We start from the raw sequence: 57,671 nt of genomic DNA on the forward strand, positions 1-57,671 counted from the left end.
CTGCCTGCAGCACCGGACGGATGAGCAGCTTGGCCGTGGTCGCCATCGTGCGCGCCTGCGCGCCGTCGTCGCCCGGCACGGTGATGACCAGGTTGTCTCCGTCGATGACGACTTCGGAACCCAGCACGCCGAGACCGTTGACGCGGTTCTCGATGATGGTCTGTGCCTTACGCAGACTGTCCTGGCTCGGCTTGTTGCCGTCCGGCGTTCGCGCGGTCAGCGTGACCCGGGTACCGCCCTGGAGGTCGATGCCGAGCTTCGGTTGCGGGGAGTCACCGGTGAAGAACACCAGCGCATAGATCACGGCCAGCAGCGCGGCGTAGACGCCGAGCAGCCGGAGCGGATGCGCCGATCCCTGGGAAGGTGGCACAGTACGTCATCTCCTAGGCGGGAAGTCGAGAGTGGAACAAGTGGGCACACCGGTGGCGCCGGGCACCACCGTAGCGGTGCCCGGCGCGCGGGCCGACGATCAATCTTTGGTCAGCCGGGTTTCGGTCTGCTCGGCGGATTCCTCGATGGCCTCGACCGCAGGCGCGTCGACCGGGCTCTCGTCGGTGCTCGTCGCGTCGTCGTCGGTGCGTACCTCGCGGATGGCCGCGCGCAGCCAGGTGGTCACGACCTCCTCGGCGATCTCGAGATCGACCGTGGCGTCGTCGAGATCGACGACGGTGCCGTACAGCCCCGACGTGGTGATGACCTGGTCGCCGACCTTGAGGCTGTCCTGCATCTCCGTGACCTTGGCGGCTTCCCGCTTCTGACGGCGGACACCGAGGAACATCGGCACGAGCAGGGCTACCAGCAGCAGCGGAAACAGAAGTTCCATCGTCGAAGTCAGTCCCTAGTCTTGTCGGTGGGATGGGTAAGTACCCACAGTCTGCCAGTTCGTGTCGCCGCCGCCACACCGGCACACCCGCTGGGGAGCGGCGACATCGCCTCTGGGGACCGCGGAACTCGTCGCGAACGGTGACGGGCCCCGCCGGAGAGGTCCGGCAGGGCCCGCGCAACGTCGGCGTTCAGGCGCTCTTGCCGTAGACGTAGTCGTCGAGCGGGAAGCTGACGGCCTCCCGGTGCGCGTTGAGGGTGCTGGTGGGGCGCAGCAGGGCCGCTTCACCGTGCTGGTTGAAGTAGTAGCTGCGCGCGGTGGAGCAGTCGCCGCCGTAGAACACCGAGGAACCGAGCTTGTCGGTGACCCGATCCAGGAAGCTCGCGTTGGCCTGCTCGGTCACCTCGAAGGTCTGCTCGCCGCGGCGACGCAGCTCGCCGAAGAGCCTGCCCATGTGCTTCATCTGCGCCTCGATGGTGGTGAAGTACGACAGACCGCTGTAGGAGTACGGACTGTTGAGGCTGAGGAAGTTCGGGAACTTCGGCACGGTGATGCCCTCGTAGGCCTGGAAGCGATTGTCCCGCCAGAACTTTCCGAGGTTGACGCCGTCGCGGCCGATGATCTCGATGGCGGGGAAGTTCACGTCCCACAGGTTGAAGCCGGTGGCCAGGATCAGCGTGTCGATCTCGGTCTTGTGCCCGCCGGCGGTGACGATGCCGTCCGGTTCGATGTGCTCGATCGAGTTGGTCTCCAGGCGCACGTTCGGCTGGTTGAACGTGCGGAAGTAGCTGTTGGAGAAGGTGGGGCGCTTGCAGCCGAAGTCGTAGTGCGGGGTGAGCTGCTTGCGGGTTTCCTTGTCCCGCACCGAGGCCCGCAGGTGCGCCTTGGCGAGCACGCCCGCGCCCTTGTTCAGCAACTTGGCCTGCTTGTAGTGCAGCACACCGACCACCATCAGCGCCTCGAGCAGGCTGGTGTTGAACAGCCGCGCCGCTTTCTGGGTGGCGGGGACCTTTTCGAAGAGCTTCTGCACCGGACCCGGAATCGCGGCGTCGATCTTCGGCACCACCCAGATCGGCGTGCGCTGGAAGACCGTGAGCGCCTGCGCCTTCTTGGCCACCTCGGGCACCAGCTGCACGGCGGTCGCGCCGGTGCCGATGATCGCGGCCTTGCGGCCGGTGAGGTCGAAATCGTCCTCCCACGCGGTGGTGTGGATGATCTTGCCGGCGAAGGTGTCGATGCCGGGGAACGGCGGGGTGTACGGCTGGGACAGGAAGCCGGTCGCGGTGAGCAGGTAACGGCCCGTGAGGGTTTCGCCACCGGCGATGGACACCACCCACTGCTGGTGCTCTTCGTCCCAGCGGGCGCCGTCGACCACGGTGCCGAAGCGCATGCGCCGGCGCAGGCCGTACTTCTCGGCGATGTGGCTCGCGTACTTCTTCAGCTCGGCACCCGGCGCGAACAGCCGCGTCCAGTACGGGTTCGGCTCGAACGAGTACGAGTAGGTGACCGACGCGATGTCGACCGCGAGCCCCGGGTAATGGTTCACATGCCAGGTCCCGCCGAGGTCGTCCTCGCGTTCGAGGATCACGTAATTGCTCAGGCCGAGCCGATCGAGCTCGATGCCCGCGCCCATGCCACCGAATCCCGCACCGACCACGACCGCGTCGTACTGAGGCGCCACTCCGAACCTCCAGATTTGTGAACCGCTTCTCACGGAATGACACATCATTCCGTTTGTGACGACTGTATCATTGGCGTGGTGACGAAGCCATTGACGCGTGCTGAACGCCGCAAAGCCGAGCTGCGGCAGGAAATCATCGACACCGCTTTCGTCTGCTTCTCCGAGAAGGGCTATCACGCCACCGGCATCGCCGATATCGTCGGCCAGCTCGGCATCGGGCACGGCACCTTCTACCGGTACTTCAGCAACAAGCGCGACATCATCGACCACGTCATCGACGACCTCTCGGCGAAGATCATCGACACACTCGGCACCGACAACGCACCGGACGCCGCGACCACGCTCGACGAGTACCGCGCGCAGACCGACCGGATCGGCCAGGCGCTGACGCATATCCTGATGGGCGATCGCCGAGTGGCCCAGCTGCTGCTCGTGCACGCCCCCGGCATCGACGACGAGCTCACCGCGCGCCTCTACGGCCTGCTCGACATGGCCGACGCGCTGACCGCCGGCTACCTCGAGCACGGCGTCGAACTCGGTTATCTGCGAGCGGATCTCGACACCGTCAACACCGCCCGCGCCGTCACCGGCATGCTGCTCGCCGGCATCGTGCACGGCCTGCGCGATACCGACGAAGCCACCCTGCGCGGATTGAACGAGGCGATCCGGCGACTGCTCATCGACGGCGTCCGCAAAGATTGAGCACACGACAAGCCCCCTGACGCGCTCCCCCACGTTATGGTGAGGACAAAGTTCCGTCGCGTCGCCCAGGGGGCCGCTCGTGGTCACAAGAGACCAGGGAGTACGAAAACCGCACATTCCGTCGGCCGGGCGCATCGGGCCTGACAGAATGTCGCCCGTGACCCCCGAGGATGTGAGCCGGATCAGTTTCGCGACACCACCATTCGGCCAGCGTGGCTACCACGCCGACGAGGTGGACGCCTTCCTCGATCTGGTCGCCGCGACCATGGCGGGCCGCGGCGCGCTGGCGGCCGACGATCTGCGGCACGTCACGTTCGACGCACCGCGCCCCGGCGGGCGCGGCTATCGCGCGGATCAGGTCGACGAATACCTGGACCAGGTGCGCATCGAACTGGAAATGCGCCAGCGCGGGGTGCGCCCCGCGCCCTCGGGCAACGGACCCGCGATGCTCACGCCGGATGATGTGCAGCGCATGCGTTTCACCCAGGCGCCGGTCGGTCGGCGTGGCTACAACGAAGAAGAAGTCGACGCGTTCCTCGATCTGGTCGCGGCGACGCTGGCCCATGGCGGACCGGGCAGCCTGACCGTCGCGGACGTGCGCGCGGTGCGTTTCACCGAAGCGCGCCTGGGCACCCGCGGTTATCAGCGCGACGAAGTGGACGCCTTCGCCGACCTGGTGGTCACCGCCCTGGAGCACGCCGAGCACCAGCACCACCGCTGGACCTTGCACCGCGACGCCGACTAGACCCTGCCTCGCAGTCCGGGTGGAGGCGCCGGATCGGACTTCGAGACAGTGGCCGACTCGAGTTCCTCGGCGGTCGTGCGGCGATGGTCCACGCGGCCATTGCCGTCGGTGACTCCCGCGGCGGGCGCGCGGAGAGTTCGGTCCGCATGGCTGCTGCTCATATTTCGCGAACGTCGATATACGGCGGACGCCCTCGATCGCATCGCCGAATAATTCGGTTGCGGGGTCGCGGGTGTCGTCCATAACGTGACCGGCATGCATTGCTTCGCCGCCCCGTACTTCATCCGTCTCCGCAGCGCCCGGGCTCTGGCCCGCTAGCGGACGCGGAGAGAACTACTTCGGCGTCCGCGAGCGCGCCCAGGGCCCTTCGAGACTCATCCGACTCGAAGACCCGAAAGGGGCAAGCGCTGTGGCGCAAGATTTTGCATACCGGAATTACTCGCATACCCAGGGCAAGGTGAAGAACGGCGGCGGTGGTCGTCCGTCGAAAGACCGTGTCAGACAGGCGCGTTCCCAGCATCTTCTGGTGAGCCAGGCAGCCGTGGAATCGATCCTGGCGGTGGCCGACCCGAATGGCGCGGTGCTCGAACCCCACCCGGGAGACGGACTGCTCACCCGAGCGCTGGCTCAGCACGGGGCACAGGTCACCGCGTACGAACCGGATCCGCTGTCGGCCGCGAAGCTCTCGGCACGCACCCGCGTAGACAACGGAATACGTGTGGTACGAGCCGATTTCACCAAAGCCAAGCCGCCGCGTGAACCGTTCGCCGTCGTCGGGAGCATTCCGCTCGCGGCGACCGCGCGGATCGTCGACTGGTGCCTGGCCGCGTCCACGCTCACCTCGGCGACCCTGGTGGTCCCCCAGGAATACGCGCACGCGTACGTCGGGCAGAACGGACACTGGGATCTCGTCACCTCGACGAACTGGCCACGGTTCGACTGGCAACTACACGGCCCGCTGGCCCGGACCGCGTTCCGACCCGCACTCACCACCGACACCGCGATCCTGCGCATCCACCGCCGCACGAAACCCTTGGTACACGACCAAGATTCGTACGCCACCCTGGTGCACTCAGGGTTCGCCGACACACACCTGCCGCTGGCCACCGCCCTGCGCACACGTTATCCAGACGTGGACGAAGCACTGCACGTCACGGGCATCGCCCCCGACACCACCGCCGATGCCGTGCACCCTACGGACTGGGTGCGGCTACACGAGCACCTGAATCCGTAACCGATGGGGCCGCTCTGCTTCGGTGGAGCGGCCCCGACGGTGCGAGACGTCTTGGGGCGGCGACTATTCGAACAGGTCGAGGGTGGGTTGGGGGTCGCGGCCGCGGACTTCGATGGAGCCGAAGACGAGGTCGGGGGGTGGGACGAGGCCGAGGTGTTCCCAGGCGGCGGCGGTGGCTACGCGGCCGCGCGGGGTGCGTGCGACCATACCCGCGCGGACGAGGAACGGCTCGCAGACCTCCTCGACGGTCGCGGCTTCTTCTCCTACCGCGACAGCGAGCGTCGAGACACCGACCGGGCCGCCGCCGAAACTGCGGACCAGCGCCGAAAGCACTGCGCGGTCCAGACGGTCCAGGCCGAGCACGTCGACGTCGTACACCTCGAGCGCCGCCTGCGCGATCGACTGGGTGATCATGCCGTCGGCGCGGACCTCCGCATAGTCGCGGACGCGACGCAGCAGGCGGTTCGCGATGCGCGGCGTGCCCCGCGAGCGACCCGCGATCTCGGCGGCCGCGTCGTGGTCGATCTCGACGCCGAGGATCTGCGCCGACCGCTGCAGGATGCGCAGCAGTTCGGCGGGCTCGTAGAAGTCCATGTGCCCGGTGAAACCGAAACGGTCCCGCAGCGGACCGGTCAGCGCACCGGACCGAGTTGTCGCGCCCACCAGCGTGAACGGGGCGATGTCCAACGGAATCGAGGTCGCGCCCGGACCTTTGCCGACCACGACGTCGACCCGGAAATCCTCCATCGCGAGATACAGCATCTCCTCGGCGGGGCGGGCGATCCGGTGGATCTCATCGATGAACAGCACGTCGCCGTCGACCAGGTTGCTGAGCATCGCGGCCAGATCACCCGCCCGTTCCAGCGCGGGCCCGGAGGTGATGCGCAGCGCGGTGCCGAGCTCCCCCGCGATGATCATCGCCATGCTGGTCTTGCCGAGCCCGGGCGGACCGGACAGCAGTACGTGATCCGGAGTGCCACCACGCTGTTTCGCGCCGCGCAGCACCAGCGCGAGTTGCTCACGCACCCGAGGCTGACCGATGAAGTCGTCCAGCGATTTCGGGCGCAGGCTGGCTTCGATCTCGCCGTCGGATTTCAAATAGCTGGACGTGACCTGGGATTCGGGCGCTTCGTCTTCATCGTGATCCATGTTCGACTACCGATTCTTGCCGAGCAGGTTGAGCGCGGCCCGCAGCGCCGCGGACGTGCCGGCGGCAGGCTGTTCGGCCAGGACGGAGTCGATCGCCTGCTCCGCCTGTTTGACCGGGAAACCAAGACCGGTGAGCGCCTCGACCACCTGATCGCGCACGGGCGTGACGACCGCCGCGGTCGCACCGGGCGGACCGGACTGCACCGGAACGAGATTCACCTTGTCCCGCAGCTCGACCACCATGCGCTCGGCGCCGCGCTTACCGATACCGGGCACGCGGGTGAGCGCGGCGACATTGCTTTCCGCGAGCGCCTTGCGCAGCGCTTCGGGTTCCAGCACCGCGAGCACCGCCATCGCCAGCCGCGGGCCGACCCCGGACACCGTCTGCAACAGGCCGAACAGGTCGCGGGCCTCGGTGTCGGCGAAACCGTACAGCGTCATCGAATCCTCGCGGACGATCATCGCGGTGTACAGCCGGGTTTCCTCGCCCCGGGTCAGCGTGGACAGCGTCGCGGGCGTGACGTTGAGGCGGTAGCCGATGCCCGCCGCCTCGATCACCGTGTGGTCGAGGGCGATCTCGAGCACCTCGCCGCGAACCGACGCGATCACCTCTGTACCGCCTTCCGTTGTTCGGCAAGCCGTTCCGCGTACTTGCGCTGCGCCTCGGCCGCGCGGGCCTCGGCCTTGGCCATGCGCTCCAGCAGCGGCGCCCGCCAACAATGGCAGATGGCCAGCGCCAGCGCATCCGCCGCGTCGGCGGGCTTCGGCGCGACCTGCAAGCCGAGGATGCGGGTCACCATGGCTGTGACCTGCGCCTTGTCCGCGGTGCCGTTGCCGGTGACCGCGGCCTTCACCTCGCTGGGCGTGTGGAACATGACCGGGATGCCGCGGCGCGCGGCCGCCAGCGCGATCACGCCGCCCGCCTGCGCGGTGCCCATCGCGGTACGCACATTGTGCTGGGCGAAGACGCGTTCGATCGCGACGGCCCCCGGTTTGTGCGTGTCCATCCAGTGTTCGGCGGCGTCGGCGACCTGCAGTAGTCGCTGGGCGAGGTCCATGTCGGCGGGGGTGCGGACCACGTCGACGTCGATCGCGGTCACCTTCCGCCCCAGCCCGCCCTCGACGATGCTGAGGCCGCACCGGGTGAGCCCGGGATCGACACCCATCACCCGCACGAATTCCCCTCTCGCAGCTACGAACAACTGTTCGAGAGTGTAGCGGAGGCAAGGGGTTCGGTGCCCCAGCGACACGGGCACCGGCCGCGCCGGCAGGCCTTGACCACACGCTCGGCACGATGCCGTCTCGAAGTCCGGCCGGATGCATCCGCGGTTCAGCTCGCCGCCTGACAAAACGGAGGAGGAGCCGCTTCCGGGGTTGTATCGGCGACGACGACAACGCCGCCAGGCGGCAAATGAACCGCGGCGGCGCCGGATGGGACTTCGAGACAGGGCCTACACCACTGCGTTCGGTAGGCCGAGCAGTTCCGGAGTGCGGGCGCGGGCGGACCATTCGCGGGCCGGGTCGGTGACGAGTTTGCGGGCGCCGAGGTCGAGGAGACCGCTCACGTGGGTGACCGTGGCGGCGTGGACGCCGTCGGCGCGGGTCAGTAGGTGTTCGACGCGGTAGGTCTTGCCGGTCCCCCACAACCACACGCAGGACACGTCGACCGCGTCACCGCCGCGCAGTTCCCGATGGAACTTGATGGTCGTCTCGAGATTCACCGGCCCGAAGCCCGCGGCGATCAACTCCTCCACCGAAACGCCCGCTGCCTGCACGCACGCGAACCGCGCGTGATCGGCGTACTGGTGATAGGCGGCACCCGTCACGTGCAACTGTGGATCCAGATCCGACACCCGCACTTCGATCCGCGTACTGAAAGACACGCTCGGCACTATGCCAGCCCCCACCGACACATTTCCCCCACTCGTCGCGCGCACCGTCCTTCGACGCAGTCGACCATCCGCACCCGCAACCCTCCGCGCTCGCCGAGTAACTCAACCTGGCGCTGGACCGCACCGCGCACGACCTCATCAACCCGCCCGCGCACAGCCTGCGCGGCCGGTTGCGGATGCGGTCGATGCCCGTCTCACGCCACTCGATCAGCCGCGACCGCGCTGCGGCATGCGCCCGGTGCGCGGCGGGCGGGGGTCGGCGGCGCACAGGGGGCTGGTAGTCGATTCACAGGGTGTCTCGAGGAACGGTGTCGACAATGCCGTACGTGTCTGCCTCTGGTGTGCTGATCGCCGCGCCCGTGAACCCGGCGCCGCCCGCTCCGCAGTTGCCGTCGGCGCAGCTGAATCCGAACTACCAGAACACCTTTCACCATGGGATCGCGCTACTGCACGGCTGGCTGCCGCTGACGATCGAGCTCGTCGCGGTGGCGTTTCTGCTGGTCGCGGTGGCACGGTGGACGCGGCGCTGGTGGCTGGTCCAGGTGCCGGTCTGTCTGCTGCTGGGCGTGGTGGGCGCGCTGGTCGCGCGGTGGTACGTGACCGATCAAGGGCTGGCGTCCGATCCGGCGCCCGCAATGCTGTGGGCCTGCGTCGGCGGGACGGTCGCGGCGCTGGGCGTACTCGTGCTCGGCTGGCGCGGCGCGCCGTGGTGGCGGCGTGGCGTTGCGGCGCTTGCGATTCCGCTGGCGCTGCTGAGTACCGGAGTCGTGCTGAACCAGTGGGTCGGCTACTACCCGACGGTGCAGTCGGCCTGGGGTGCGCTCACCGCCGGACCGTTACCGCAGCAGACCGATCTCGACACGCTGGACGGGTTGCGCAATACCGGCGTCACCACCGGCAAGATCGTGCCGGTCCGAATTCCCGACGCGGGCAGCGATTTTCCGCATCGCACCGAATACGTCTATCTGCCGCCCGCCTGGTTCGCCGGTCCGACGCCGCCGACCTTGCCGGTGGTGATGATGATCGGCGGCGAGTTCAACACCCCTGCCGACTGGATTCGCAGCGGGCAGATCATGCCCGCCGTCGACGCGTTCACCACGGCCGACGGCGGTCGCGCGCCGATTCTCGTATTCGTCGACGCCAGCGGGAGTTTCAACAACGACACCGAATGCGTGAACGGTCCGCGCGGCGACGCCGCCGACCATCTGACCCGAGATGTGCCGAGCTACCTGGAATCCCGGTTCGCCGCGGCGACCGATCCGGCGCAGTGGGCGGTGGTCGGCTGGTCGATGGGGGGCACCTGCGCGGTCGACCTGGCGGTGATGCATCCGGAATTGGTGCACACTTTCGTCGATATCGCAGGCGATCTCGGGCCTGCCTCGGGCACCGAAGACCAGACCGTCGCGCGATTGTTCGGCGGCGACGCCGCGCAGTGGGCGGCCTTCGACCCGCTCACGGTGATGGCCGCGCACGGCCGATACACGGGCACCGCAGGGCTTTTCGACGACCTGACACCGCCCAGCCGAAATTCGCCGCGCGGCGACCACGGTGCGGCAGGCGCAGCTGCGCGTCCCCCGGCCGAGGACGACACCGCCGGGATCGGCGGCCACGACGGCATCCAGGACACCGGCGAGGTGGGTGCGGCCGAAAAACTGTGCGCGCAAGGACGAGAAGTCGGGATCGATTGCACCATCCACACCACTCAGGGCGGGCACACCTGGCAATTCGCCGCTGCCGCGTTCACCTCGTCGTTCCCCTGGCTAGTCGCCCGCCTCGGACTGCCCGTCCCGACCTCCTGAAACGCACCAGAACTGGCGCGTGCGCACAAGGCCGGCGCGGACACGCTGCACGCGGGATGTTCAGCGCACTGCCCCGGCCCGGAACGTCCGCCGATAAGCGTTGGGCGAGACCCCGATCGCGTCGTTCAAGTGCTGGCGCAATGACGTGCCGGTCGCGAAACCGACCTCACCCGCGATCCGGTCGATGGTCAGGTCGGTCGATTCCAGGAGGTGCCGCGCACGGAAGAGGCGTTGCTGGATGAGCCAGCGTCCCGGGCTCATCCCCACTTCGTCGCTGAAGCGACGGGCGAAGGTGCGCTTGCTCATGCGCGCACGGTCGGCGAGTTCGTCGATGGTCAGCGGAAGGTGCAGGTTCGCCAGCGCCCATTCCCGGGCGGCTGCCGTTCCCGCCGAGGTCGACGGCGGCACCGGCTGTTCGATGTACTGCGCCTGACCACCCTCGCGGAACGGCGGCACCACGCACCGGCGCGCCACCGCGTTGGCGACCGCGCTGCCGTGATCGCGCCGCACCACGTGCAGGCACACATCGAGCCCCGCTGCCGCCCCTGCGGAGGTGAGCACGTCATCGTCGTCGACATAGAGCACATCGGGATCGAGCAGGACCTTCGGGAAAGTGCGCCGGAACCGCTCGGTCTCGCGCCAATGCGTGGTCGCGGGTCGCCCGTCGAGCAGTCCGGCGGCCGCGAGGACGAAGGAGCCGGTGCAGATCGCCACGATCCTGACACCGGGCCGGATCCTGGCGAACGCGGCACGCACCGGCGGTGGCAGTGCGCCACCGAGGGTCATCCGGATATCGCAGGCGGGAACCACCACCGTGTCCGCGGTCGCGAGCAGGCCGCTGTCGTGCTCGACGGCGATCGCGTAGTCCGCGCTGGTGCGCACCGGTCGCCCGTCGATCGAGCAGGTGCGGATCTCGTAGCGCCCGCTCGCACTGCCGAAAACCCGGTTGGGGATGCCGAGCTCGAACGGATAGACCCCGTCCAAAGCAAGCACGACCACCCGATGGACTGCGGCAGACTGCATGGCACGATCATATTGGGAAACGGTGATCATGCCGTTCGCCGCGGCTCTCGGCCGTTCGGCAGGCGCTGGCCGACCCATAGACCCCCAGCGCTCGGAACACCCCGACACTTACGGCCGCAGCGGTCTGAAACCGAATATTTTTCCGCGCGGCGCTTGCCTGAATCCGCCAAATCGGGGCCTGCACGCTTCTACCATCCGATGATGAGCACTGTTGTGAAGGCTGTCCTCGAGGGCGGGCCGAAAGACATGCCCGCGCGCATCGTTCCCATCACCCCGCCGGGGATCGAGTTGAAGGTCAAGCATCAAGGCGCGTACGAACACTTCAAGGTCACCGCGCGGGAGCAGGACACCCCCGAGGGGCGGTTGCGCGTCTACGAATGGTGCGATCGCACCCCGATCCCGGAGTGATGCGGGCGTAATCGACCAGCGTGGCCGGTCGTCGTCGAGCGACCGGCCCGCCTTCCCGGAACTCCGCCGGTCTGCACCCTGGACAAAAGCGTAACCAAGTGGTTACGCTTTCGCCGTGGAAGAAGCAGTCCCGTGGACGAAATAGCAGGCGCGATTGCCGATCCGGTGCGCAGGCAGATCCTCGAGATGCTGCGGGACACCCGGCTCACCGCCGGGGATATCGCCCAGCAGTTCGAGATCAGCAGACCCGCGGTGAGCAGGCACCTGCGCGTCCTGCGCGAAAGTGGCCTGGTGCATGCCGAACTCGTCGGCAGGCAGCGGTTCTACCTGCTCGACCCGGCCCCGCTCGGCGACCTCGCCGCGTGGATCGCTCGCTTCGACACCACTTCCGCGTGGGAGCGCAGGCTCGACGCACTCGACACCGAGGTCTACCGCACGCGCCGCGAGCACCGGGCCCGGCAGACCGAACCGAAGGAGAACACCGCATGACCCGCACCCCCACCGGCCGCGTCGATCGCACCGGCGGCCGCCGCGATCTCATCCTCACCCGGACCTATCGCGCGCCCATCGCCGACGTCTGGGCCAGCGTCACCGAATCCGACCGCACCGCACGCTGGTTCGGCCCGTGGGAGGGCACGCCGGGCGCGGGCAGCCGGATCAAGGTGCAGATGCTGTTCGAAGAGGGCGCCGGCTGGTGCGACGCGCAGATCGACGCGTGCGAACCGCCGCGCCGCCTCGCCCTCACCACCGAGGACGATTTCGGCACCTGGCAGCTGGAGGTCGTGCTCACCGAGACCGACGGCGTCACCGAACTGGTCTTCACCCACCATCTCGAGCCCGAAGCGCCGATCGGCCAGGTCGGCCCCGGCTGGGAGTACTACCTGGACGCACTCGGGGCGGCCCGCGAAAACACGGACCGCCCCGATTTCGAGGAGTACTACCCCGCGATGCAGCAGTATTACGACGAGCTCTAGTCGACGAGCTCGGCCAGCACCTCGTCCGAGATATCGACCATATGATGCTGTGACGTTCTGTACGTCATTCGTCGAGTTCGGCCAGCACCTCGTCCGAGATATCGACGTTCGTGTACACGTTCTGTACGTCGTCGCTGTCCTCGAGCGCGTCGACCAGCTTGAACACCTTGCGCGCGCCGTCGGCGTCGACCGCGACCGACACCGACGGCTGGAAGCCGGATTCGGCGGAGTCGTAATCGATTTCGGCGGCCTGCAAGGCTTTGCGCACCGGGATCAGGTCGCCCGGCTCGCTGATGATCTCGAACGATTCACCGAGGTCGTTGACCTCCTCGGCGCCCGCGTCGAGCACGGCCATCAGCACGTCGTCCTCGGACAGGCCGTTCTTCTCGAGCGTCACCACGCCCTTGCGGTGGAACAGGTAGGACACCGAGCCCGGATCGGCCATGTTGCCGCCGTTGCGGGTCATCGCGACACGAACCTCGCCCGCGGCGCGGTTGCGGTTGTCGGTCAGGCACTCGATCAGCACGGCGACACCGTTGGGGCCGTAGCCCTCGTACATGATGGTCTGCCAGTCGGCGCCGCCGGCTTCCTCACCACCACCGCGCTTGCGGGCGCGTTCGATGTTGTCGTTGGGCACCGACGACTTCTTTGCCTTCTGGATGGCGTCGTAGAGTGTCGGGTTGCCTGCGGGGTCACTACCACCCGTGCGGGCCGCCACCTCGATGTTCTTGATCAACTTGGCGAAGAGCTTGCCGCGCTTCGCGTCGATCCCCGCCTTCTTGTGCTTGGTGGTGGCCCATTTGGAGTGGCCGCTCATTCCCTACTTCCTTCAGGTCGATGGCACGTTTTGTGGTTGTACCGTACCGGCCGAGCCGGAAGGACAACTTCTCCAGCTTAGTGGACGCCACCGGACCGAGTCCGACCGCAGCCCTGCGGCGGAATTCGGCGAGCGTGCGGACTACGCGGCTCGCACCAGGTCGACGAACAGGCGGTGCACCCGCAGATCGCCGGTGACCTCGGGATGGAACGACGTCGCCAGCACGTTGCCTTGCCGCACAGCCACGATGCGCCCGGCGAACGGTCCGTCGGGCACGGTCGCGAGCACCTCGACGCCGTCGCCCGCGCGTTCCACCCACGGCGCGCGGATGAACACCGCCCGCACCGGGCCGTCGTCCAGGCCGGTGAACTCCAGGTCGACCTCGAAGGAGTCGACCTGTCGCCCGAACGCGTTGCGGCGCACCGTCATATCGATACCCGACAGATGCTTCGCGTCGGGCCTGGTGTCGAGCACCTCGTCGGCGAGCAGGATCATGCCCGCGCAGGAACCGAAGGCGGGCATGCCGTCACGCAGTCGCGCCCGCACCGGTTCCAGCAGTTCGAAGGCTTCCAGCAGCTTGCTGATCGCGGTCGATTCGCCGCCCGGCAGCACCAGCGCGTCCACCGCGGCCAACTCCGACGCGCGGCGCACCAGAACCGGCTCCGCGCCGCAGTGTTCGAGCGCCGCAATGTGCTCGCGGACATCGCCCTGCAGAGCCAGCACGCCCACGGTCGGACGCGACGGCACGGGGTCCGCGACGGTAGGTGCGGCGACCGGGGAAGCGTTCACCCGGAAAAGTTTACGGTCCGCCACGGTGTGGGCCTGCTCACGGTGTCCGTCAGGGTTCCGTCAACGCCGGGGGCAGGCGGCCGTGGGCGGGATGACACTCGACCGTGTGATTGCTGTGTTGCCGCGCAAAGTACCCGCACCGCGCGCAGATGCGAGTCCTGCCCCGGCCCGCCGAGGACTCACCGTGCCGACCGGCCTGGCCGGACTATCGCTGGACGCGATGGCGTCGGTGTCGTACGGACCGGAGGCGATCGTGCTGGTCCTGGCCGCCGCGGGCGGCGCGGGGCTCGGCCTGACCCTGCCGGTGACGCTGGCGATCGCGGCGCTGCTCGCGGTCCTCGTCGCGTCCTATCGGCAGGTCATCGCGGCGTTTCCGAACGGTGGCGGGGCCTACGCGGTGGCGAAAGCGCACCTCGGGCATCGCACCAGCCTCACCGCCGCGGCCTCCTTGATCATCGACTACGTCTTGAACGTCGCCGTCTCGATCGCCGCCGGTGTCGCGGCGCTGACCTCGGCCTTTCCAGCACTCCTGCCGTACACGCTGTGGATCTGCCTGGTCGTGCTGGCCGGGATCACCGCGCTGAACCTGCTCGGGATCACCGAGAGCGCGCGGGCTTTCATGGTGCCGACCGTGATCTTCGTGGCAGGCATCCTGACCGTGATCGTCGCCGGGTTGCTGCGCACCGAACCCGCGAGCGTCAGCCAGGGCGCCGCGACCGTGCTCGACGCGCACACCGTCGGAGTTCTGTTGCTGCTCAAGGCGTTCTCCAGCGGGTGCGCCGCACTGACCGGCGTCGAGGCGATCGCGAACGCGGTACCCAGCTTCGAAGCGCCGAAAGTGGTTCGCGCGCAACGAGCCGAGGTCGCGCTCGGCGCTCTGCTCGGCGTCATGCTGATCGGGCTCGCGGTGCTGATCGAGAAATTCGAGGTGCGTCCGATCGACGGGACCACGGTGCTGTCCCAGCTCACCGAGGCCGCGCTCGGGCACGGAATCGGTTACTACGTGGTGCAATTCGCGACCGTGGTGCTGCTGGCGCTGGCCGCGAACACCTCCTACGGCGGGCTGCCCACCCTCACCAAGATCCTCGCCGACGACAACTGCCTGCCGCACCGGTTCGCGGTCCGCTCGCCGCGACAGGTGTACCGGTACGGCGTGCTCACCCTCGCCGTCGCCGCCGGCGTGCTGCTGGCCGGCGCCAACGGCAATATGAACGCGCTGGTTCCGCTGTTCGCGATCGGGGTGTTCGTCGGCTTCACCATCGCGCAGGTCGGCATGGTGCGGCACTGGTGGATCGCCAGGACGGCGAACTGGCGGGCCCGGCTGGCGCTCAACGGGTTCGGCGCGGCGCTCACCTTCGTCGCCGCGATCGTCACCACCGCGATGAAATTCACCGCGGGGGCCTGGCTGATCGTGTTGATCCTGCCCGCACTGGTGGTCGGCATGGAACGAATTCGCGGCGCCTACCGCAAGATCGGCGAATTCCGGCGCTCCGACGAGGTGCCGCCGCCACCGCGCGCCCGCGAAGCCGTCATCGTGGTGCCGGTCTCGGAAGTGTCCGACCTCAGTTGCGAGGCGCTGTCCGCGGCCATGTCGATCGGCAAAGACGTTGTCGCGGTGCATGTCTGCCTGCCCGGCGAGTCCGCGAAAGCCTTCACCAAAGCGTGGGAGGCGTGGCATCCGGAGGTCCGGCTCGTGCTGCTCGAAGACAGCGACGCCACCGTCGGCGGGCCGGTCGCGCGCTACGTGCGGGAGAACTTCGCGGGCCGACGCAAGGTCGTCGTCATCGCCGAGGTCGACCCGCCCGTCGGCTGGAACCGGGTCCTGCCCAGTCACCGCAGCGATGAACTCGAACGCGTGCTCCGCCGTATGTCCGACACAGTGGTCTGCCACCTGCGCGTCCAGGTGGGCTGAGAACCTGAGTGAATTCAGGCGGCCGCGGTGGTGTGGGTCGGCCACACCCACACCCCGCGGTCGACAAACGTCCGCAGGACTAATCACGCAGGGTGCGGATGAGGCCTTCTTGGACGACGGCGGCGACCATTTCGCCGCGGAGGTTGAAGATCTTGCCGCCGGTGAGGGCGCGGCCGAAGCCCGCGGACGGGGAGGACTGGTCGTAGAGCAACCATTCGTCGGCGCGGAAAGGGCGCAGGAACCACATCGCGTGATCGAGTGACGCGTTCTGTGTCTGCTCGTCCGGGTGGGTGACCTTCGAGGAGCCCAGCAACGTCATATCGCTCATGTACGCCAGCGTGCAGACGTGGAACAGCGGATCGTCGGGCAGCGGATGCCGGTACCGGAACCACACCTGCTGCTGCGACACCGCACCGTCGCGGCGCGCCACCTGCTCCTGCGGAACGGTCCGGATGTCCCAGTGCTCCCACTCCCGCATCGCCCACAGGCGTTCCGGGCTCATCGTGATGCTCGCGTCGGGCAGATCGTCCGGCGCCTGCACCGACGGCATCTCGTCCTGATGCTCCGGACCTTCGTCGCCGATGTGGAACGAGGCCGACATGGTGAAGATCGCGGCACCGTCCTGCACACCCGTCACCCGCCGAGTGCAGAACGAGCGACCGTCCCTGATCCGCTCCACCAGATACACCGTCGGCTGATCCGGGTTGCCCGGACGCAGAAAGTACCCGTGCAGCGAATGCACCTGGAACCGTTCCTCCACCGTGCGCACCGCCGACACCAGCGCCTGGCCGGCAACCTGGCCGCCGAAGGTGCGCGGGAGCTGAGTCTTCGTGGACGCGCCACGGAAGATGTCGCGCTCGAGCCGCTCGATCTCCAGCGCCTCTTCGATTGTCGCCATGGGCTGAGATTAACTCCCCCCGCCGCCCAGCCCACCTCCGGCTACTGGCTCCTCGATCGGCGGGCGACTCCCGAACTCGCGTCGGTGTTCGTGTTGGATGGGGTGGTGCCGCAGTTCGTTCCGATCACGCAGGAAGCTCTCGCCGCGCAGGTTGTCGATCGCTTGCGGGGGTTGGGCGGGTATCGGGTGGTCGCTGTGGACGGGGCGGATGCCGCGGCGCCCGTCGAGTTCGCGCGGCGGATCGCCGACGCGCTGCGCGACACGGGCCGGCCCGCGGAGGTGGTTTCGCTGCACGACTACGTGCGTCCGGCTTCCCTGCGCATGGAGTTCGGCAGCGACGAATTGTCCTACCGCACCGCATGGTTCGACTATGACGCGCTGCGCCGCGAGGTGATCGACGCACTGCACGCCGACGGCCGCTGGCTGCCCGCCCTCTGGGACGAGACCACCGACCGTTCCGCCCGCGCCACCATCCGGACCGCCCTGCCCGCCACCGTCCTACTGATCGCGGGCCCCATGCTGCTCGGCCGCTCCCTCCCCTTCGACCTCACCATCCGCCTGGACATGTCCGAACCGGCCCTGCGCCGAACCACCCCACCCGACCTCCACTGGACCCTCCCCGCCCTCCGCCACCACGACGACTCCCCCGCCACCCCGACCTTCTTCACCCGCTGGGACCACCCCACCCGCCCGGCCCTCCGCCTCCCCGACTGACCTCCCTGCTTCTTTTCTGCCCTTCACCCGATCACGCCATCCCGAACCCACATAGTCAGATGCGAATATCTAGGTAACAACATGTCGCACTCGCTGAGCTCCCCCGGCACCGAGCCCCCGGTACCGTAACGACGTGGGGAGCGAATGCCAGGTCTGCACCAAACACCGAGGACTCAGCCCGCTGTTGCGTCCGGTGATCTATGCGCGCGTTGGTCGATTGATCACCAGGTAACGGGCAAGAGTCCGCCGTCACCGCTACCTGGTGATCGGTTGTGCAGCAACGGTTCAGGCGGCGCAGGCTGGGGACTGTTGGCCGAGGGTGGTGAGGGCTTGGCAGGCCCAGGTTTTCTGGACCTTCCATTTGCCGCCGTCGGCGACGAAGGGGACGTCGACCATGTTTGTCTGGTCGCCGATGGTGAATTTCGCTTGGGCGCTGACGGATTCGCCGAAGGCGGTGACGCCGACGACCTCGGCCTTGGCGTTCGCGTCCTTGTAGGCCTGGGCGAGGCGGTTGGGCAGATCGGGGTCGGCTTCGATGCCTTGGACGAGTTCCAGCTTCTCCGCGCTCGGCACCGCGGGGTCCAGCGCGCGCTGCAGCAGGGCGTTGAGCTGGTCGGCGGTGGGCGTGGCGGGGAGGTTCGGCGCGGCGGTCGCGCTGGTAGTGGTGCGCGACGGCTTGGGCGGATCTTTCGGATCGTCGCTGCCGCAGGCCGCGAGCCCCAGGGCGGCCACCACGGCCAGGCCCGCGATCGCTATACGTCCGGTCTTACGAAGCTTCAACTACTCGTCCTTTGCGCTCGGCTGGTACAGGTCACCTGACAGCGATGCGGCACCAACCACCCAACGGCGTCGACGGGCATCGAAACGCGAAGGTAGTCAACACAATTGTGGAAACAGTAAGGATCGTATGTGGCCGGGGACAGAGTCGCCGCCGAAACGCAGAACGAGCAGGGACCGGAAAGGCCCCTGCTCGTGCGCATGTCATGCCCGCGTCGGGCGCGTACTCACCAGCCGCGTTCGGCCAGCCGGTGGTCGACGGGCAGCTCTTCGACGTTGATGCCGACCATCGCCTCGCCGAGTCCGCGCGAGACCTTGGCGAGCACGTCGGGATCGTCGTGGAAGGTGGTGGCCTTGACGATGGCGGCGGCCCGCTCGGCCGGGTTGCCGGACTTGAAGATGCCGGAGCCGACGAACACGCCCTCGGCGCCGAGCTGCATCATCATCGCGGCATCGGCCGGGGTGGCGATGCCACCGGCGGTGAACAGCACGACGGGCAGCTTGCCGGTCTCGGCGACCTCACGAACCAGCTCGTACGGCGCCTGCAGCTCCTTGGCTGCGACGAACAGCTCGTCCGCGGGCAGCGAGGACAGCCTGCGGATCTCCTGCCGGATCTTGCGCATATGCGTGGTCGCGTTGGAGACGTCGCCGGTGCCGGCCTCGCCCTTGGACCGAATCATGGCCGCGCCCTCGGTGATTCGGCGCAGCGCCTCACCGAGGTTGGTGGCGCCGCAGACGAACGGCACGGTGAAGTTCCACTTGTCGATGTGGTTGGCGTAGTCGGCAGGGGTGAGCACCTCCGACTCGTCGATGTAGTCGACGCCGAGGCTCTGCAGGATCTGCGCCTCCACGAAGTGGCCGATGCGCGCCTTCGCCATGACCGGGATGGAGACGGCGGCGATGATGCCGTCGATCATGTCGGGGTCGCTCATCCGGGACACGCCGCCCTGCGCGCGGATGTCGGCGGGCACCCGCTCCAGCGCCATCACTGCGACCGCGCCCGCGTCTTCGGCGATCTTGGCCTGGTCGGGGGTGACGACGTCCATGATCACCCCGCCCTTGAGCATCTCGGCCATCCCGCGCTTCACACGGGCGGTACCGACGGTCTGGGTGGTCTCGGGCGTCGTCACGGCTAACTCCTGGGTCATCTGCGCCAATCGGGTCGCAAGGGATCGAATCGACCCAATTCTATGCGGGCCACCCAGGCCACTTGATAGCCAGTCGGAGAGGACTGGCCTTGTCGGCTACCAGCGAGGATGTCCGCCGAGGCCTGCACTGGACCGGTCCGCTCACACCTTCCGCAGGGCGCGAGGCCGCTTCGCTAACTTCCAGCGCGCCACCCGCCCCCGGGCACAGATCCCGCACACACGCCGAGTCCCGGCCCTTCGCCACAGGCGGGGTGATAAGCCGGGACTCGCGAGACGTACTACCGGGAACCGCTCAGAGCGGGCCGACCACGAAGATCGAAGCCCAATACTCGGCGGCGGACGGGCCGATGATCGGCAGCAGGAAATCGAACAACAGGTAGGACATGTATGTGGTTACCTCCGCGAGCCCAACGTTCTCCCCGCGGTGACGCGGGGACCGCAGCACCGAGCGTGCCGTTCCAGTAGCACTACCCATGCCGCGCCGATCCAGTCGCGACCGTAGCACGATCGTGAACCACATCACACCCGCCGACGCGAAAACTAGCGGATGGAACGGACTTCCGGATCGGTGGCCCCGGAGGCGGCCGCGGCTGCTTCGGCGAGCAGCTCGTCGAGGTTGTAGGGATAGACGGTTTCGCCGGAGCGGTCCAGCGCGACGATGTCGGCGACCGTGCACCACTTGTTGCCGGTGATCGAACGGCGTTCTATCGCAGTGAGATTCGTGGCCTGCGGTTCGTAGCCCGGGACGCGCAACGCGAAGAAGAGCTCTTCGGAGCGGATGAGGTCGCCGTCGAAGGGGAACACCGCGACCCGGCGCCAGATAGGTCCGCGCAGACTTTCCGGGTCCGCCTTGTACCCCGTCTCCTCGTACAGCTCGCGCACGGCCGCGTCGCGCAGGCTCTCCCCCGGCTCCACGCCGCCGCCGACGGTGAACCAGAACGAGATGTCGGGCGTCTTGGGATCGTTGCCGCGCATCAGCAGGGTGCGATCGTTCTCGTCGAACAGCACGATCCTGGCGGTGGTGCGGGTCGTGTCGACGTCGAGCCCGGTCGAGGCGGCGGGGGTGGCCCGCTCGGTGATCTCGAAATACGTGGGCAGCGGGGCGGTGCCGCCGAGGTGCAGGATGCGGACCGGCCTGCGGGTGCGCAGCGCGAGCGTGTCGCGGACCGCGTCGTTGTGGAACCGCCGGGCGATGAGCACGCGGGCTTCGGCGTCGGCGAGCTCGGCCACCATCTGCGGCCGCAGCAGTGCGGTGTCGACCGCCGAAAGTGCCGCGGAGAGTTGGTTTTCCACCGCTTCCCGGTCGAGGCGTCCGGCGCGCTCGGCCCGGTCGGCGAGCACCGCCAAGAGCTTGGCCCGGTCGAGGGTCGCCGGATCGGCACCGGGATCGGTGAGCGCGGAGGCCACCGCCCGGGCCACCACCGCCCGCCGCGACAGCGCCGCGTCGAGCGCCTGCCAGGACTGGTCGGAGCGCACGTGCAGCCGGTCGAGCCGGTTCGCGGTGGAGTACGCCCAGAGACCGATCGCGATGACGACCGCGGTGATCAGCGCGAGAACGAGGACCGTGGTCGCGGAGAAAGTGATCATCCGGCGGCCCGCACCCTGGTGTCGCCGACGGTCACCGTCTCGTAGACCCGCAGGATCTGCTCGGCCACCACCGGCCAGTCGTATTCGCCGACCACCTGGGTGGCGGTGTGCACCAGCGCCTCGCGCCGCGCGTCGTCGGTGAGCATGTCGTCGATGGCGGTCGCCAGCGCGGCCGAATCACCCACGGGCACCAGCACTCCCGCCGCGCCGTCGCGCAGCACCCGGCGGAAGGCGTCCAATTCGCTTGCCACCACCGCGGTTCCGGCCGCCATCGCCTCGATCAGGATGATGCCGAAGCTTTCCCCACCGAGGTTCGGGGCGACATAGACGTCGGCGCTGCGCATCGCCGAGGCCTTCTCCGCGTCCGACACCTGCCCGAGGAAGCGCAGATGTCCGGCATCGGCCCCGGCCTCGCGGCGCAGCCGTTCCTCGTCGCCGCGGCCGACGATGAGAATCTCCAGGTCGGGATGTTTGCGGACCAGCGCGGGCAGCGCACCGAGCAGCACGTCCATCCCCTTGCGCGGCTCGTCGTAGCGGCCGAGGAACAGCACGCTGCGTCCCGGGCGCGGATAGCCGGGCAGCATCGGCGCCCGCGCGAACGCGGGCACGTCGACGCCGTTGGGAATCTCCACGGCGTCGGACCCGAGCGCCTCCACCTGCCAGCGACGCGCCAGCTCCGAGACGGCGATGCGTCCGCTGATCTTCTCGTGGTAGGGCCGCAGCACGCCCTGAAAAGTGCTGAGCACCAGCGATTTCGTGGTCGAGGTGTGGAAGGTCGCGACGATCGGTCCCTCGGCGATCTTCAACGCGAGCATCGACAGGCTCGGCGCGTTCGGCTCGTGGATGTGCAGCACATCGAAATCGTTGCCGTCGATCCAGCGCCGAATCCTGGTGTAGGCCATGGGCCCGAAGGACAGCCGCGCCACCGATCCGTTGTACGGGATCGCCACCGCGCGACCGGCGGACACCACGAAGTCCGGCAGCGGCGTGTCGTCGGCGGCGGGCGCGAGCACGCTCACCCGATGGCCACGCTCGATGAACACCCTGGCCAGCTCGACCACGTGGGCCTGCACGCCGCCGGGGACGTCGAACGAATACGGGCAGACCATGCCGATTTTCATGCGGACCCATCCGTCGGCGGCGTCGTATCCGTGCGCGCCGCCGGCTTCTCGGACGGTGCGGGGCTGTCGGCAGCCGGCGTGGCGTGCTCGCGCTGCGCCGCCGCGATCCGGGCCAGCCGCGCCTCGGACAGATCACCCTCCCACATCGGTTGCAGCATATGCCAGTCCGCCGGATGGGCCGCGATGTTCGCGGCGAAACGATCGGCCAGTGTCTGTGTGGCGGCCGCGACCCCCTGCGAAACATCCACGGGCGACTCGACTTTCATTCCCCACGCTTCGGCGCCGTCGGCGGTGAACCAGGTGTGCACGGGCAGCATGGCCGCGCCGGTCTGCGCGGCCAGTTTCGCGGCGCCGGCCGGCAGCCAGGTGCGCTCGCCGAAGAAGGTCACGGGCACCCCGCGCCCGGTCAGGTCGCGCTCCCCCATCAGGCAGACGACCTTGTTCTCGGCCAGCCGCGCGCTCAGCTGCACGAACGGCGGCTGCTCACCGCCGGTCAACGGGAACACCTCGAACCCGAGGCTCTCCCGGTAGGCGAGGAATCGCTTGTACAGCGACTCCGGCTTCAGACGTTCGTTGACAGTGGCGAAGGTGCCGTGGTTCTGCACCAGCCAGACCCCGGCCATGTCCCAGTTGCCCGAGTGCGGCAGCACCAGGATCACACCGCGTCCGGCGGCCAGCCCCGCCTCGAGGTGTTCGGTTCCGGCGACCGGCAGCGCACCGATCGCGGCGTGATCCATCGACGGCAGCCGGAAGGCCTCGCGCCAGTACCGGGCGTAGGAGCGCATGCTCGCCTGGATCAGCTCGTCCGGCACGTCGGCAGGAGTGCCGCCGAGCACGCGAGCAAGGTTGCGGCGCAGTTGATTCGGCGCACCGCCCGCGCGGAAGGCGCGATTGGCCTTGCGCGACACCCGATCCGCCCCCCAGTCGAACAGTCGTCGCGCCGTCGACTCGGGCAATGCCCGCACCAGCCGCCAGCCCGCCGCGTACCCGGCGTCGCCGATCCGCTCCCCGAATGTCATGCCCCTGCCTCCCACACCACGCCACCAGCACACGGCGGCGGTCTCACGACGGCAGCTCCGTCGCGTTCGCCGTTCCCGCCGTGGGGTTTTCCGGCCGCGCGGGCGTGATCACGTCCCGCGCGCCCGGGGATCTACGGACCGCGAGCACCCGCTGGAACACCGTGACGATGCTGAGCACCGCCAGGATCCACATCGCGACGTGTACCGCGTAGGTGAGCCAGTCCAGTCCCCAGTATCCGCCGATTCCGGTGAATCCGGCGCCGACGAGCACGATGATCAGCCGGTCCGGGCGCTCGATGATGCCGCCGTCGGCGGACAGCCCGCTGGCTTCGGCGCGCGCCTTCGCGTACGAGATCACCTGGGAGGTCACCAGCACCACGAGCGTCGCGGCGAACAGCGGCTTGTGGTGCTCGTGGTAGACCGCCCACCAGGCCAGACCGCCGAAGATGGCGCCGTCGGCGACCCGGTCGCAGGTGGCGTCGAGCACCGCACCGTATTTCGTGCCGCCGCCGCGCGCTCTGGCCATGGCGCCGTCGAGCATGTCGAACATGACGAAGAACCAGATCACCATGGTTCCCCAGAACAGATGCCCGGTGGGGAACAGGGTGACCGCGGCGAGGATCGAGGCGGTGGTGCCGATGACGGTCACCGCGTCCGGGGTGAGCCCGGTGCTCACCAGCGCTTTGCCCAGCGGCGCAGTCGCTTTGGCGAACGTGTCGCGGCCGAAGAAGCTCAGCACTTCTAGTCGACTTCCTTCCAGGCCGCCGACAGCAGCGCGCGCGTCTCGCGCAGCAGCTGCGGCATCACCTTCGCGCCGCCGACCACGGTGATGAAGTTGGCGTCCCCACCCCAGCGCGGCACGATGTGCTGGTGCAGGTGGTCGGCCAGCGAACCCCCGGCCACGCCACCGAGATTCAGCCCGACATTGAACCCGTGCGGCCGCGACACCCGCTTCATCACCCGGATAGCCTGCTGGGTGAACGCCATGAGCTCGGCGCTCTCGGGCTCGGTGAGATCCTCGAGGTTGGCGACCTTGCGGTACGGCACCACCATCATGTGGCCCGGGTTGTACGGGTAGAGGTTGAGTACCGCGTACACCAGTTCGCCGCGCGCGATGACCAGGCCGTCCTCGTCGGACATCTTCGGGATGTCGGTGAACGGGTGCCCGGTCGAGCTCGGGTCGGTGGCCGCGGCCTCGGCGATGTAGGACATCCGGTACGGCGTCCACAACCGCTGCAACCGATCCGGTTCGCCCGCCCCGCGATCCACGATGCTGCCCTGTTCGCCGGCGTCGTTCAGTTCGTCGAGGCCATCCGGCACCGTACGTTCGGTCATCCTGCGCCCTTGATCTCGAAGCCCTCAGCGGTCGGCGACGCGTTCTCCCGGTGCTCGAGCCACGCCACGATGGTGGCCACCGCGTCCGCGACCGGCACCCCGTTGACCTGGGTGCCGTCGCGGAACCGGAAGCTCACCGCGCCGGCCGCGACGTCACGCTCGCCCGCGAGCAGCATGAACGGCACCTTCTGCGCGGTGTTGTTGAAGATCTTCTTCTGCATCCGGTCGTCGCTGCGGTCGACCTGCGCCCGCACGCCCGCGTCCTGCAGCCGCTCGATCACCTGATCCAGGTGCGGCGCAAAGGCTTCCGCGACCGGGATGCCGACCACCTGCACCGGCGACAGCCAGGCCGGGAACGCGCCCGCGTAGTGCTCGGTGAGCACGCCGAAGAAGCGTTCGATGGAACCGAAGAGCGCGCGGTGGATCATCACCGGCCGCTGCTTGGTGCCGTCGGACGCGGTGTACTCCAGGTTGAACCGTTCCGGCAGGTTGAAGTCCAGCTGGATGGTCGACATCTGCCAGGTGCGGCCCAGCGCGTCCTTGGCCTGCACGGAGATCTTCGGGCCGTAGAAGGCGGCGCCGCCCGGATCGGGCACCAGCTCCAGGCCGGAGGCCGAGGCCACCTTGGACAGCGTCTCGGTGGCCTCCTCCCAGATCTCGTCGGAGCCGACGAACTTCTTCGGGTCCTTGGTGGACAGCTCGAGGTAGAAGTCGTCGAGACCGTAGTCCTTCAGCAGACCGAGCACGAACTCCAGTGTGCTGGTCAGTTCGGCGTGCATCTGCTCTTTGGTGCAGTAGATGTGCGCGTCGTCCTGGGTCATGCCGCGCACCCGGGTCAGGCCGTGGATGACGCCGGACTTCTCGTAGCGGTACACCGAGCCGAATTCGAAGAGACGCAACGGAAGTTCCCGATACGACCGGCCGCGCGCCCGGAAGATCAGGTTGTGCATCGGGCAGTTCATCGGCTTGACGTAGTAGTCCTGGCCGGGCTTGCGGACGGTGCCGTCCTCGTTCAGCTCCGCGTCCAGGTGCATGGCCGGGAACATGCCGTCGCGGTACCAGTCCAGGTGACCGGAGACCTCGAACAGGTGCCCCTTGGTGATGTGCGGGGTATTGACGAACTCGTAGCCCGCCGCGACATGCCTGCGCCGCGAGTACTCCTCCATCTCCTTGCGGATGATGCCGCCCTTGGGATGGAACACCGGCAAGCCGGAGCCGAGCTCGTCGGGGAAGCTGAACAGGTCGAGTTCCAGGCCGAGTTTGCGGTGGTCGCGGCGCTCGGCCTCGGCCAGCAGGTGCAGGTACTCGTCGAGCGCCTCCTGCGACTCCCACGCGGTGCCGTAGATGCGCTGCAGGCCTTCGCGGTCCTGATCGCCGCGCCAGTAGGCGGCCGAGCTGCGGGTGAGCTTGAAGGCCGGGATGAACTTGGTGGTCGGGATGTGCGGGCCGCGACACAGATCGCCCCACACGCGTTCCCCGGTGCGCGGGTCCAGGTTGTCGTAGATGGTCAGCTCTTTACCGCCGACCTCCATCACCTCGGGATCGTCGATCCCGGACTTGTCGCTGATCAGCTCCAGCTTGAACGGCTCCTTGGCCAGTTCGACGCGGGCGTCCTCGACCTCGACCACGCGGCGCGAAAACCGCTGCGCGCCTTTGACGATCTTCTTCATCCGGGATTCCAGCTTGGCCAGATCCTCCGGGGTGAACGGCTTGTCGACCTGGAAGTCGTAGTAGAAGCCGTCCTTGATGGGCGGGCCGATGCCGAGCTTGGCCTCGGGGAACTCCTGCTGCACCGCTTGGGCGAGCACGTGGGCGGCGGAGTGCCGGATGACACTGCGGCCGTCTTCGGTGTCGGCGGCGATCGCCTGCACCTCGACGTCGGTGTCCGGGGTCCAGGACAGGTCCTTGAGGCCCTCGGCGTCACGCACGACGACGATGGTGTCCGGCCCCTTGGTCGCCAGCCCGGCCTCGCGTACCGCGGCGCCCGCCGTCGTCCCGGCCTGTACAACGACAGTCACCGGGCTGTTGCGGGCTGAGGTGGTCACGGCAGTGCTCTCCTTGGCTTTTCTCGGGTGCGGGAGGTTCCCGCGGATCATGGCCGGGACAGCAGTTGTCCCGGCGCGACCATGCTAGCTAGCCCGGCTTCCCACGTCTTGCGCCGGTTACTGGGCGCGTCCAATCTTTGCATTGCGGACCGACAGTCGTGCAATTGATCAGACGGGCACGTCAATTCTCCCCGGCCAGGCGCTCCAGCATGGCGGTCCGCTCGGCGGCGGGCCGCTTGGGGCAGCTGGTGCACATCTCACAACCGGGGACCTCGTAGACGACGCAGCAGGAGATCCGTTTGACGAATGTGCGGCCGCCGATCTCGACGAACCGGGGTATCGGCAGCTTGCCGCCGATGGCGGCGGCCAACCGGGCGCCCGCCGCGCCGTCACCCGCGTCCAGCGCCCGGTTCCCGACCGCGTCGGCGACGATCGCCCACAGGGCGGGCACGCCGGCGCCCGACACCTCGGCGACCGGACCGATCACCGCCGCAAGGGTTTCCCGCAGGGCCACGCCGGGCTCGGCCGCGGCGTCCGGCTCGGCGAGCACGTGAATGCGCTCCACCCCGCCGTCCGGCCGGACCTCGCAGTCGAACCGGTCCAGCACCGGTTCCACCGCGGGCTGCCCGTGCGCATAGGCGCGAGCGACCTGCTCGACGAGCGCGGAGGCGACCATGCACCACCACAGCGTGCCCGCGATCCGCGGCGAGGTGGTCCCCCAGGAATGCCCCATCTCCGCGATCCGCGCCGCCAGCCACTGCGGCTCGGTCAACGTTCGCCCGGGGACGGTGTTCACCACTTCAGGGGACTGCGTAACCATTGCCACTCGACTCCGATCCAGCTGCCGACCATCCCGAACGTGCCCAATACCCAGAGCGTCGCGACGACCAGCGCGAAGGTGGCGGCCGCCGCGAACACCCGCATGGCGAGACCCCGTTCGGAATACCACGCCATACCCTGCCGGTACTTGTCGCGCAGCCAGCCGAGTGCCCGGCGCGCCCAGGCGAATTCGGTGGCGAGGATGCCAAGTCCGGCGAAGACGATCGCCCAGCCGGGTCCGGGGTACGGAATCGCCAGGATCCCGAGCGCGAGCACCGCGACACCGGCCAGCGCGACCCCGATCCGGTAGACCAGGTTCAGCGTAGGGCGCTCGGCGATGCGGGCACGGAAGGCGCGCCAGCCTGTTGATCGGGTTTCCAGCTCCGCGGTCATCTTTCTCAGCTTACGAGTCGGCGGGCCGCGCCAGGGCGGCCCGAACGCGTCGAACCCGCCCGGCGGTAGCGGGCGGGTTCGATGCGCGTGCGATCAGACCAGTTCGGGCATGACCCGCTGGCCCGCTTCGTCATCGATGTGCGCCAGGCCGTGCTCGGTCACCTCGATGACCCGCCCGCTGGCGATATCGAAGAACAGGCCGGACACGGTGACCCCGCGCTCGTCGACTGCCCTGCGCACAGCCGGGTGCCGCTGCAGGTTCTCCAACTGCACCGCGACGTTCACCATGCTCAGCTGATCGACCTCGTTGAAACCGGCGCGCGCCGCGGCCACCGCCACCGGGTGGCCTCGGTGCAGCCGGTCCAGGCTGGGCCGGCCGTGGGCGAGCCACTTGTCGATCTCCGGACCCGCCTGCGCGCCCGAGTGCAAGGCCTTCATGGCGCCGCACGACGAGTGGCCGCAGACCACGATCGAGCGCACGTTCAGCTCCTCCAGCGCGAAGACGAGCGCCGCGTCGACCGACGGATCACCCACGGCCGGAACGAGATTGCCCACATTGCGGACGGTGAACAGGTCACCGGGACCGCTGTTGGTGATCATGTTCGGCACGATGCGCGAGTCGGCGCAGGTGAGGAAGAACGAATCCGGATCCTGGCTGTGCACCAGTTCGTCCAGATGCGGCCGCACCACGTGGGCGTGGCTGCGGTGGTAGGCCGCGACGCCGGCCGCGATCGGGTCGTCGTGCTCGTCGCGCCGCCACGGACCGAGGATGTCGCTCAACACCGCGCGGCCGAAACTGCGCGACGGCGGACCCGAGGTGGCGTGCTCCATCCTGGCACTGCCGATCTCCACGAAATCGACACTGCCGCCGTTGCTTTCCTGCTGACGCACCCAGTCCTCGATGGCCTCGAACGCGGCGTGATCGAGGAAGTCGACGGTCATCTCGACGGTGACGTCGGCGTCCGAGGGCACCTTCATGAATTCCGCGGACAGCTTCGGCAGCGCGAGGAACGTGCAGGAGCCGTCGATGGTGATCATCCAGCGCTGCGAGCCCGGAATCTGCCTGGCGTTGATGGCCACCCGCACCACGCGCCACAGCAGCAGTCCGAACGCCAGCGCGAGGCCGATCAGCACGCCCTCCAGCAGGTTGAGGAACACCACGCCGAGGATGGTGGCGGAGTAGACGAACAGATCACCGGTACGCCGGGCGAGCCGGATGTGCGCCAGCTTGACCAGCTGCGTACCGATGACGATCAGCAGGCCGGCCAGCGCAGCCTTCGGAATCTGCTGCACCACGGCGGCCAGGGCCACCGAGAACACCAGGATCCAGACGCCGTGCAGCACCGCGGAGGCGCGACTGCGCGCACCGGCCTGCACGTTGGTGGCGCTGCGCACGATCACACCGGTCACCGGCAGGCCGCCGAGCAGGCCGGAGAGCACGTTGGACGAACCCTGACCGATCAGCTCGCGGTCGAAATTGGTGCGCCGGCCCGAATGCATCTTGTCCACCGCGACGGCCGAGAGCAGGCTCTCCACGCTGGCGATCAGGGCGATGGTGATGATCATCAGCACCACGGCCGACCAGTCGCCGCGCGGCAGTTCCGGCAGGCCGATCGCGTCGAACAGCGAGCCGTTCAACACGATTCGCTCGGCGCCGGTCGGCAGCACCATGGCGAGCAGGGTGGCCGCGACCACCGCGACCAGCGGCCCGGGCACGGCACGCACCTTGGCGGGCAGGTACTTCCAGCCCAGCATGATCGCGATGACCACCGCACCGATGAACGCGTCGCCACCGTGCAGCGACATCAGCTGCCCGGGTAGCTGGGTGATGTTCTTCCACGCGGAGCTGTGCGACGAGCCGCCGAGCAGCACGTGAATCTGTTGCAGCGCAATGGTGATACCGATACCCGCGAGCATCGCGTGCACCACCACCGGCGCGACGGCCAGTGCGGCGCGCGCGATCCGGCTGAGGCCGAACAGGATTTGCAGCACACCGGCCGCGACGACGATGAAACCGGTTACCTTCCAGCCGAATTGGCTGATGGACTCGGCAACCACGACAGTGAGACCGGCGGCGGGGCCGCTCACCTGGAGCACGGAGCCGCCGAGCAGGCCGGCGACGATGCCGCCGACGACGGCGGCGATGAGACCCGCCATGACCGGCGCACCGGAGGCGAGGGCGATGCCGAGGGACAGCGGCAGCGCGACCAGGAAGACCACAATCGATGCGGGCACGTCATGGCGCAGAATCGATTGGACACGTTCGGACATCTGTCCGGAACTTCGACCCGAGCCCGCGGGGACTGGCGGTGACATCGGTGGGGCTAAATCGTTATCGATAGCCATGACTTCTCCTTCGCCGAACCCGGTCCGGAGACCGAGGTCGGTTGACGATCAAATGTCCAGCAGGGCAAGCGACCGCGAACCGGCATTCTCGCGGTGAAGCAGCTCTCCCGACACGGCAACGGGTCGGGATGTAAACCGAATCAAGATTATTAGTAAAGACTTAGCAAAGCCTGAGAACCACGCAAACTATGCGTAAATTCGCAGCTCCCAGGGCTATGGCCTGCCTCACAAGCTTGCGAAGGCGGTATCGAGGCCCGTCTCGGGGGTTACACCGGCTGTGCGGCGACACGGCGCCCCTCATCGTCGAATTCCGCGATGCCGTCCACGGTCACCTCGATCACCCGGGCGGTGGCCAGGTCGAAGAACAGACCCGAGACCGCGACGCCGCGCTCCTCGATCCCCTGCCGGACGGCGGGATGGGCGTGCAAGGTCTCGAGCTGCACCGCGACGTTCACCATGCCGAGCTGGTCCACCTCCCCGAAGCCGGCGAACGCCGCCGCCTCGGCCACCGGATGCCCGAGCCGGAACCGGTCGAGGCTGGGCCGCGCGTGCGCCAGCCAGTCCCCCAGGCCGGGGCCGGTCCGCACGTCGCGGTACAGCGCCTCCATCGCGCCGCAGCCGGAATGCCCGCACACCACGACCGCGCGCACGTCGAGCTTCTCCAACGCGTAGATGAGCGCGGCCTCCACCGAGACGTCACTGCCCGCGGTCGGCACCAGATTGCCCACGTTGCGGACGGTGAACAGGTCACCGGGGCCGCTGTTGGTGATGACGTTCGGGACCACGCGCGCATCGGCGCAGGTCAGGAAGAACGAGTCGGCATCGGGCCGATGCTGCAGACCCGCCAGGTGCGACCGCAGCAGGTGCGCGTGCCCGCGATGGTAGGCGGCGATGCCGGCCGTGATCGGATCCTCCCGGTTGCCGCTGCGCCGCCACGGGCCGATCGCCTGATCGAGCACCTTCCTGGAGTGCCCGCGCTCGGGCGGCCCGGCGGTCGCCGTCGCCATCCGCGCGCTGCCGATCTCGACGAATTCGACTGCGCCCCCCTCGGATTCGCGACGCGCCGCCCACTCGGTGATCCGCTCGTAGGAGGCATGATCGAGGAAGTCCACGGTCATCTCGACGGTGACGTCCGCGTCCGCGGGCACCTTCGCCAGCTCGGCGCTGAGTTTCGGCAGCGCGAGGAAGGTGCAGGTGCCGTCGATGGTGACCACCCAGCGGCGGGTACCGGCCACCGGAGCGGCGGCGATCGTCACCCGGACCACCCGCCACAGCAGCAGCGCGAACGAGAGCACGAGCCCGATCACCATGCCCACCAACAGGTTCAGGAACACCACGCTGAGCACCGTCGCGACGTAGACGTAGAGATCACCGGTGCGCCGGGCCAGCCGGATGTGCGCCAGCTTGACCAGCTGCACGCCGATCAGGATCAACAGCCCGGCCAGCGCCGCCTTCGGGATCTGCTGCACCAGACCGGCGAACGCGACCGAGAACAGCAGGATCCAGATCCCGTGCAGCACGGTCGCCGCCCTGGTCTGCGCGCCCGCGTTCGCGTTGGTGATGCTGCGGACGATCACCGCGGCGATCGGCAGGCCGCCGAGCAGGCCGGATACCGCGTTCGCCGTGCCCTGGCCGATCAGTTCCCGGTCGAGGTTGGCCGTGCTGCCGGGGCGCAGCTTGTCCACGGCGACCGCCGAGAGCAGGGTCTCCACGCTGGCGATGAGCGCGATCGTCACCATGGTCAGCGCGATCGCCGTCCAGGTGCCCGACGGCACCGCGGGCAGACCGATCGCGTCCAGCAGCGAACCGTCGAGCACCAGCCGCTCCACCTGGGTGGGCAAGACCAGCGACAGCACGGTCGCGACCACCACCGCGACCAGCGGCCCGGGGACCGACCGGACCTGACGCGGCAGGAACTTCCAGCCGACCAGGATGACGATCACCACCAGGCCGATCACCAGGTCGCCGCTGTGCACCGACATCAGCTGGTGCGGCAGCTGCACGAGGCTGTCGAACGAGGAACTCAGCGAGGCGCCGCCCAGCAGCACGTGCACCTGTTGCAGCGCGATGATCACGCCGATACCGGCCAGCAACGCGTGCACCACCACCGGCGCGATCGCCAGCGCGGCGCGCGCTATTCGACTGAGCCCGAACAGGATCTGCAAAAGGCCGGCGCCGACGGTGATGAAACACGTGGCAGCCCAGCCGAATTGATGCACGCTCTCGGCGACGATCACCGTGAGGCTGGCCGTCGGCCCGCTCACCTGCACCGCCGAGCCGCCGAGCAGACCGGCGACCACCCCGCCGACCACGGCGGCGATCAGCCCGGCGGCGACCGGCGCGCCGGAGGCGACCGCGACACCGAGGGAAAGGGGCAGTGCGACAAGGAAAACCACGATCGAAGCGGGCAGATCGTGGCGGCCGAGAGTGGCCAGACGTTCAGATAAAGAGGCAGTGCGCGGCAACGTCCGTGGTGCAGGATCGGTGTCGGTGGACATATTTCTCCTTCGCCGGGCGAACGCACGCCGTCCCGGTTCATCGGTGGAACATGTACTGGCATCGAAAGCGAGCAGCGGGCGAAGCTCAACCGCCCGAGAGCGGCAAACCCGAGTGACGCGAAGGTCTGGACAATAGTAAAGACTTCGCAAAGCATATGAAAAGGTTTGCAACGGAATCTTTCCCGTCGTCACCAAATTGTGACCGTGGTCACATCCTGCTCTCAGGGTTCGGCCGGGTATGTACCGCAGGTCGGTCGCATCGGTGCCGGATGTGTGCGAGTACTCGCGTCCGGCGTCGCCATCGGCTCGACAATGAGTCCCGTCACTCGGACACACGAACAGCACCGCAGCCGGGGCCCGCGACGGCAGTCGCGCAGGAGGAAATCATGAACACCGTCGCCGGTCGAATCGTCAGCATGGAATCCGGCCGCGGCGTCGCCGACGTCACCGTGACCGCGCTCGCCGAAGGGATCGAGAACGAGTACGGGCTCGCACACAGACGCCTCGGATCGACTCTCACCGACCAGGATGGCCGCTTCCGCATCGACTACGAGCCGCCGGATGCCGCACCCGACTGGGAACTGGTCACCCTCGCCACCGCGGGCCGGGACTGCGAGCAGGACGCGGTGCTGGCGCGGTGCCCTCGGCGCGGACCGGCGCCCGTCGAGTCGGTCATGCTCCGGATTCCGGACGGGGCACTCGTCGACGCTGATCTGGCGGTACCGGGCGCAGCGCCACAGGCCGCCGGCGTCATCGCCGCCGAGGCCGATGCCAGGGCGTACGCGAACGCGCTCGCCGCCGACCGGCGGCGGTTGCTGGCCGTCGGGCTGAACGCGGCCCGTGCGACCAGGAAGCAGACAGAGAAGAAGTTCGATCGCTTCATCACCGGATTGAGCGATGCCGCGGGCGGCCGAGGTGAACGCCGGTACGCGCCCAAGGAAACCCCTGTCTCCGAAGCCGTGCTGACCGCAGTGCGCGATGGGCTCACGAACTCCATCCATCAGCTCGCCCTCGACAACCACCGCGTCTTCACCGCGAGCGAGATCGCAAGCCTGCGTGCACAATTCCCTGACCTGAAGAACGTCGACGCGGCCGCCGTGGACCAGATCAGCCCGGCAGGCAAGAAGGTACTGCCGATCGGGCTGCAATGGTTCGATCCGCTCTGGGCCTGCCGTCGCCAGACGCCGATCAACGACTGCGTCGCACTGCTCGACCCGAATCACCCACAACCGCAGGACAACCCGGCCGACGGCCCGGCCGCCGACCAGCCCGCCGACGAGCCCGGCACCGGGGATCCCGCACCGCAGCCTGCCGCCGACACCAGCATCGACGGCCTGATCACCCGCCTGACCGCATCCCTGTCCGCACCGGAATCGTCTGTGCTGGTGGGCATCCGGCCGGGCCTCGGCGACGTGCAGGCCGGCGTGGACGGGTTCGCGCTGCGCAGTGGCCCCGCCGATGTGCCTGCTACCCATGACTTCCATCACCTGCGCATCGCGTTCGAATCGGTGTGGCAGGAGCTTTTCGACCGGGAGACGCTCGCGACGGGTCGTCAGCTCTATGACAAGTTCGTCGAGCTGGGATTGGACCCGAACGACTATCTCGTCGAACACAACGGGCACAGCGGCTATTCGGTGGTGCCGCCCTGGCTGAAAGGAAACCTGCTACAGGCGATGCTCGAGTCGCTCTACAGCGGCGGCTACGGCGGCAGCACGGCGACCGGTGGCCCGCCGCCGGAGGTGACGCAGTGGTTCTATCTGACCGACCGGGAGTGGTCGGTCCTCAACCCCCAGCATCGCAATACCCTGACCTCGCTGGGCACCCAACTGAACACCCTGTCGCAGAAGTCCTCGGAACTGCAAGATCTCACGAAAACGCTGCCCTTGTTCAAGGAGCTGTTCACTCAGATCATGCGAGCCGAGGTCGAGAGTCTCGATCGGCAGATGCGGATTCTGCAGAACCGCGGGGCACGAGTGGTCAAGTACGCCAAGGAGTTGGCGCAGGCACCGCGCGAGTTCGAGAAACTGCACGAGCTGTTGTCGGCGCTGGAGAAGTCGCTGAAGGAGCCCTACCGGTTCAACGTCTACGCCGCGGGCCCCACTGGCCGCAGCATCAATTTCGGTGTCTTGGAGACCTATCGGCAGCAGTGGACTCCGCTGACGTATCAGGTCGGCGAGCTGGTCCGCACGGTGCCGTTGGCGCCCAAGGAAACTCGCAAGTACTCACGCAAAACGGTGCGGAAGCAGAACCGGGCGCAGAAGGAGTCGACCAGTCGCCTCGAATCGCTACGCAGCGAATCGAGTGTCACCGCCCGGGTCGAGGCCGAGATCATCGCCCGCGCCGAGACGAAGTCGAACTTTCACGTGGGCGCGGCCGCGGGGATCTCGCTGGGCGTCACGTTCAAGGGCACCACCAGTTTCGGGCAGAACGCCGCGCAGCTGTCCCAGGAGACCAAGAAGGAGTTCCGCGAGTCGGTCTTCAAGGCGGCCGCGGAGTACCGGACCGAGAACCGGGTGGAGGTCGAGGTCGGCCAGACCTACGAGTTCGCCGAGGAAGAGTCCGGGGAGCTGACCAACCCCAACGACGAACTGCCGGTGACGTTCCTGTTCTATGAGTTGCAGCGCAAGTACCGGATCGACGAGAAGCTGCGCAAGGTCACCCCGGTCATCCTGGTCGCCCAGGAGTTTCCCGCGCCCGACGAGATCGATGACGACTGGATCGTGGCCCACGATTGGATCCTGCGCCGGGTCATCCTGGACGACTCGTTCGTGCCGGCGATGAACTACCTGGCCACCAAGGTCGTGGGCGACGAGCATGCGCTGCAGCAACTGTACGAGAACCTGCAACAGCAGCGCCGCATCGCGGACGAGTTGACCGAGGAGCTCGTCCTGGTCCGGGCACAACTCGATTCACGCTATGAGGCGCTGCAGCGCTCGCTGCGCGCCCGCGCGGACACGATCCAGCAGGAGAGCGACGAAGGCTTGCTGGAGAGCGGCCACGAATTCCTTTTCGGCGGAGACGATCCCGACGCCGAGGCGATGAAGGCCCGCGAGGACGCGACCCGCGACGCCTACCAGCGCGTCCTGACCCAGGAGCACGACCTGCAGGAACGCCTGACCCGGGAAACGACCGCAGTCGCCGAATTGAGCGACAAGTACACCGCCCAGCTGTCGGATCACCTGAACCGGCGCACCCAGATCTCGCGGCTGCGCACCCACATCAAGGCCAACATCATGCACTACATGCAGGCCGTCTACAGTCACGAACCGCCTGATCAGCGGTACTTCAGGCTGCGCGATGTGCGGGTACCCCGGCTGGTCGGCAAGAAGACCTATACGATCACCACCGATCCGGACGCGGTGCCCTTGCCGCCGACCTGGCGCAAGCCGCACAAACTCACCGCCCGGGTGCATATCGACACCGAGGATATGGGCTTCGACGCGCTCGGCGACGTGGCCGATCTCGATAATCCGCTGGGGTTCAAGGGCAATTACATGATCTTCCCGCTGACCCGGGAGAACGCGCTCACCGACTACATGCTGACGCCGTACTACAACCCGTTCACCGGCCTGCACGATCCCGATCAACTGGCCACCTGGACCCTGCACGAGTTCGCCGAGTATGTCTGCTGCGTACGCGCGAACACCGATGATCGCACGTTCGCACTGCTGTTGCCCGGACTGATCGAAACCTATCGACGGCTCAAAGAGCGCGCCAACGACGACAACGAACTCGTCGTGCCCACCGGGTCGCTGTACATCGAGGCGCTGCCCGGCGTGCACCCGCTGCTGGAGGACTTCAAACTCGCCCATCGGGCCGTCGACGTGAAGAAGGCACAGGCCGAGGTCCGGCTGAGCGAACTGGAGAATCTGCGGATGGCGGCCAGGCTGCTCGCCGACGAGCACGACGACCCACGGGTGGACAAGAAGATCGTCATCGAGGGCGCCCCGGCGGTGGCCATCGATCCCGACACGATCTGAGGCCGGCCGTGTCGGGCGATACGCGAGCACGCACGGCGACGGCCACCGCCGCGCGCGGCACCGAGAACCGAGGCATCTTCGACGATCCCGCGAAAGTATTTGCGGCAGGCGGTGTTCCGACGGCAGCCGCAACCCCTGCGGCCCTCGCCGCACGGCGTAGGGCACACGCACTGGTGCTGGCCGTGGACCGGCTGCTCACCCAGTACGTTTCGGACGTGGACAGCAAGGCGGTCCAGTGGCACGAGGGCGAGGCTCCGTTCGTCATCGGAACCAGGTGCCGGGCAGCACAATCGACGGTTCGCCGGATGGAGGCGATCCTGCGCACCGAGGCACCGGTGCCCGCCGACGGTTGGGCTGCCACACTCGGCGCCTTCGTCCTGGCGCAGCGCTACCTCGCGCGCCTCGTCACGCCCGAGGGGGCCACGCGGGTGAGCGCGGCCCGCCGTGCGCTGGAACAGGCTGCGGCGCTTGCCCCGCCGGAGCCGAAGCCGAAGCCGCTGACCGTGGGTTGGCACGTCGTAGCCGACGACAGCGGTGCGCTCGTCGGCTATGTGAACGTCAAGAATGCCTCACTCATCGAGCTGTACGACGCCGATCTCGCATGGATCGATGCGATCGAAACCCCGATTGTCTCGGAAGGATTGGGGCCGATCGACTACCTGCCGATCGCTTGGGGGCTGGGCCGGCTCGGATACCAGCTCGGCGGACGGCTCGCCGCGGCCATGCTGCGGCGTCTGGCCACCGTCTCGACGCGCCGATTCGCCCAGCGATCGGTATTCATCGCCGGTACTTTGAAGGGCGCGGGCCAGGCCGTCCCCGTCATCGCGGGTGAGCAGGCCGCACACGTCTGGATCATGTCGGAGGCGCTGACGGCTCAGGCGGTGCGGACGCAAGCGACGGCCGCCGCGCGGACGATCGCCGCGGAGGAAGGGATCACCGAGATCGCGGCCGCCGAGGCAACCGTCGGGAAGACCGGTGTGCCCAGGCCCGGAATCGGCGCAGGATCGACCTCGACCGGAGCCACGGCGACAACCCAGAGCGCCGGGACGGCAGCGGCCGCCACGGCGGGCGCCACCGCGGCGCGGCCCGGTAGCTCGTTGGGCAAAGAAGCCGAGGCCCCGGTACTGCAGGCCTATCACCCGAACGCGCTGAGCGCACCGGAGAACTTCCGCGCCTATGACGCGTACGAAGGTGGTACCGCCCAATACTTCATCACGCGCGAACGCTACAAGAACGGATGGATCCTGGTCGTGAACAAGGTGGTGTCCGGAGCTCGCTGGATCAGCCTCAAAAGAGTTCTCGAGCACGCCGATGCCACCCCGGAGAACATCCGCAAGCATGTGGACAACGCCATGCGGGATATGGAGCGCGACGCCAACGATCGCTCCGCCCGCAAACCGGCTCGTGACCCGGACCCGATCGACCCGAACACCCACGAACGGGTGATCAAAGAGCATCCGGCGGGCGTCACGCTGCACATCACCTATCCGGGTCCGGTTACCGCGGAGACCGCCGCCGCCCTCGAGCAGGCCGCGCGCGCCGCGGCCCGCAATTCCGGCCGTATCGAGGATCTGCCGAATTTCGAGCTCTTGCTCAACGGCCGGCGTATTCCACTGGATTGAGCATTCCTTCTTCGAATCGGGACAGCAGAAGACGGGCGAGCCGCCCATCGACGTGGTCCCCCGGTAAGCGCTACCGGGGGACCTGTTCCGACAGACCGTTACGCTTCGAGCCCGTCGAGCTGATTGCTGGTGTCGCGGCCGCAGGTACTGCACACGCAGTAACCGCAGGTGCAACAGGCGGAGCAGTCGCAGGGCGGGATCAGGCCGGTCGGGGCCGAGCGGTCGTCGGCCATGGTCAGATTTTCGGGTTCGAGATTCAGTAGTTCGAGGGCGAGATTCGCCGAGGTGATAGGCATGTGCCGGTCCTCTCCTGGATGGATTCGTGCAGGAACTTCGAATATGCCTGCCGCGCTTTCCCTTCCGACAGGGCAGCACTCCCGGCGGGATCGGGAAGAATTCCCGGGTCACCGGTCGAGTGCGGCCGGGAAGATTTCCCGGCCGTTCGGGAATTCGTGCTCTGTCGGTGTGACCGGCATACGTGTGATGGTGCTCCAGGAGGCGAAAGGAGTCCGGTATGCGTCCACGCTTGCACCCGGCCGTGCGCTATGTGGCTTGCCCCGACGGGGTGTACCTGTTCGGCGATCGCGGCGCACGCACGTTGCGTGGAGCCCGGGCCTTCGCCTGGCTCAGCCGCCTCGAACCGTATCTGAACGGCGCGTTCGAACTGGATGAACTGACCGCCGCGCTACCCGCCGAACAGCGCTCGACGGTCGAGGGCATGGTGACGGCGCTGCACCAGCACGGATTCGTGACCGACGCGCAGGGCGATCTACCGCACCGGCTTTCCGACGCGGAACTGCGTATTTACGCACGGGAGATCGCCTTTCTCGCCTGCGCGATCGATGCAGCGGAACACCGGTTCCAACGCCACCGGGAGGCGCGGGTGACCGTGCTCGGTTCGGTGGGCACCGAGCGCGTCGTGAGCGCGGTCGTCGCGGCCGGGGTGCGATCAGGGTGGGCGAATGTGCGCGTTGCCACGGCCGGGCAGGAGGAGACCGAGTTGATGCGCACCGTCGAGGCCGCACGACGGGACGAGCACCAGCGCGTCTGCCTGACCCCGGATCCGGAATTGCGGGATACCGATGTCGTACTGCAAATCGCCGACACCACAGCGGAATTGACGTCGCTCGCGCAGCGATGCCCGGATCACGTTGCGCTCGGGCAGCTGCTGCTCGGCAGCGAGGAAGCCTGGCTGACCGAGGCTGATGCTCCCGCCGACACCTCTTGCTGGAAACGCTTGCGGGCCAACCGCAAAGGCACGATCACGCCGGGCCCGAACCGCTGGCTGACCGGACCGGTGCCCGCGATACTGGCGGCGCACCTGGTGCTGGGCGTCTTCCGCCATCGCACCGGTTTGGCCGCGCTGCCCCCGCCTACGCGCGGCGGACAGCGGGTGACCCGCGTGGATCTGCGTACCCTGGACATGACAGCGCACCGCGTCACACCGATTGCTGCTGTCGCCGAGGATGATTCACCCGCGCCCGCTCGACCCGGCAACCAGATCGCATCATCTCCTGACGAATTGCTCACCAGGGCCGCAATGCTCGTCGACGAGCACACAGGGGCGCTCTGCGCCTTCGGCGAGGGCGATCTGCCGCAGTTCCCGCTCTCGCTCTGCCGGGCGGTGGTCTCCGATCCGGCCACGGTGATCCCGTCTCCGGCTCCGCTCCCCTCGGTGCTCGGGTGGGGTCCCGATCAGCACACGGCCCGTACCCGTACGGTGCTGCGCGCGCTGGCCGTGCACGCCTGGCTCACCGCACCTGCGATCTCGGCCGTGGATCTCGTGACCGGCCGGACGCTCGTCCCGCCGATACGATCGGCACGCGACAGAGCGAACCTGCCGGCCGTCGGTGTCGCGGCCGGACTCACCCGCTCGGACGCCATCCAGTGGGGCCTACGCCAGCAAAGCGAGGCGCTGCTGCTCGAGCGTCGAGCGGAGTGGACAGCGCGGTCCCCGCTACCGGACGAGCGAATACCGCTCGACGGCAATGGCGTTCGGCTCCGTCATCAGCTCGACGTAGTCGGCGGCAAGACGACGGTGCTGGACCTGAGCGACATCCTGGGGGTCCCGGCCTACGCGGTGCGGACGGCTCACGGTCACGAAGTCGTGAGTTGCGCGACCACCGCGCCCGACGCCCTGCGCGACGGAATGGAGCGCGCTCTCCTGGCCTGGCAAGGACATCCGGACGACTGCGCCGCGGCGACGATCAGGACGTCCGAGAATCCCGAACTCCTTGTCAAGGCCCTGCACGAGTCCGGATTCACCGCTGTCGCACTGGAACTCGCCGACGAACTCGCACTCGTGCACTGCGTCCGGGTGGTGCTCGATGCCGCATGACATCGCCGTGCTCGGCGCGGGGCTGCTCGCCACCGCGGTGCGCGACGCGGTAGCGGCCACCGGCCACCGCGTCCGCACCGCCGACGAAACACCGTACGACGCGCTGATCGTCGCCGACGACACCTCGGCGGCGACGGCCGCAACGAGTCCAGCGGTGCCGTGGTTTCCGGTGCGGCTGAACCACACTCGTGTCCTCGTCGGGCCCGGCGGCTTACCCGGCCGTCCAGGGTGTCCGACCTGCGCCGACAGGCGACGCGAGCACAATCGCGCCGACGCGCCGCAACGCGCGGCACTGTCCGAACGATTCGGCGCGGACCTGCTCCGGCGGCCCTCACCCCTGCTCTTGGCGACCACCGCAGCAGCCGCGGCGGCGCTGGCGGTCGCCGAAGTGGAAAAACTACTGACAGGTGCGCCGAATTCCGTCCAGTGGAGCCTGGATCTGGAAACCGCGGCCACGACAACCCACACCGTCATGGCTGATCCGCTGTGCCCGGACTGCTCGGACCTCCCCGGCGACGGTCCCGGGATCGCGCGAAACCTGTTCGCGCCGAATACCGGCCGGCGCGGCCTGCGCACCCGCGACCTCACCGCGGCGCTGCCGGAACTGCAGCGGATCTACGTCGACGCGGACACCGGGACGATCCGCGAGCTCACCACCTGGACCACTGTGACGTCTCCCGTCTCCAGGGCCGCCATCGAATCCGAACAGTCCCCCGCGAGCAGCCACGGGTACGGTCGCGGCTTCGGTGTCGACGCGACCAAGGCCGCCGCAGTAGCCGAGGCGCTCGAACGGCTCGGCGGACAACGTCCACGCGGTCGACGCACCACGGTCCGCGCGGCGTACACCGAAGTCGCGGGTCGAGCCGTCGATCCCCGCGCCTTCGGCCTGTACTCCGATGCGCGCTACGACGCCCCCGGGTTCTGGTTCCATCGCTACCACCCGGGCCTGGAAATCCCTTGGGTGTGGGCCTATTCGTACGCCCGTGCCGAAGCCGTGCTGGTACCGGAGTGCCTGGCGTACTACGGCGTGCACGACCGCCGTTTCGCCTACGAGACGTCCAACGGTTGCGCCGTCGGCAGTTCGCTCGCCGAGGCGGCGCTGCACGGGCTGCTGGAGGTCACCGAACGGGACGCGTTCCTGCTCACCTGGTATGCCCGGCTGCCGGTGCCGCGCGTGGACCTGGATTCCGCGACGGATCGCCGGATTCCGCTGCTGGCCGATCTCGTCGCGCACGAATTCGGGTACGAGGTGGCGGCATTCGACTGCACGACCGAGACGCGCGTCCCCGCGTACTGGCTGATGGCCGTCGATCAGAAACCCGGCGAGAACAGGCCGGCGGTCCTCTGCGGCGCGGCCGCGCACGTCTTCCCGGAGCACGCGCTGCTGAGCGGAATACAGGAAATGCTCACCATGCTGGAGGCGTTCGTCGCTCGATACGACCCGGAATCGGCACGGCAGATGGTGGCCGACAGCGACCGCGTCGGCGACATGGACGATCACAGCACGCTCTACGGTCATCCAGACGCCTTCGGGCGCTTGGGTTTCCTCCCCCTCGACGGACCGCGGCAACCCATACCGCCCGCCGCCTGGCCCGAATTCGCCGATCTCACCCAGGATCTCGGGCACCTGGCCGAGCGGTATCGCGCGTGCGACCTCGATGTCCTGATCGTCGATCAGACCTCGGCGGAGCACCGGGCGGGCGGGTTCGCCTGCGCCAAGGTGCTCGTGCCCGGCACGGTGCCGATGACGTTCGGGCACCGGAACCGGCGCGATCACGGCCTGCCGCGCATCCGCACGGCACCGAGGGTTCTCGGCTACGCCGAGCACGACCTCGGCGCGGACGAGATCAATCCGCACCCGCACCCCTTCCCATGAGGGAGCAGTTCATGGACGCCGACACTGCGCTGACCACGTTCCTCGACCGCAGCCGCGGCCCCGCACGCGGGCCGATCGACTGGAACGCCGCCCCCGCACGGTACAAACGCTATCCCGACGCCGCACGGGTCGACCTGCCGTGGGGTGACGAAGCGACCGCTACGTCGCTGATCGGCGCCCTACTGCTCGACATGTGCGGTATCACGCGCTTGATGTGGACCCCCGTACTCGATCACGACGGCGTACCCACCCCAGGCGCGTTCAAGGTCCAGCACGGCAGGTCCGCACCGTCGGGCGGCGCGCTGTATCCGCTGGAAGCCTACGTCGCCGCGCAATCACCCGAACCCGGCCTCTACCACTATGATCCGGCACATCACTGCCTCGAACTGTTACGGCCGGGCGAGCACCGAGCGGCCTTGGCCGCACTGGTTTCCGACGCCCCGGGCGCCCTTCCCGCCGCAGTGCTCGTGCTCACGGCACGGTTCTGGCGCAACGGATTCAAATACGGCGAGTTCGGGTACCGTTTGCAGACCCAGGAAGTCGGCGTACTCGCCGCCCAAGCAGCAGCGGTGGCCGAACGCCTCGGTACCAGTGTGGACACCCGCCTGCATTTCGCCGACGACCAGGTGCACGAACTGCTCGACCTCGATCCACGTGCGGAAGACGCGCTGGCGATGATGTTCGTAGGCCAGGACACCACGACTGCGAACGCCCCGGCCTACCGCGAGCTGATCGCCGTGACCCCGGCCCGCGCCGCGGAGCGAACTCCCGCGATCACCGACACACTGCCCGCCATGGCCGCCCTGCACACCGATTCGGGTGTGCTGCCCGAAGACTCGGTCTCGTATCCGATCGAGGGAGGGCACGAACTACGGCTGCCCCGGGTACCAGTGGCTGTCAACGCGGGCATAGCGGGCCGATCCTCCCCTGCCGACGGGTTCCGTCCACGTGCCATCGAATTGATCCGACTGGCCGGACTGATCGGCGCGGTCGCCGACGGCTGGGCCGGATTCGGCCGCGGTGGCGCGCTGTACTGCGTTGTCGCCCGGGTCGACGGGATCGCGCCGGGCAGGTACCGCTATCACCCGGTGCGCCATGCCCTCGTCGAAATCAGTTCCGGCATAGCCGATTCGATCCGGTGCCACCCGGTCGTGGGCGAGGCTGCCGCGGTCCTGCTGCCAGTCGGTGATCTGCACGCGGGCACCGGAGCACGCTGGTACCGAACAGTCCAGGCCGATGCGGGCGTGGTCCTGCAACGCGGCGCGCTCGCCGCTGCTGCACTCGGTCTGGCCGCGCGTATCCACTCCGGCGAAACGCCCGATTTCACGGCCGATCTCGCGGGCACCCGAAGCGTGCTCGCCGCACTGCTGGTCGGCGTCCCGCGCGCGGTTTCGACACTGGAGCAACGAATCCACCCGAGCGGGTGAAGCACCGGGAACAACGCGAAAGCCCCTGCCGGACAATCTGTCCGCCAGGGGCTTCGGGCCGGGTACTACTTCTCGCCGTGCGCGCCGGGTGCGGCACTACCGCTGTATTCGCCGAGATCGGAGACCAGCTTGGTCAGTTCCGGGTCGCTGTCGTAGCGGCGCTGGTGCAGTTCGGCGATCTTCTTTCCCATCTCCGGATCCGCGTCGTCGGTGATGTCGAACGAGGCGAACTTGTCGACCAGCGGCAGGCCGACGCGGTCGGTGTTGCGGTGGGCGGGATGGATCAGGTACTCCCAGTAGCCTGCCAGGTCCTCGATGACGAAGACCGCGCCCCACTCGTATTCGCCGCCGAAGTCGGGGCCGACGACGAAGGACTTCACCGAGGGGATGACCCGGCCCTGGTTGCGCAGGCTCTCGAGGGCTTCCTCGACCGCCTCGGGGGTGGCGTCGGGGCGGAGGGTGAAGCGGTTGCCGTGGTAGATCATTTCTGTCAGCTTTCTGTGTGGTGGGAAATCGGTTGTCTTACTTGGCTTTACGGAGCAGTGGCAGCGCCAGGGCGGCACCCGCGAGCATGGCGAGGCCGGTCCAGACGAACGCGCCGCTGATGCTGGTGGCTCGGATGAGCGGCTGCAGGATCAGTGGGGAGACGAACTGGCCCAGGAAGATTCCGGTGACCAAGCCGCTGAGGATGCGGCCACGGCCGGCGGCTGGGGCGAGGTCGCTCAAGCGCAGATTCAGATTGGGCACCGCGAGACCGACGCCGAAGCCGCCCACGAGCAGGCCTGCCACCACCGGCGCCACCGAATTCGCGGTGCCGACCAGCACCCAGCCCGCACCGAGCAGGGCGACGCTGGCGGCGGTAATGGCGCTGGGCGTCCACCGCCCTCGCAGCGGCGAGAAGGTCAGTGCGCCGGCGACACTGCTCAGGGTGGTCGCGGCGATCACCGCGCCGACCACGGCAGGCCCCGTGCCCAATTCCGCCAGCAGGAACGGCAACTGGGTGGGCGCCATGTAGAAGGCGAGCGTCACCAGGAAGGCGAGCAGGTACAGCCCGGCGATCGGCCGGAAGATGCCCGGCCGCGGCAGACCCGCCTCGACCACGCCGGTCGGCTCGGAAGCCTTGTCGCGCCGCTGCTCTCGCAGGGCGAACAGCGCGAACGGCAGGATGGCGACCGAGACGGCATAGATCCAGAACGGCGACTTCCAGTTCGAGGCGGCGAGCAGCCCCGCCAGCGGCAGGAACACGACTCCGCCGATACTGGCGAAAGCCTGTTGCAGCCCTAGGAAAGACGCTCGCTTCGGGCCGTCGAACCAGTCGGTGATGGTGGCGCTGACGGCCGTCATGATGCCGCCGACCGCGACGCCGACCAGGGCCCGGGTCACCAACAGCACGCCGAGGGTGTCGACGAAGAAACCGGCCGCGCCCGCCACCGCGAACAGTGCCAGACTGCCGACCAGCAGCGGTTTACGCCCGACGCGGTCGGCGGTCATCCCCGCCAGCGGCGCCGTGATGCCGATGGCCAGCGACGTGATGGTCAGCACCAGCCGTACCAGTACGTCCGCGCCGGCCACTCCCGCGAAGACCTCGCGCATGGCGGGCAGGCTCGGTGCGATGACGGCCGGCGCCATCACGGTCAGCATCGCGGCGGCCAATATCGTGGCCCGGGCGGTGCGTCCCGGTGCGGCAGCTTCCCTCTGCACCCCCTCTTCGATTGCCGCGCTCATGGTGTTCCTCCTCGATGTCGCGCAGGTCGTGCTCCCTTGCTGACATCGACTTTTGCACCGCCGCCCCACCCCTCGCGTCGGTGATTTTCACCTAGATCCGCCTAGGCGGCGGTGTAGGTAACGCGTCCCTGCGGCACCGACCGGGGTCGCCTGAGGAATCTCCTCAGTCGACCGCTGTGCCCGGCACGGCGACAACACCTTTGCGGTGGCGCCGCGCGAGGTCCGCGTAATAGCCGGGATTGATCTTTATCCACGCCTCGAAATCGGTGCCCTCGATCGGCCGCCGGACCCGCATCGGCGCACCCGAGGCGAGCACACCGGGCGGGACGTCGAATCCCGCGGGCACCAGGGAGTGCGCCGCGATCAGCGAACCGGCGCCGATCTTCGCACCGTCCAGAACCGAGCTCATATTGCCGAGAATGCATTCCGCACCGAGTATCGCGCCGTGCACCAGACAGCCGTGCGCCACGGTCGCACCGGGACCGATCTCGGTGAGCATGTCGGGCACACCGTGCAGAACCGAATTGTCTTGAATATTCGCGTCTTCGCGAACGATTATCGGTGAGATATCACCGCGCAGCACCGCCCCGTACCATACGGACGCGCCCGCGGCCACCCGGACGTCGCCGATGAGCGTCGCGGTCGGCGCAATGAATGCCGTGGGATGAACGACCGGGCATTTGCCTTCGAACTCAAAGAGATTCATGCGGAGACAATAGGCGCCGACGCCGCGCGAACACCATGCGCGCGGTCGTCCGCGACCGGACGGAAAGCGCCTCCCGGCCCCGTTGACACCCAGGATCGAGACCGCCTACCGTGCAAATATCACGGTGGGCATCGAAGTCGAATTGAAATAGCCGTATCCGGCAAAGGCCTATAGCTCGTCGCATAGTGCAGAAGGGGGTTTTCTCGTGTCGAATCCACCTGACCGCCGGCTGTTACTCATCGGCTGGTCGGCCTATATGACGGGCTTCGCCCTGCATTCCGTTGCACACATCTATCTCTGGCATCAAACACCGATTGCTGTTCGCATCTGCGGCATATTCGCCGATGTGGTCGGATTCATCGTGCTGGCGCTGATCGTGCGCAGACACCCTTGGGCCGCCGTCTTGCTCGCGCATTTCGGTTCTTCAGTGGCATTGAGCTTGATCGTGATCCATATTCCGTTCTACTGGGGCCCTTTCAGCCAACCGTGGTATCTCGGCGAAATAGCGCTGCCCTACTGGCTGTCGCTCGTCGCGGGCGTCGCGGGCGGACTGATCGCCACCGCGATCGGAATATCCGCGCACCTCCGCTCACGCGACCGCAAAGATGCCGAACTTCCGCAATGAACGACCACGCCGTGCCCAGACGCCCGAACCGCAGCCAACGAAAAGGTCACTCATGGATCTCACGATGAAACGTTTTCGGACCGGATTACTCGACGCCGGCCTGCATCCCCGATTCACGCCCGATATGCTGCTGCGCAGCAGCCAGATGCTGGCGGCGGCGGGTGGCGCGGATTCGCTGTGGGTTCCCGATCACCTGATCTCGTTGCAGCCGCAATCGGTGTGGACGCCCAAATACGTCGGCGCCGCACATCTGGTGCCCCGCATCCACGCCTGCTACGACCCGTGGCTCGCGCTCGGCTACCTCGCCGCGAAGAACGGCCTGGCCCGCAAGCGGCTCGGTATCGGCGTGACCGACACTGGTCGCCGCAACCCCGCGGTGACCGCGCAGGCTGCCGCGACATTGCATCTGCTGACCGGCGGACGTTCGATCCTCGGCATCGGCCCGGGCGAGCGCTTGAACAATGAGCCGTTCGGCGTCGACTGGCGCACACCCGTGGGCCGATTCGAAGAGGCGATGGCCACGATCCGCCTGCTGTGGGATTCCGACGGTGCGCCGGTCAGCCGCGAATCGCCCTATTTCCCTTTGCACAACGCGGTTTTCGACGTGCCGCCCTATCGCGGGACCCGGCCGGAAGTGTGGATCGCCGCGCACGGCCCGCGCATGCTCCGCATCGCGGGGCGGTACGCCGACGCCTGGTTGCCGGGACTGTCCATCCAGCCCGAGGACTATTCGGCGGGCCTGGACCAGATCCGGACGGCCGCCTCGGACGCCGGACGCGATCCGATGGCCATCCTGCCCGCGGTGACCTTCACCATTCTCACCGCACCGACCCGTGACGCGGTGGACGAGCTGTGCGAGAGCGTCGTCGCACGAACGCTCACCATCAATGCGTCGGCCAAGATGTGGGCCCGGCACGGCGTCGAACATCCACTGGGATCGACCTTCTCGGGTGCGCAGGATCTGCTGCCGCAGAAGCTCGACGAAGCGACCATGCTGTCCTATGCCGAGAAGGCGCCGAGCTCGCTGGTGCGCGACCTGAACATGGTCGGCACACCGAGCGAAATCGTCGAACAGATCGCCGAATGGCGCGACCACGGTGTCCGCTACGCCGTCCTGTTGAACGTCAGCTACTTCCAGCACAGTCTGAGCAAGGGCATGGCGGCGAACGCGCTGCTGGTCCAGATCATGCGGCGGCTGCGCCGACTCTGAACGGATAACCCTCGTGGCCGAATCACTGATCTCCGACATATCCGATACCGCGCGCTGGGTCGCCACCTACCGGGCAGCCGAATCCGCCCGGCCCGACGCACTTTTCGATGACTTTCTCGCCGCGGAACTCGCGGGCAGTCGCGGCGCCGCGATCGCCGCGGCCGCCAAACGCACGCTGCTCGGCGCGTGGTTCTTTGTGGCCCGCACAAAACTGATCGACGACATGATCGCGACATGCGTTGCGCGGGGCTGTGATCGCGTCATCAACTTGGCGGCCGGGCTCGACACGCGGCCCTACCGGCTCGATCTGCCGCCCGACCTGGAATGGCACGAGGCCGACCTGCCCGCGATGATCGACGAGAAACAACAGCGGCTCGCGCGGCGCACACCGCGCTGCCGGATCAGCAGACACCGCGTCGATCTAGCCGATCCGCAGGCGCGACGAGACTTCTTGGACAGCGCCGTCGAGCACGCGGGCAAAACCGTGGTGATCACCGAGGGACTGCTGCTCTACCTTGCCGAAGCCGAGGTCCGATCACTGTCCGCGGACCTGACGCGTACCGAAATAGCCTGGTGGATAACGGATATCATCTCGCCTGCGTTCGTCGCGCTCTCCAAACCCGCCCTCCGCGGCAAGATGAACAACCTCGTCGTCAAATTCGGCCCGGCCACGGGGGTCGGCTACTTCGAGCCGCTCGGCTGGACCGTCGAGGACTGCTCGTCCCATCTCGTCGCCGCGGCTCGGTGGCATCGGCTACCACCGCTGTTACGGCCGTTCGCGCGCCTGCCGCAGCCCGATCCACGACGGCCGGGCTGGTTGCCCACCTCCGCGGTCGCCCTGCTCGGACGCCGTCCGGACTGATCTCGAATCTCACTGTTCCAGCTGTGGAGGAAGCCAACTCATGTCTGTCAGCCGCACCAGACGCCTGCTCGCCGTTGTGTCACAAAGCGCTGTCCTCGGCCCCTCGGCCGCGCGCGTACTCGCAGACCTGGCCGGACCGCGCGACGTGGATATCGCCACGACGCCTGCTCAGGCCCCGGCGCAACCGGAATACGACCAGGTGCTGGCCAGGGCCCGCCGTTTTCTGGACGCGGTCGCGCCCGAAGACCCGCTCTCGCTCGTGCTCGCGGATTCGCTCGAGGCGCTACCGGATGCGCTCGCCGCCGCGGCGGCGGGCAGTGCCGCCGTGCTCACCTTGCTCGTCATCGACCACGACGACTGCCGGTATCGGGCCGCCGAGCCCGACACCGTGAACAGGATGCTGGCCAAGGTCGCGATCTCGCTGCCCGGCACCGTCGAATTCGATCCAGGCCCGCACACCGTGCACGTGTACACCGCCCCGGACCTCGATACCTTTTACGCCGAAGAACACTTCACGCCGCGATGGCAACCCGAACACGAGTGGGTCGTCGCCGCCGATATCGCCTGTGCCTTCGTCGACTCGCTGCAGGTACACCTGCACCAGCGACTGCGCCCCGACTTCTCCGGAAGCGCCGTAGCGCGGGAACTTTCCGCATTCATGAATCGGCGGGCCGGTCAGGACTGGGGCCTGCACTACTACACCGGATCCGGCGTCGCCACCTTCATCGATGACATGGAAGCCCATGCCATGGCGAACGGCAACCCGATCGTCCGGGCGCCGAGCGAGCACAGTCACGGGTGCTCCGCGCTGGCCCGCTGGACCCTGGACGGCGCACCGTTCGTCATCGTGACGACCAGCGGGATGCACGACGAGTTCCGCGGCACGCTGGCCAACCACGTCGCCACGCGCAGTAAGGGATTCATCGTCTGCTGCGATTCGCGGCCGAACCAATGGCATCCCTTCCAGGGCACCATCCACCGCACCGGCGATGCGCGACCGTCCCTGCAGGCGCGCGGGTTTCCGGTGGTCTACATCGAGCGGACCGAGCACCTCGGCGAGGGCCTGCAGCAGGCCTTCGCCGCCTACGACGCCGACCGGGGACCGGTGATGATCCTCGCGACACGCGAAGTACTACAGGCGAATCCGGAAATGGCTGCTCTTGTCGAACCCGCGACTCCCGATCCTCGCACGGCGATCGACCCGCCCGAGCTCGACCGACTGTCCGAGCTGCTCAACTCGGCGCGAGTCCGGCTGCTGTGCCAGGTCGGCCCCTTGTCCGGGCACGCGCAGGAGCTCATGTACGAACTGTCGCACCGTGCGGGCATCGCACTGGCCGACTCGGTCGCACAGCCGGGCACGGTGACTCGCTATCGCGACGGCGCCGTCGTCCCGGAATACCTCGGCACCCTCAGCATGTACGGCTACTCCGCGCGGGTGCACCAATACCTCTACGACAAGGGCGAATTGCGGCCTGCCGACGAGCAGCACGTGATCTTCCTGAACAGTGCGATACCGCAGATCGACACTCCGTTCGCCGATTCGTCGCTGCGCAGGCTGGCCCCGATCCAGATCGTCGAGCACGCCGTCGACCAGGCTCCGTTCGCGGGCCTGACGATGACCGGAAACATCGAGAAGGTCTTGCGCGCCTTGCTGGATCGACTCGACGTAGACCCCGAGGTGCTGGCGCACCGGCGCGCCGCCATCGCCGCGAGCACCGACTCCTACGGTGACGTGGTCGGCTTGCTGCCGCTACGGCCGATGACGACGAACTACTTCTTCCGCCGTCTCGGGTCGGTGCTGGAAGCACTGATCCAGCAGCGTGATTACCGCTATGTCGGCGTCTACGATATCGGCCGGGTCGGCCTCACCGCGGTGAACAACCTGCCCAGGACCAACCGGGGCTTCTCCGGGTGGTACGGACGCGGGCTGATGGGTGACGGCCTGATGGCACTGCCGGGCGTCGTCACCCGGCGCGACGAGCATGTGCTGTGCTTCACCGGTGACGGCTCGGCGGCGATGACGCCGGACATCCTGCCCGCGCTGGTCCATCAGATCGCGGTGGACTGCGCACCGATGCCGAAGAGCCTGAACATCTTCCGGTTCGTCAACGGCAGCCACTCGGTCATCCGCACCTATCGCGAGGGTCTGCGGCCCGGCGCGGTGAGTGGACAGACCGGGGTGCTGACCTTCACCCCGGACGACTGGGACCGGCAGGTCGGGCCGCTCACCATCCGCCATCGGCGCGTAATCGCCTTCGACGACGTGCCTTTCGCCGAGCAGCTCGACCAGAGCAACACGATCAACCTGTATTCGATCTTTCTCGGCCACAACAACGAAGGTGATGGTTTGAGCAGGTTTTCTATGTTGGGATGGCAGCGGGACGAACTCGCGCCCGCCGCGCTGGCGGCAGCGGGGACTTCATTGCCATCTTGACGAGACACCAACGCCGAGTGGACCAGGAGGGGACGTTATGAACAGGGTCGAGATCGAGGAACGCGTCATCGCGTTGATCAGCGAGACGATGGCGCTGCCGGTCGAGGAGATGTCGGATCCGGCGACCAATCTGCGCGAAGACCTCGGCATGGATTCGATGGATTTCGTCGACCTGCTCGTCGATCTGGAACGCCACCTCGGACACCGGGTCGATCGAGAACTCCTGGTCGACATCCGCACCGTGGGTCAGGTGGTCGACCTCGTCGACGATCTGGCCGCGCGGCGGGCGCAGACGGATGCGGCCGAGGCCATTCGTTGACCCGGCAGGCGCCCCCGGCGGCGGACCGCGACGACGCCGGCCGCGACCCGGCCGGCTCCGGTGACGGAAGCCGTTCGGGCTGGCCGGATCTGGTCGCCCGATTCACGGCCGGACGGATCCGGTTGCTCACCGTGGTCTGGATCGTGCTGCTCCTGCTCGGCGCGCTCGGCGGCGCCACCCTGGCCGATTCGCTGAACAGCCAGGGCTGGGACGTGCCCGGGTCGGGCACCGTCGCGGTCCGCGACGAGCTCGCCGCGGGCTTGGCGGGCCGCGGCGCGACCGACGTGCTGCTGGTGATCCACGACAAGCAACAGACCGTCGACAGTCCGGCCTTCGAACAGCGAGCACGGGAGGTGTTCGAGGCCACCGTCGCCGATGCGCGGCTCCAGGTGAGCGGCAGCTTCGGCTGGAACACGCTGTCGCCGTTGAACAGAGGAAAATTCGTCGGCGCGGACCGCCGCACCGTCACCACCGCGATCGGGATCGGCCTCGGCAACGACGAGGCCACCAAGAAGGTTCCAGTGGTGCAGGAGGATCTCGGCGCGCGCTTCGAGGGGCAGGGCCTCGATGTCGCCATCCTCAGCGTGCAGGGCATGCAGGGCGAGGCGAACAAACTCGCCGCCGAGGGCCTGATCCGCAGCGAGCTGCTGGCGTTCCCGTTGATCGTCATCGTGCTGCTGCTGTTGTTCCGCAGTGTGCTGGCGATGGTCGCGGCGATGGCGGTCACCATCACCGGGATCGCGGTGACGCTCGGCATCATCGGCGTCCTCGCGGCCCGCACCGAGCTGTCGATCTTCGTCGAGAACATCGTCCTGATGCTCGGTTTGGGCGTCGGCGTCGACTATTCGCTCGTCATGATCAAACGGTTCAAGGAGGAGCTGGCCGCGGGCCACGATGTGCACGCGTCGGTGCTCCGTACCCTGCGCACGGGCGGCCGTACCGTCGCCACCTCGGGCCTGACCATCATCGTGGCGGCACTGCCGTTGTTCATCGTCCGGATGAACACGATCGTCTCGCTGGCCGTCGGCGCGGTGGTCGTCGTCGCGGTGACCACTGTGACGTCGTTGCTGTTGCTGCCGGTGCTGCTGCACGTACTCGGCCCGCGGATCAATGCGGGAAAGATCCCTATCCCGGCCCGATTCCGCACCGACGAGTCCGCCGACGAGACCCGATTGGCGTCGCATCGGTGGTATCGCCTGGCGGCGACGGTGATGCGACACCGGTTCGCCTTCCTTGGTGCGGGTATCGCGGTGCTGGTTCTGCTCGCGATACCGGCGGCGGACATGAAACTGTCGCTGCCCGGCCCGGAGATCCTGCCGTCGTCATCGGCGATCGGGCGCGGGTTCGACCGCGTCGCAACGCAATACGGACCCGGCGTGGCCGCGCCCATCCAGGTCGTGGTCCGTACGGACGCCGCGGTCACCGACCCATCTGTCGGCAGCGAGCTGAGCGAGTTGGTCGCCGACCTGTCGGCACTCCCCGATGTCGCCGCGGTGAACTCCGCACTGACTGTCACGCAACAGATCTCGCCCGAGTTGCGGTGGCAGGCATTCGACCCCGCAACATTCGACCGGCTCCCGGCCGACGCGCAACAGGGTCTGCGGTACTACGTTTCCGGCGATCGCCAGAAATCTGTCATCGAAGTCATCTCGACCCGCCCCTTCGCGGACGAAGCCACGATCACCCTGCTGGAGCGGGTTCGCGCCCGCACCGAAGCCCTTCCGGCCACGCTGCACGCCGATGTCGGCGGCAATACCGCACGAGCGGTCGACCCCAATCACGAGATCGAGCGAAAGCTGCCCTGGGTCATCGTGCTGATGCTGATCGCGCTCTACGTCGTGCTGTTGATCTCGTTCCGCTCGATCTTCCTGCCGCTCAAAGCGATTCTCATGAACGGGCTCGCGGTGGGCGCGACCTTCGGCGTGCTCGTCGCGATCTTCCAGAAGGGCTGGCTGCCACAGGTACCCGGGCTGGATCAACCCGGCTATCTGCTGTCGTTCGCCCCGATCCTGGTGCTCGCGTTGATGGTCGGGCTGAGCACCGACTACGAAGTGTTCCTGCTCAACCGGGTCCGGGAGCGGTACCTGCAGACCCGGGACAACCATGAAGCGGTCGCCGTCGGCATCGCCCGCACCGCACCGCTGATCACGGGCGCGGCGGTGCTGATGATCGCGGTGTTCGGCGCGTTCGGCTTCGGCGGGTTCCTGCCGATCGAACAGATCGGCATCGGGCTGGCCATCGCGGTCGCCCTGGACGTCACCGTCATCCGCAGCATGATCGTGCCCGCGGCGATGAGCCTGATGGGCCGCTGGAACTGGTGGCCCGGCGACAAGACCTGATTCCGTTGCAAGGGAGTGATTTCCGATGGAAACGTTAGAACTGAGCCAGACCGGGCGAGTGGTCGTCGCCCGCTACGCCGATCCGCCGTCGAACTTCGTCACCGCCGCCCTCATCCGGGATCTCGATCTGCTGACGAAGGCCGTGGAGGCGGATCCCTCGGTCGGAGCCGTCGTGTTGACCGGGGGCGTGGCCGGACGATTCCTCGGACACGCCGAACCGAGCGCACTGCGCGACACTTCCGCGATGGCGCCGCGGCTGCCCGCGCCCCTGCTCCAGATCGGCGTGCGCGCACTGGATCTCGTCCTGCGACTGCCCGGCGCCGACACCGCGGCCGAACGTTTCGGTGGCGCCGCGGGTGTCGGCGCCGTCTGGGCGCACCGTTGGCGACAGACCATCCTGCGGATGAATCGTTCAGGGGCGGTGTATCTTTCGGCGATCAACGGTCCGGCGCTCGGCGGCGGTTTCGAGCTCGCCCTCGCCTGCGATCTCCGTTGCGCCGCCGACGACGCACGCATCGTCCTGGGCAATATCGAGATCCTGGCCGGGCTGTCCACCGGCGGTGGCGCGAGCCAGCGGCTCGCTCGCATGCTCGGCACAGCGCGAACGCTGGATCTGCTGCTCGACGGCGCCACCCTGACCGTGCAGCAGGCACTGCAGGCCGGCATCGTCGAGGCCGTGGTACCGCCGGCCGAACTGCTCGAGTACACCTGCGCCACGGCGGCCCGGCTGGCGACCCGGCCCCGGACCGCCGTACGTGCCGTCAAACACAGCGTCTACTTCGGTGCGAGCCAGCCGCTTTCGCAGGGGCTGCGCACCGAGGCCGCCGCATTCCTCGGCGCGGCCTCGTCGGCTACCGCACACCGCCGCCTGACGGCACTCGTGGACGACGTCGCCGTGCTCGGCGACACGCCGTTTCTCGCCCGGCCGCAGAGCTGGCGCGACGGCACCCGGGTGGGTCGCAAATACGCGGTGCCCGAACACGATCACGGATCTGCCCCGTTGCCCGCTCCGTCCTGACCGCTCACTACGACGAATGGGTAGCGCTATGAGTTCATCCATCGAGCAGCTGTCGAGTAGACCTCGGATCGGCGAGTTGTATCTGCGCGCCTTCGTCGGCGCGCTGCCGATCCCGGTCCTCAATGCGCGGCCGCGGGCACTGCCGAACACAACGCTGAAACTGACGGGCGCGTCCGTGCGCCGAGCCGAACTCGACGCGTACCGCGCAGCCTGCGGCCTCGCCGACACCGGCGCACTGCCGCTCACCTATCCGTCCGTCCTGGCCAATCCGGTCGCGATGCGATTGATGGTGGCCCGGGATTTCCCGTTCGCGCTGCCCGGCCTCGTCCACCTGCGCAACGTCATCGAGCAACGACGACCGTTGCGCGAGGACGAGCTGCTGGACATCACCGTGCACGTGGCGGATCTGCGCGACCACCGACGGGGAAAGGTCTTCGATCTGATCAGCGAGGTGCACACCGCAGGGGAACCGGTGTGGAAACAGACAGCGACGCTGTTGAAACCGCAGAAGCGAACCGCAGGCCCCCGCCCGGACAGCCGGGGCGACGACTCGCAGGCGCCGCCGGGCACGCCGTTGCGCGTCGACCAGCGCACTGTCAACCACTACGCCGCCGCCTCCGGCGACTACAACCCGATACATGTCTCGGGGATCGGCGCCCGCATCCTCGGCTTCCCCGGTCCGATCGCGCACGGAATGTGGCAGGCAGCGGCCGTTCTCGGCTCGGTGCCGGGCGAGATCCCCGCTGCGTGCGCCTACGACGTCACCTTCGCCAAGCCGATGCTCATCCCGGGCGAAGCCCGGCTGGCGGTCGAGCGCACAAACGACGGGTCCGGTCGGCACCTGTCACTTCGGCACGCGGACAAGGGATTTGCCCACCTCACCGCGACGCTCACCCCGCGATAGTCCGCAGCCACGGCTCGATGGCGCGCGCGGCCTCGGCGGCGTGCGCTTCCAGGATGGAGAAGTGATCGGCGGCCACCTGCACCTGCGTCCCGCCGATCTGCCAGTGCGGCGCGGCGGGAGTGGTGCCGGTCGCCGACAACGCCAAGACCGGGACGGTGCTCTGCGCAGGTTGCCATTCGTCGAACAGCCGCAGGTAGTTCGCCATCGCCAGGAGGTTGTCGTCACCGACTACGACACCGCCCGGATCGAGGTTCATGATGTGCCGCATCGCCCAGCCGAAGGTCTCCTGCCGGTGCCTGGGGGCGGGGTCGAAGGTGTCGATCAGCACGAGCCCGGCCGGCGGGCGACCCCTGCGGTCGAGGTGGTCGGTCAACGAATGCGCGAGAACCCCGCCGATCGAGTGACCGGCCAGCACGAAGGGCAGGTCGCCGCACGCCGTCGCGATGGTGTCGGCGAGGGATTCGAGTGCCGCCTGCCAGGAGTCCGGCTGCACGCCGCCATTGCCGAAACCCGGCAGCCGCACCGCGAAGGCGCGCGGCCGAGTCGTGAACTCGGTGGTCAGACGGATGAATTGGTGCGGACCCGAGCCCGCCAGAAAGGACGGGACACAGACCACGACAGGCGTCGCGCCCTCTGACAGCAGCACGGCCGATCCCGGATGCGCGCCACGCGTCGCCGAATCGAAACTGTGCCGATAACGCGAGGCCGAGACGAGCAGTTCGACTCCGCCGAAAAGATCGCCCGCCGCGTCGGCCCGGCGCAGGAGTGCGGTGAGGGTATTACCGCCCGCGGCCGGGGCCTGCGTGGGCGGCGGCGGAGTTTCGGCGACCGGTTCCAGCCAGAACCGGCTGCGTTGAAAAGGATAGGTGGGCAGGTCGATTCGGCGACCGGGCGGGATCATGCGAGACCAGTCCACAGTGGCACCGCAGGCGTAGGCCGAAGCGACGGCGCCGGCGATGTCGTAGGTACCCGCACGGTCGAACGGCGCCAAGCCCGCCAGCACGACGGCCCTTCTCGCGCTGTCGATTTCGGCGACCTGCTCGGCGATCTCGCCCGATCCGTCCGCTCGGGGACCGAGTTCGATGAAGGTGCGATAACCGGCCGCCACCAATTCGGCGAGTCGTCGGCTCGACGGCTGCGACACGTTCGAGACCACTTCCCGCGCAGCCTGTTCCAGCGTGGCATTGCCCGACAGCAATCGGCCGGCCGCGGGACAGGCGTTGTCGTCGATCACGGGTACCGACGTCGGCAGATACTCCTGCCAGACCGCCGCGGATGCCACGGCCAGCGCGAACAATCCCTGCCGTGCGACATCGTCCCGGTCGGCCGGCGGCGCACCTGTCGCCCCGGTCACCACCGCGATCAGGTCTGCACCGCCGTTGCGGAGCAGCGCATCGGCACAGGCACGGAACCGCTCGGCGAAAACCGGTGCGGCACCGAGCAGGTCCGCTACCGCACGAGGCCACCCGGCGCGGTCGGATCCGACGACGTAGGCGACCCGATGGCCCCCCTTCGTCCCGGTACCGCGGGCGATGCCATCGCGGTACGTCATTCGTTTCGGCGCGGCCTGTTCGGCGAGTGTCCGCAGGGCCGAGCGTAATTCGGTCACCTCGGTGCCGACGATGGCGGCGCGGTATT

48 protein-coding genes and 2 pseudogenes (1 of these 50 running past the window's edge) are annotated in these 57,671 nt (G+C 68.0%); 22 read left to right on the forward strand and 28 right to left on the reverse strand.

The window, feature by feature from the left end; all coding sequences use genetic code 11:
- The 3 genes and pseudogenes from NBRGI_RS36010 to NBRGI_RS36020 all read right to left on the reverse strand — a co-directional run.
- Positions 1-370 (reverse strand): annotated as a pseudogene (locus NBRGI_RS36010) (protein translocase subunit SecD); the annotation flags it as partial.
- A gap of 99 nt (positions 371-469) precedes the next feature.
- Complete coding sequence (yajC, locus tag NBRGI_RS36015) at positions 470-823, reverse strand: preprotein translocase subunit YajC (RefSeq protein ID WP_029901637.1); 354 nt, start codon at positions 821-823, stop codon at positions 470-472.
- A gap of 190 nt (positions 824-1,013) precedes the next feature.
- Complete coding sequence (locus tag NBRGI_RS36020; protein ID WP_029901638.1) at positions 1,014-2,504, reverse strand: flavin-containing monooxygenase; 1,491 nt, start codon at positions 2,502-2,504, stop codon at positions 1,014-1,016.
- 36 nt (positions 2,505-2,540) lie between these two features.
- On the opposite strand from NBRGI_RS36020, the gene NBRGI_RS36025 reads away from it, so the two are divergent.
- The 3 genes from NBRGI_RS36025 (at position 2,541) to NBRGI_RS36040 (ending at position 5,185) form a co-directional block, all read left to right on the forward strand.
- Positions 2,541-3,206 (forward strand): TetR/AcrR family transcriptional regulator, encoded by a 666-nt coding sequence (locus NBRGI_RS36025; protein ID WP_081878372.1) that lies wholly within the window; start codon positions 2,541-2,543, stop codon positions 3,204-3,206.
- A 148-nt stretch (positions 3,207-3,354) separates the two neighbouring features.
- On the forward strand, positions 3,355-3,951 hold the full coding sequence (locus tag NBRGI_RS49790) for a DivIVA domain-containing protein (protein ID WP_042255887.1): 597 nt from the start codon (positions 3,355-3,357) through the stop codon (positions 3,949-3,951).
- Positions 3,952-4,408: 457 nt separating this feature from the next.
- Positions 4,409-5,185: a ribosomal RNA small subunit methyltransferase A gene (locus NBRGI_RS36040; RefSeq protein WP_268808462.1), complete on the forward strand. Its 777-nt coding sequence runs from the start codon at positions 4,409-4,411 to the stop codon at positions 5,183-5,185.
- A 63-nt stretch (positions 5,186-5,248) separates the two neighbouring features.
- On the opposite strand, the gene ruvB is transcribed toward NBRGI_RS36040, so the two are convergent.
- The 4 genes from ruvB to NBRGI_RS36060 all read right to left on the reverse strand — a co-directional run bounded on the left by ruvB (position 5,249) and on the right by NBRGI_RS36060 (position 8,217).
- Positions 5,249-6,334, reverse strand: coding sequence for a Holliday junction branch migration DNA helicase RuvB (gene ruvB, locus NBRGI_RS36045; RefSeq protein ID WP_029901642.1), 1,086 nt, complete (start codon positions 6,332-6,334; stop codon positions 5,249-5,251).
- Between the two features lie 6 nt (positions 6,335-6,340).
- Positions 6,341-6,943, reverse strand: a complete 603-nt coding sequence (ruvA, locus tag NBRGI_RS36050) for a Holliday junction branch migration protein RuvA (RefSeq protein WP_029901643.1) — start codon at positions 6,941-6,943, stop codon at positions 6,341-6,343.
- Entirely contained in the window at positions 6,940-7,509 is a 570-nt protein-coding gene (gene ruvC / locus NBRGI_RS36055; protein WP_014986573.1) for a crossover junction endodeoxyribonuclease RuvC, read from the reverse strand. Before ruvC ends, ruvA begins: the two co-directional genes overlap by 4 nt.
- 276 nt (positions 7,510-7,785) lie before the next feature.
- Positions 7,786-8,217, reverse strand: a complete 432-nt coding sequence (locus NBRGI_RS36060; RefSeq protein WP_029901644.1) for an acyl-CoA thioesterase — start codon at positions 8,215-8,217, stop codon at positions 7,786-7,788.
- Positions 8,218-8,552: 335 nt separating this feature from the next.
- On the opposite strand from NBRGI_RS36060, the gene NBRGI_RS36065 reads away from it, so the two are divergent.
- Complete coding sequence (locus NBRGI_RS36065; protein WP_235211214.1) at positions 8,553-10,025, forward strand: alpha/beta hydrolase; 1,473 nt, start codon at positions 8,553-8,555, stop codon at positions 10,023-10,025.
- Between the two features lie 60 nt (positions 10,026-10,085).
- On the opposite strand, the gene NBRGI_RS36070 is transcribed toward NBRGI_RS36065, so the two are convergent.
- Positions 10,086-11,048: a GlxA family transcriptional regulator gene (locus NBRGI_RS36070; RefSeq protein WP_036562129.1), complete on the reverse strand. Its 963-nt coding sequence runs from the start codon at positions 11,046-11,048 to the stop codon at positions 10,086-10,088.
- 201 nt (positions 11,049-11,249) lie between these two features.
- On the opposite strand from NBRGI_RS36070, the gene NBRGI_RS36075 reads away from it, so the two are divergent.
- The 3 genes from NBRGI_RS36075 (at position 11,250) to NBRGI_RS36085 (ending at position 12,430) form a co-directional block, all read left to right on the forward strand.
- On the forward strand, positions 11,250-11,456 hold the full coding sequence (locus NBRGI_RS36075; RefSeq protein WP_029901647.1) for a DUF5988 family protein: 207 nt from the start codon (positions 11,250-11,252) through the stop codon (positions 11,454-11,456).
- A gap of 132 nt (positions 11,457-11,588) precedes the next feature.
- Positions 11,589-11,945 carry a metalloregulator ArsR/SmtB family transcription factor gene (locus NBRGI_RS36080; protein ID WP_029901648.1) on the forward strand — a complete coding sequence of 119 codons (357 nt, stop codon included), beginning with the start codon at positions 11,589-11,591 and terminating at the stop codon, positions 11,943-11,945.
- Positions 11,942-12,430, forward strand: coding sequence for an SRPBCC family protein (locus NBRGI_RS36085; protein WP_029901649.1), 489 nt, complete (start codon positions 11,942-11,944; stop codon positions 12,428-12,430). Before NBRGI_RS36080 ends, NBRGI_RS36085 begins: the two co-directional genes overlap by 4 nt.
- A 64-nt stretch (positions 12,431-12,494) precedes the next feature.
- Here NBRGI_RS36085 and NBRGI_RS36090 read toward each other — a convergent pair whose 3' ends face one another.
- Positions 12,495-13,247 (reverse strand): YebC/PmpR family DNA-binding transcriptional regulator, encoded by a 753-nt coding sequence (locus NBRGI_RS36090; protein WP_029901650.1) that lies wholly within the window; start codon positions 13,245-13,247, stop codon positions 12,495-12,497.
- A gap of 141 nt (positions 13,248-13,388) precedes the next feature.
- Positions 13,389-14,036: a pyridoxal 5'-phosphate synthase glutaminase subunit PdxT gene (gene pdxT / locus NBRGI_RS36095; RefSeq protein ID WP_275451617.1), complete on the reverse strand. Its 648-nt coding sequence runs from the start codon at positions 14,034-14,036 to the stop codon at positions 13,389-13,391.
- A gap of 184 nt (positions 14,037-14,220) precedes the next feature.
- Between pdxT and NBRGI_RS36100 the strand changes: the two genes are divergently transcribed.
- Positions 14,221-15,948 carry an APC family permease gene (locus NBRGI_RS36100; RefSeq protein WP_436839285.1) on the forward strand — a complete coding sequence of 576 codons (1,728 nt, stop codon included), beginning with the start codon at positions 14,221-14,223 and terminating at the stop codon, positions 15,946-15,948.
- Positions 15,949-16,027: 79 nt separating this feature from the next.
- On the opposite strand, the gene NBRGI_RS36105 is transcribed toward NBRGI_RS36100, so the two are convergent.
- Positions 16,028-16,846, reverse strand: coding sequence for an acyl-CoA thioesterase (locus NBRGI_RS36105; protein WP_029901653.1), 819 nt, complete (start codon positions 16,844-16,846; stop codon positions 16,028-16,030).
- Positions 16,847-16,930: 84 nt separating this feature from the next.
- Here NBRGI_RS36105 and NBRGI_RS36110 point away from each other — a divergent pair, with 84 nt between their 5' ends.
- On the forward strand, positions 16,931-17,560 hold the full coding sequence (locus tag NBRGI_RS36110; protein ID WP_235211215.1) for a hypothetical protein: 630 nt from the start codon (positions 16,931-16,933) through the stop codon (positions 17,558-17,560).
- A gap of 285 nt (positions 17,561-17,845) precedes the next feature.
- Here the strand turns inward: NBRGI_RS36110 and NBRGI_RS36115 are convergent, their stop codons facing one another.
- From NBRGI_RS36115 to NBRGI_RS36175, 12 genes are all read right to left on the reverse strand, one after another.
- Positions 17,846-18,340 (reverse strand): hypothetical protein, encoded by a 495-nt coding sequence (locus NBRGI_RS36115; RefSeq protein ID WP_029901655.1) that lies wholly within the window; start codon positions 18,338-18,340, stop codon positions 17,846-17,848.
- A gap of 224 nt (positions 18,341-18,564) precedes the next feature.
- Positions 18,565-19,467 (reverse strand): pyridoxal 5'-phosphate synthase lyase subunit PdxS, encoded by a 903-nt coding sequence (pdxS, locus tag NBRGI_RS36120; protein ID WP_014986587.1) that lies wholly within the window; start codon positions 19,465-19,467, stop codon positions 18,565-18,567.
- Positions 19,468-20,025: 558 nt separating this feature from the next.
- Positions 20,026-21,069: an NUDIX hydrolase gene (locus NBRGI_RS36130; protein ID WP_029901657.1), complete on the reverse strand. Its 1,044-nt coding sequence runs from the start codon at positions 21,067-21,069 to the stop codon at positions 20,026-20,028.
- Entirely contained in the window at positions 21,069-22,193 is a 1,125-nt protein-coding gene (locus NBRGI_RS36135) for a glycosyltransferase family 4 protein (RefSeq protein ID WP_029901658.1), read from the reverse strand. Before NBRGI_RS36135 ends, NBRGI_RS36130 begins: the two co-directional genes overlap by 1 nt.
- Complete coding sequence (locus NBRGI_RS36140; RefSeq protein WP_029901659.1) at positions 22,190-23,212, reverse strand: phosphatidylinositol mannoside acyltransferase; 1,023 nt, start codon at positions 23,210-23,212, stop codon at positions 22,190-22,192. Before NBRGI_RS36140 ends, NBRGI_RS36135 begins: the two co-directional genes overlap by 4 nt.
- A 43-nt stretch (positions 23,213-23,255) precedes the next feature.
- Positions 23,256-23,951 (reverse strand): phosphatidylinositol phosphate synthase, encoded by a 696-nt coding sequence (gene pgsA / locus NBRGI_RS36145; RefSeq protein WP_029901660.1) that lies wholly within the window; start codon positions 23,949-23,951, stop codon positions 23,256-23,258.
- Positions 23,952-23,953: 2 nt separating this feature from the next.
- Positions 23,954-24,547, reverse strand: a complete 594-nt coding sequence (locus NBRGI_RS36150; RefSeq protein WP_029901661.1) for an HIT family protein — start codon at positions 24,545-24,547, stop codon at positions 23,954-23,956.
- Entirely contained in the window at positions 24,544-26,592 is a 2,049-nt protein-coding gene (gene thrS, locus NBRGI_RS36155) for a threonine--tRNA ligase (RefSeq protein WP_014986594.1), read from the reverse strand. The genes NBRGI_RS36150 and thrS overlap by 4 nt, the downstream gene beginning before the upstream one ends.
- A gap of 181 nt (positions 26,593-26,773) precedes the next feature.
- Positions 26,774-27,388 carry a (2Fe-2S)-binding protein gene (locus tag NBRGI_RS36160; protein ID WP_235211216.1) on the reverse strand — a complete coding sequence of 205 codons (615 nt, stop codon included), beginning with the start codon at positions 27,386-27,388 and terminating at the stop codon, positions 26,774-26,776.
- Positions 27,385-27,804 carry a TIGR02611 family protein gene (locus NBRGI_RS36165; RefSeq protein WP_029901663.1) on the reverse strand — a complete coding sequence of 140 codons (420 nt, stop codon included), beginning with the start codon at positions 27,802-27,804 and terminating at the stop codon, positions 27,385-27,387. The genes NBRGI_RS36160 and NBRGI_RS36165 overlap by 4 nt, the downstream gene beginning before the upstream one ends.
- A gap of 93 nt (positions 27,805-27,897) precedes the next feature.
- Positions 27,898-30,150, reverse strand: a complete 2,253-nt coding sequence (locus NBRGI_RS36170) for a SulP family inorganic anion transporter (RefSeq protein ID WP_029901664.1) — start codon at positions 30,148-30,150, stop codon at positions 27,898-27,900.
- 266 nt (positions 30,151-30,416) lie between these two features.
- Positions 30,417-32,648, reverse strand: a complete 2,232-nt coding sequence (locus NBRGI_RS36175; protein WP_029901665.1) for a SulP family inorganic anion transporter — start codon at positions 32,646-32,648, stop codon at positions 30,417-30,419.
- A gap of 386 nt (positions 32,649-33,034) precedes the next feature.
- On the opposite strand from NBRGI_RS36175, the gene NBRGI_RS36180 reads away from it, so the two are divergent.
- Together NBRGI_RS36180 and NBRGI_RS36185 are read left to right on the forward strand one after the other, a co-directional pair.
- Entirely contained in the window at positions 33,035-36,628 is a 3,594-nt protein-coding gene (locus NBRGI_RS36180; protein WP_029901666.1) for a hypothetical protein, read from the forward strand.
- An 8-nt stretch (positions 36,629-36,636) separates the two neighbouring features.
- Positions 36,637-38,250, forward strand: a complete 1,614-nt coding sequence (locus NBRGI_RS36185; RefSeq protein WP_029901667.1) for a hypothetical protein — start codon at positions 36,637-36,639, stop codon at positions 38,248-38,250.
- Positions 38,251-38,348: 98 nt separating this feature from the next.
- Here the strand turns inward: NBRGI_RS36185 and NBRGI_RS36190 are convergent, their stop codons facing one another.
- A complete protein-coding gene (locus tag NBRGI_RS36190) occupies positions 38,349-38,546 on the reverse strand; it encodes a hypothetical protein (RefSeq protein ID WP_029901668.1) in 198 nt (65 codons plus the stop codon).
- 218 nt (positions 38,547-38,764) lie between these two features.
- Here NBRGI_RS36190 and NBRGI_RS36195 point away from each other — a divergent pair, with 218 nt between their 5' ends.
- Genes NBRGI_RS36195 through NBRGI_RS36205 form a run of 3 tightly spaced genes read left to right on the forward strand, consistent with a single transcriptional unit; the run spans position 38,765 to position 43,891 of the window.
- The gene (locus tag NBRGI_RS36195; RefSeq protein ID WP_148311090.1) at positions 38,765-40,588 is read left to right on the forward strand and encodes a hypothetical protein; all 1,824 of its coding nucleotides are present in this window, start codon (positions 38,765-38,767) and stop codon (positions 40,586-40,588) included.
- A complete protein-coding gene (locus tag NBRGI_RS36200) occupies positions 40,578-42,464 on the forward strand; it encodes a TOMM precursor leader peptide-binding protein (protein WP_029901670.1) in 1,887 nt (628 codons plus the stop codon). The genes NBRGI_RS36195 and NBRGI_RS36200 overlap by 11 nt, the downstream gene beginning before the upstream one ends.
- A gap of 11 nt (positions 42,465-42,475) precedes the next feature.
- Positions 42,476-43,891, forward strand: coding sequence for a SagB family peptide dehydrogenase (locus tag NBRGI_RS36205; RefSeq protein WP_158439991.1), 1,416 nt, complete (start codon positions 42,476-42,478; stop codon positions 43,889-43,891).
- Positions 43,892-43,956: 65 nt separating this feature from the next.
- Here the strand turns inward: NBRGI_RS36205 and NBRGI_RS36210 are convergent, their stop codons facing one another.
- The 3 genes from NBRGI_RS36210 to NBRGI_RS36220 form a co-directional block, all read right to left on the reverse strand.
- Complete coding sequence (locus NBRGI_RS36210; protein WP_029901672.1) at positions 43,957-44,376, reverse strand: Dabb family protein; 420 nt, start codon at positions 44,374-44,376, stop codon at positions 43,957-43,959.
- A gap of 37 nt (positions 44,377-44,413) precedes the next feature.
- Positions 44,414-45,616, reverse strand: coding sequence for an MFS transporter (locus NBRGI_RS36215; RefSeq protein WP_051728288.1), 1,203 nt, complete (start codon positions 45,614-45,616; stop codon positions 44,414-44,416).
- Positions 45,617-45,779: 163 nt separating this feature from the next.
- Positions 45,780-46,322 carry a gamma carbonic anhydrase family protein gene (locus NBRGI_RS36220; protein WP_029901674.1) on the reverse strand — a complete coding sequence of 181 codons (543 nt, stop codon included), beginning with the start codon at positions 46,320-46,322 and terminating at the stop codon, positions 45,780-45,782.
- 205 nt (positions 46,323-46,527) lie between these two features.
- On the opposite strand from NBRGI_RS36220, the gene NBRGI_RS36225 reads away from it, so the two are divergent.
- From NBRGI_RS36225 to NBRGI_RS36260, 8 genes are all read left to right on the forward strand, one after another.
- Positions 46,528-46,947, forward strand: a complete 420-nt coding sequence (locus NBRGI_RS36225) for a hypothetical protein (RefSeq protein WP_148311091.1) — start codon at positions 46,528-46,530, stop codon at positions 46,945-46,947.
- A gap of 64 nt (positions 46,948-47,011) precedes the next feature.
- A complete protein-coding gene (locus NBRGI_RS36230; RefSeq protein WP_029901676.1) occupies positions 47,012-48,157 on the forward strand; it encodes an LLM class flavin-dependent oxidoreductase in 1,146 nt (381 codons plus the stop codon).
- A 13-nt stretch (positions 48,158-48,170) separates the two neighbouring features.
- Complete coding sequence (locus NBRGI_RS36235; RefSeq protein ID WP_029901677.1) at positions 48,171-49,019, forward strand: class I SAM-dependent methyltransferase; 849 nt, start codon at positions 48,171-48,173, stop codon at positions 49,017-49,019.
- A 40-nt stretch (positions 49,020-49,059) separates the two neighbouring features.
- Positions 49,060-51,453 carry a hypothetical protein gene (locus NBRGI_RS36240; RefSeq protein WP_029901678.1) on the forward strand — a complete coding sequence of 798 codons (2,394 nt, stop codon included), beginning with the start codon at positions 49,060-49,062 and terminating at the stop codon, positions 51,451-51,453.
- Positions 51,454-51,490: 37 nt separating this feature from the next.
- Positions 51,491-51,772 (forward strand): acyl carrier protein, encoded by a 282-nt coding sequence (locus tag NBRGI_RS36245; protein ID WP_029901679.1) that lies wholly within the window; start codon positions 51,491-51,493, stop codon positions 51,770-51,772.
- Complete coding sequence (locus NBRGI_RS36250; RefSeq protein WP_029901680.1) at positions 51,769-54,111, forward strand: MMPL family transporter; 2,343 nt, start codon at positions 51,769-51,771, stop codon at positions 54,109-54,111. Before NBRGI_RS36245 ends, NBRGI_RS36250 begins: the two co-directional genes overlap by 4 nt.
- Positions 54,112-54,136: 25 nt before the next feature.
- Positions 54,137-55,129, forward strand: coding sequence for an enoyl-CoA hydratase/isomerase family protein (locus NBRGI_RS36255; RefSeq protein ID WP_063726356.1), 993 nt, complete (start codon positions 54,137-54,139; stop codon positions 55,127-55,129).
- Positions 55,130-55,157: 28 nt separating this feature from the next.
- Positions 55,158-56,033 (forward strand): MaoC/PaaZ C-terminal domain-containing protein, encoded by an 876-nt coding sequence (locus NBRGI_RS36260; RefSeq protein ID WP_029901682.1) that lies wholly within the window; start codon positions 55,158-55,160, stop codon positions 56,031-56,033.
- 274 nt (positions 56,034-56,307) lie between these two features.
- Here the strand turns inward: NBRGI_RS36260 and NBRGI_RS36265 are convergent.
- Positions 56,308-57,671, reverse strand: a pseudogene (locus tag NBRGI_RS36265) (type I polyketide synthase); its annotated part runs 1,570 nt beyond the window's last position; the annotation flags it as partial.

The sequence above is a fragment of the Nocardia brasiliensis IFM 10847 genome (assembly GCF_000710915.1).
GTDB lineage: Bacteria > Actinomycetota > Actinomycetes > Mycobacteriales > Mycobacteriaceae > Nocardia > Nocardia brasiliensis_A.

Bases quoted from the DNA above. Each gene is read 5' to 3' on its own strand.
- yajC (WP_029901637.1), bottom strand. From the start codon at position 823: ATGGAACTTCTGTTTCCGCTGCTGCTGGTAGCCCTGCTCGTGCCGATG.
- NBRGI_RS36025 (WP_081878372.1), top strand. From the start codon at position 2,541: ATGACACATCATTCCGTTTGTGACGACTGTATCATTGGCGTGGTGACG.
- NBRGI_RS49790 (WP_042255887.1), top strand. From the start codon at position 3,355: ATGTCGCCCGTGACCCCCGAGGATGTGAGCCGGATCAGTTTCGCGACA.
- ruvB (WP_029901642.1), bottom strand. From the start codon at position 6,334: ATGGATCACGATGAAGACGAAGCGCCCGAATCCCAGGTCACGTCCAGC.
- NBRGI_RS36070 (WP_036562129.1), bottom strand. From the start codon at position 11,048: ATGCAGTCTGCCGCAGTCCATCGGGTGGTCGTGCTTGCTTTGGACGGG.
- NBRGI_RS36075 (WP_029901647.1), top strand. From the start codon at position 11,250: ATGAGCACTGTTGTGAAGGCTGTCCTCGAGGGCGGGCCGAAAGACATG.
- NBRGI_RS36085 (WP_029901649.1), top strand. From the start codon at position 11,942: ATGACCCGCACCCCCACCGGCCGCGTCGATCGCACCGGCGGCCGCCGC.
- NBRGI_RS36090 (WP_029901650.1), bottom strand. From the start codon at position 13,247: ATGAGCGGCCACTCCAAATGGGCCACCACCAAGCACAAGAAGGCGGGG.
- NBRGI_RS36105 (WP_029901653.1), bottom strand. From the start codon at position 16,846: ATGGCGACAATCGAAGAGGCGCTGGAGATCGAGCGGCTCGAGCGCGAC.
- NBRGI_RS36135 (WP_029901658.1), bottom strand. From the start codon at position 22,193: ATGAAAATCGGCATGGTCTGCCCGTATTCGTTCGACGTCCCCGGCGGC.
- NBRGI_RS36140 (WP_029901659.1), bottom strand. From the start codon at position 23,212: ATGACATTCGGGGAGCGGATCGGCGACGCCGGGTACGCGGCGGGCTGG.
- NBRGI_RS36150 (WP_029901661.1), bottom strand. From the start codon at position 24,547: ATGACCGAACGTACGGTGCCGGATGGCCTCGACGAACTGAACGACGCC.
- NBRGI_RS36165 (WP_029901663.1), bottom strand. From the start codon at position 27,804: ATGACCGCGGAGCTGGAAACCCGATCAACAGGCTGGCGCGCCTTCCGT.
- NBRGI_RS36170 (WP_029901664.1), bottom strand. From the start codon at position 30,150: ATGGCTATCGATAACGATTTAGCCCCACCGATGTCACCGCCAGTCCCC.
- NBRGI_RS36175 (WP_029901665.1), bottom strand. From the start codon at position 32,648: ATGTCCACCGACACCGATCCTGCACCACGGACGTTGCCGCGCACTGCC.
- NBRGI_RS36180 (WP_029901666.1), top strand. From the start codon at position 33,035: ATGAACACCGTCGCCGGTCGAATCGTCAGCATGGAATCCGGCCGCGGC.
- NBRGI_RS36190 (WP_029901668.1), bottom strand. From the start codon at position 38,546: ATGCCTATCACCTCGGCGAATCTCGCCCTCGAACTACTGAATCTCGAA.
- NBRGI_RS36195 (WP_148311090.1), top strand. From the start codon at position 38,765: ATGCGTCCACGCTTGCACCCGGCCGTGCGCTATGTGGCTTGCCCCGAC.
- NBRGI_RS36200 (WP_029901670.1), top strand. From the start codon at position 40,578: ATGCCGCATGACATCGCCGTGCTCGGCGCGGGGCTGCTCGCCACCGCG.
- NBRGI_RS36205 (WP_158439991.1), top strand. From the start codon at position 42,476: ATGGACGCCGACACTGCGCTGACCACGTTCCTCGACCGCAGCCGCGGC.
- NBRGI_RS36210 (WP_029901672.1), bottom strand. From the start codon at position 44,376: ATGATCTACCACGGCAACCGCTTCACCCTCCGCCCCGACGCCACCCCC.
- NBRGI_RS36215 (WP_051728288.1), bottom strand. From the start codon at position 45,616: ATGAGCGCGGCAATCGAAGAGGGGGTGCAGAGGGAAGCTGCCGCACCG.
- NBRGI_RS36220 (WP_029901674.1), bottom strand. From the start codon at position 46,322: ATGAATCTCTTTGAGTTCGAAGGCAAATGCCCGGTCGTTCATCCCACG.
- NBRGI_RS36230 (WP_029901676.1), top strand. From the start codon at position 47,012: ATGAAACGTTTTCGGACCGGATTACTCGACGCCGGCCTGCATCCCCGA.
- NBRGI_RS36240 (WP_029901678.1), top strand. From the start codon at position 49,060: ATGTCTGTCAGCCGCACCAGACGCCTGCTCGCCGTTGTGTCACAAAGC.
- NBRGI_RS36245 (WP_029901679.1), top strand. From the start codon at position 51,491: ATGAACAGGGTCGAGATCGAGGAACGCGTCATCGCGTTGATCAGCGAG.
- NBRGI_RS36255 (WP_063726356.1), top strand. From the start codon at position 54,137: ATGGAAACGTTAGAACTGAGCCAGACCGGGCGAGTGGTCGTCGCCCGC.
- NBRGI_RS36260 (WP_029901682.1), top strand. From the start codon at position 55,158: ATGAGTTCATCCATCGAGCAGCTGTCGAGTAGACCTCGGATCGGCGAG.